This is a genomic window from Armatimonas rosea (assembly GCF_014202505.1).
GTDB lineage: Bacteria > Armatimonadota > Armatimonadia > Armatimonadales > Armatimonadaceae > Armatimonas > Armatimonas rosea.
In genome coordinates this window covers 388,533-445,084 of sequence record NZ_JACHGW010000004.1, presented here as the reverse complement: position 1 = coordinate 445,084, position 56,552 = coordinate 388,533, and the positions used below count along the sequence as shown (strand labels likewise).

At 63.5% G+C, this 56,552-nt stretch carries 50 protein-coding genes and 2 tRNA genes (2 of these 52 cut by a window edge); 27 read left to right on the top strand and 25 right to left on the bottom strand.

The window, feature by feature from the left end; all coding sequences use genetic code 11:
• Positions 1 to 724 carry the 5' portion of a hypothetical protein gene (locus HNQ39_RS21600; protein WP_184201771.1) on the bottom strand. The gene continues 20 nt to the left of window position 1, outside the view, so 724 of the gene's 744 nt are visible here — the first part of the coding sequence; its start codon is at positions 722 to 724; its stop codon lies beyond the left edge, outside the window.
• Positions 725 to 755: 31 nt separating this feature from the next.
• On the opposite strand from HNQ39_RS21600, the gene HNQ39_RS21595 reads away from it, so the two are divergent.
• The 10 genes from HNQ39_RS21595 to HNQ39_RS21550 all read left to right on the top strand — a co-directional run bounded on the left by HNQ39_RS21595 (position 756) and on the right by HNQ39_RS21550 (position 11,099).
• Entirely contained in the window at positions 756 to 2,555 is a 1,800-nt protein-coding gene (locus tag HNQ39_RS21595; RefSeq protein WP_184201767.1) for a glycoside hydrolase family 65 protein, read from the top strand.
• A 9-nt stretch (positions 2,556 to 2,564) separates the two neighbouring features.
• Positions 2,565 to 3,065 carry a hypothetical protein gene (locus tag HNQ39_RS21590; RefSeq protein WP_184201764.1) on the top strand — a complete coding sequence of 167 codons (501 nt, stop codon included), beginning with the start codon at positions 2,565 to 2,567 and terminating at the stop codon, positions 3,063 to 3,065.
• 107 nt (positions 3,066 to 3,172) lie between these two features.
• Positions 3,173 to 4,231, top strand: a complete 1,059-nt coding sequence (locus HNQ39_RS21585) for a radical SAM protein (protein ID WP_184201762.1) — start codon at positions 3,173 to 3,175, stop codon at positions 4,229 to 4,231.
• The gene (locus HNQ39_RS21580; protein ID WP_184201759.1) at positions 4,231 to 4,836 is read left to right on the top strand and encodes a hypothetical protein; all 606 of its coding nucleotides are present in this window, start codon (positions 4,231 to 4,233) and stop codon (positions 4,834 to 4,836) included. Before HNQ39_RS21585 ends, HNQ39_RS21580 begins: the two co-directional genes overlap by 1 nt.
• Before the next feature lie 36 nt (positions 4,837 to 4,872).
• On the top strand, positions 4,873 to 6,294 hold the full coding sequence (locus HNQ39_RS21575) for a UDP-N-acetylmuramate--L-alanine ligase (protein ID WP_184201756.1): 1,422 nt from the start codon (positions 4,873 to 4,875) through the stop codon (positions 6,292 to 6,294).
• Between the two features lie 5 nt (positions 6,295 to 6,299).
• Positions 6,300 to 6,899, top strand: a complete 600-nt coding sequence (locus tag HNQ39_RS21570) for a nitroreductase family protein (RefSeq protein WP_184201753.1) — start codon at positions 6,300 to 6,302, stop codon at positions 6,897 to 6,899.
• Positions 6,900 to 6,972: 73 nt separating this feature from the next.
• Entirely contained in the window at positions 6,973 to 8,322 is a 1,350-nt protein-coding gene (locus HNQ39_RS21565) for a hypothetical protein (RefSeq protein ID WP_184201749.1), read from the top strand.
• A 71-nt stretch (positions 8,323 to 8,393) separates the two neighbouring features.
• Positions 8,394 to 9,395, top strand: coding sequence for a sugar phosphate isomerase/epimerase family protein (locus tag HNQ39_RS21560; protein WP_184201746.1), 1,002 nt, complete (start codon positions 8,394 to 8,396; stop codon positions 9,393 to 9,395).
• 48 nt (positions 9,396 to 9,443) lie between these two features.
• Positions 9,444 to 10,331, top strand: a complete 888-nt coding sequence (locus tag HNQ39_RS29685; protein WP_221290213.1) for a LuxR C-terminal-related transcriptional regulator — start codon at positions 9,444 to 9,446, stop codon at positions 10,329 to 10,331.
• 69 nt (positions 10,332 to 10,400) lie between these two features.
• Positions 10,401 to 11,099 carry a class D beta-lactamase gene (locus tag HNQ39_RS21550; RefSeq protein ID WP_184201744.1) on the top strand — a complete coding sequence of 233 codons (699 nt, stop codon included), beginning with the start codon at positions 10,401 to 10,403 and terminating at the stop codon, positions 11,097 to 11,099.
• 186 nt (positions 11,100 to 11,285) lie between these two features.
• Here the strand turns inward: HNQ39_RS21550 and HNQ39_RS21545 are convergent.
• The 7 genes from HNQ39_RS21545 to HNQ39_RS21515 form a co-directional block, all read right to left on the bottom strand.
• Positions 11,286 to 11,358, bottom strand: a tRNA-Met gene (locus HNQ39_RS21545).
• A gap of 3 nt (positions 11,359 to 11,361) precedes the next feature.
• A tRNA-Ile gene (locus HNQ39_RS21540) sits at positions 11,362 to 11,432 on the bottom strand.
• 256 nt (positions 11,433 to 11,688) lie between these two features.
• Complete coding sequence (locus HNQ39_RS21535; protein WP_184201741.1) at positions 11,689 to 13,569, bottom strand: ABC-F family ATP-binding cassette domain-containing protein; 1,881 nt, start codon at positions 13,567 to 13,569, stop codon at positions 11,689 to 11,691.
• The gene (locus HNQ39_RS21530; protein ID WP_184201738.1) at positions 13,566 to 14,495 is read right to left on the bottom strand and encodes a DUF4062 domain-containing protein; all 930 of its coding nucleotides are present in this window, start codon (positions 14,493 to 14,495) and stop codon (positions 13,566 to 13,568) included. Before HNQ39_RS21530 ends, HNQ39_RS21535 begins: the two co-directional genes overlap by 4 nt.
• Positions 14,496 to 14,787: 292 nt before the next feature.
• Complete coding sequence (locus HNQ39_RS21525; protein WP_184201735.1) at positions 14,788 to 15,060, bottom strand: hypothetical protein; 273 nt, start codon at positions 15,058 to 15,060, stop codon at positions 14,788 to 14,790.
• Between the two features lie 27 nt (positions 15,061 to 15,087).
• Positions 15,088 to 15,714, bottom strand: coding sequence for a metalloprotease (locus HNQ39_RS21520; protein ID WP_184201732.1), 627 nt, complete (start codon positions 15,712 to 15,714; stop codon positions 15,088 to 15,090).
• A gap of 6 nt (positions 15,715 to 15,720) precedes the next feature.
• Positions 15,721 to 16,215 carry a peroxiredoxin family protein gene (locus HNQ39_RS21515; RefSeq protein WP_184201729.1) on the bottom strand — a complete coding sequence of 165 codons (495 nt, stop codon included), beginning with the start codon at positions 16,213 to 16,215 and terminating at the stop codon, positions 15,721 to 15,723.
• Between the two features lie 52 nt (positions 16,216 to 16,267).
• Here HNQ39_RS21515 and HNQ39_RS21510 point away from each other — a divergent pair, with 52 nt between their 5' ends.
• Both HNQ39_RS21510 and HNQ39_RS21505 read left to right on the top strand, forming a co-directional pair.
• Positions 16,268 to 17,059 (top strand): cysteine hydrolase family protein, encoded by a 792-nt coding sequence (locus tag HNQ39_RS21510; protein ID WP_184201726.1) that lies wholly within the window; start codon positions 16,268 to 16,270, stop codon positions 17,057 to 17,059.
• A complete protein-coding gene (locus tag HNQ39_RS21505) occupies positions 17,059 to 18,858 on the top strand; it encodes a DUF6785 family protein (protein WP_184201723.1) in 1,800 nt (599 codons plus the stop codon). The genes HNQ39_RS21510 and HNQ39_RS21505 overlap by 1 nt, the downstream gene beginning before the upstream one ends.
• On the opposite strand, the gene abc-f is transcribed toward HNQ39_RS21505, so the two are convergent.
• The gene (gene abc-f, locus HNQ39_RS21500; RefSeq protein WP_184201720.1) at positions 18,832 to 20,778 is read right to left on the bottom strand and encodes a ribosomal protection-like ABC-F family protein; all 1,947 of its coding nucleotides are present in this window, start codon (positions 20,776 to 20,778) and stop codon (positions 18,832 to 18,834) included. The two genes, HNQ39_RS21505 and abc-f, sit on opposite strands and share 27 nt — an antisense overlap.
• Before the next feature lie 273 nt (positions 20,779 to 21,051).
• Between abc-f and HNQ39_RS21495 the strand changes: the two genes are divergently transcribed.
• The gene (locus HNQ39_RS21495; protein WP_184201717.1) at positions 21,052 to 23,472 is read left to right on the top strand and encodes a heparinase II/III domain-containing protein; all 2,421 of its coding nucleotides are present in this window, start codon (positions 21,052 to 21,054) and stop codon (positions 23,470 to 23,472) included.
• A gap of 8 nt (positions 23,473 to 23,480) precedes the next feature.
• Here the strand turns inward: HNQ39_RS21495 and HNQ39_RS21490 are convergent, their stop codons facing one another.
• Positions 23,481 to 26,102: a GNAT family N-acetyltransferase gene (locus tag HNQ39_RS21490; protein WP_221290211.1), complete on the bottom strand. Its 2,622-nt coding sequence runs from the start codon at positions 26,100 to 26,102 to the stop codon at positions 23,481 to 23,483.
• Between the two features lie 130 nt (positions 26,103 to 26,232).
• Here HNQ39_RS21490 and HNQ39_RS21485 point away from each other — a divergent pair, with 130 nt between their 5' ends.
• The 6 genes from HNQ39_RS21485 (at position 26,233) to HNQ39_RS21460 (ending at position 33,265) form a co-directional block, all read left to right on the top strand.
• Positions 26,233 to 27,126, top strand: a complete 894-nt coding sequence (locus tag HNQ39_RS21485) for a Gfo/Idh/MocA family protein (protein ID WP_184201711.1) — start codon at positions 26,233 to 26,235, stop codon at positions 27,124 to 27,126.
• Entirely contained in the window at positions 27,127 to 28,485 is a 1,359-nt protein-coding gene (locus HNQ39_RS21480; protein ID WP_184201708.1) for an aldehyde dehydrogenase family protein, read from the top strand.
• Between the two features lie 86 nt (positions 28,486 to 28,571).
• Entirely contained in the window at positions 28,572 to 29,885 is a 1,314-nt protein-coding gene (locus HNQ39_RS21475) for a glutamine synthetase family protein (RefSeq protein ID WP_184201705.1), read from the top strand.
• Positions 29,886 to 30,032: 147 nt separating this feature from the next.
• Entirely contained in the window at positions 30,033 to 30,806 is a 774-nt protein-coding gene (locus HNQ39_RS21470; RefSeq protein WP_184201702.1) for a glucose 1-dehydrogenase, read from the top strand.
• 81 nt (positions 30,807 to 30,887) lie between these two features.
• Positions 30,888 to 32,468: a HEAT repeat domain-containing protein gene (locus HNQ39_RS21465; protein ID WP_184201699.1), complete on the top strand. Its 1,581-nt coding sequence runs from the start codon at positions 30,888 to 30,890 to the stop codon at positions 32,466 to 32,468.
• Positions 32,465 to 33,265 (top strand): M55 family metallopeptidase, encoded by an 801-nt coding sequence (locus HNQ39_RS21460; RefSeq protein WP_184201696.1) that lies wholly within the window; start codon positions 32,465 to 32,467, stop codon positions 33,263 to 33,265. The genes HNQ39_RS21465 and HNQ39_RS21460 overlap by 4 nt, the downstream gene beginning before the upstream one ends.
• 89 nt (positions 33,266 to 33,354) lie before the next feature.
• Here the strand turns inward: HNQ39_RS21460 and HNQ39_RS21455 are convergent, their stop codons facing one another.
• Positions 33,355 to 34,191, bottom strand: coding sequence for a phytanoyl-CoA dioxygenase family protein (locus tag HNQ39_RS21455; RefSeq protein WP_184201693.1), 837 nt, complete (start codon positions 34,189 to 34,191; stop codon positions 33,355 to 33,357).
• A gap of 151 nt (positions 34,192 to 34,342) precedes the next feature.
• Here HNQ39_RS21455 and HNQ39_RS21450 point away from each other — a divergent pair, with 151 nt between their 5' ends.
• Entirely contained in the window at positions 34,343 to 34,813 is a 471-nt protein-coding gene (locus tag HNQ39_RS21450) for a YcxB family protein (protein WP_184201690.1), read from the top strand.
• A gap of 5 nt (positions 34,814 to 34,818) precedes the next feature.
• On the opposite strand, the gene HNQ39_RS21445 is transcribed toward HNQ39_RS21450, so the two are convergent.
• The 7 genes from HNQ39_RS21445 to HNQ39_RS21415 form a co-directional block, all read right to left on the bottom strand.
• Positions 34,819 to 35,487: a hypothetical protein gene (locus tag HNQ39_RS21445; RefSeq protein ID WP_184201687.1), complete on the bottom strand. Its 669-nt coding sequence runs from the start codon at positions 35,485 to 35,487 to the stop codon at positions 34,819 to 34,821.
• The gene (aroE, locus tag HNQ39_RS21440; protein ID WP_184201684.1) at positions 35,484 to 36,320 is read right to left on the bottom strand and encodes a shikimate dehydrogenase; all 837 of its coding nucleotides are present in this window, start codon (positions 36,318 to 36,320) and stop codon (positions 35,484 to 35,486) included. The genes HNQ39_RS21445 and aroE overlap by 4 nt, the downstream gene beginning before the upstream one ends.
• On the bottom strand, positions 36,317 to 37,810 hold the full coding sequence (locus HNQ39_RS21435; protein WP_184201681.1) for a transglutaminase-like domain-containing protein: 1,494 nt from the start codon (positions 37,808 to 37,810) through the stop codon (positions 36,317 to 36,319). The genes aroE and HNQ39_RS21435 overlap by 4 nt, the downstream gene beginning before the upstream one ends.
• A 197-nt stretch (positions 37,811 to 38,007) precedes the next feature.
• Positions 38,008 to 38,742, bottom strand: coding sequence for an alpha/beta hydrolase (locus HNQ39_RS21430; protein ID WP_184201678.1), 735 nt, complete (start codon positions 38,740 to 38,742; stop codon positions 38,008 to 38,010).
• 113 nt (positions 38,743 to 38,855) lie between these two features.
• Positions 38,856 to 39,401: an ankyrin repeat domain-containing protein gene (locus tag HNQ39_RS21425; protein WP_184201675.1), complete on the bottom strand. Its 546-nt coding sequence runs from the start codon at positions 39,399 to 39,401 to the stop codon at positions 38,856 to 38,858.
• Positions 39,402 to 39,499: 98 nt separating this feature from the next.
• Positions 39,500 to 39,976 carry a hypothetical protein gene (locus tag HNQ39_RS21420; protein WP_184201672.1) on the bottom strand — a complete coding sequence of 159 codons (477 nt, stop codon included), beginning with the start codon at positions 39,974 to 39,976 and terminating at the stop codon, positions 39,500 to 39,502.
• Between the two features lie 124 nt (positions 39,977 to 40,100).
• Entirely contained in the window at positions 40,101 to 40,637 is a 537-nt protein-coding gene (locus tag HNQ39_RS21415) for a chloramphenicol phosphotransferase CPT family protein (RefSeq protein WP_184201669.1), read from the bottom strand.
• Between the two features lie 29 nt (positions 40,638 to 40,666).
• On the opposite strand from HNQ39_RS21415, the gene HNQ39_RS21410 reads away from it, so the two are divergent.
• Positions 40,667 to 41,782 carry a glycoside hydrolase family 5 protein gene (locus tag HNQ39_RS21410; RefSeq protein WP_184201667.1) on the top strand — a complete coding sequence of 372 codons (1,116 nt, stop codon included), beginning with the start codon at positions 40,667 to 40,669 and terminating at the stop codon, positions 41,780 to 41,782.
• A 480-nt stretch (positions 41,783 to 42,262) separates the two neighbouring features.
• Here the strand turns inward: HNQ39_RS21410 and HNQ39_RS21405 are convergent, their stop codons facing one another.
• Positions 42,263 to 43,417: an isocitrate/isopropylmalate family dehydrogenase gene (locus HNQ39_RS21405; RefSeq protein WP_184201665.1), complete on the bottom strand. Its 1,155-nt coding sequence runs from the start codon at positions 43,415 to 43,417 to the stop codon at positions 42,263 to 42,265.
• 62 nt (positions 43,418 to 43,479) lie between these two features.
• Positions 43,480 to 43,953, bottom strand: a complete 474-nt coding sequence (locus HNQ39_RS21400) for a Uma2 family endonuclease (protein ID WP_343075984.1) — start codon at positions 43,951 to 43,953, stop codon at positions 43,480 to 43,482.
• A 254-nt stretch (positions 43,954 to 44,207) separates the two neighbouring features.
• Between HNQ39_RS21400 and HNQ39_RS21395 the strand changes: the two genes are divergently transcribed.
• Genes HNQ39_RS21395 through HNQ39_RS21375 form a run of 5 tightly spaced genes read left to right on the top strand, consistent with a single transcriptional unit; the run spans position 44,208 to position 50,194 of the window.
• On the top strand, positions 44,208 to 45,368 hold the full coding sequence (locus HNQ39_RS21395; RefSeq protein ID WP_184201660.1) for a hypothetical protein: 1,161 nt from the start codon (positions 44,208 to 44,210) through the stop codon (positions 45,366 to 45,368).
• A 3-nt stretch (positions 45,369 to 45,371) separates the two neighbouring features.
• Positions 45,372 to 46,511, top strand: coding sequence for a hypothetical protein (locus HNQ39_RS21390; RefSeq protein WP_184201657.1), 1,140 nt, complete (start codon positions 45,372 to 45,374; stop codon positions 46,509 to 46,511).
• Positions 46,508 to 47,671: a hypothetical protein gene (locus HNQ39_RS21385; RefSeq protein ID WP_184201654.1), complete on the top strand. Its 1,164-nt coding sequence runs from the start codon at positions 46,508 to 46,510 to the stop codon at positions 47,669 to 47,671. The genes HNQ39_RS21390 and HNQ39_RS21385 overlap by 4 nt, the downstream gene beginning before the upstream one ends.
• Before the next feature lie 6 nt (positions 47,672 to 47,677).
• Positions 47,678 to 48,847: a hypothetical protein gene (locus tag HNQ39_RS21380; RefSeq protein ID WP_184201651.1), complete on the top strand. Its 1,170-nt coding sequence runs from the start codon at positions 47,678 to 47,680 to the stop codon at positions 48,845 to 48,847.
• Between the two features lie 3 nt (positions 48,848 to 48,850).
• A complete protein-coding gene (locus HNQ39_RS21375) occupies positions 48,851 to 50,194 on the top strand; it encodes a hypothetical protein (RefSeq protein WP_184201648.1) in 1,344 nt (447 codons plus the stop codon).
• A gap of 42 nt (positions 50,195 to 50,236) precedes the next feature.
• Here HNQ39_RS21375 and HNQ39_RS21370 read toward each other — a convergent pair whose 3' ends face one another.
• The 3 genes from HNQ39_RS21370 to HNQ39_RS30680 all read right to left on the bottom strand — a co-directional run bounded on the left by HNQ39_RS21370 (position 50,237) and on the right by HNQ39_RS30680 (position 53,777).
• Positions 50,237 to 52,237, bottom strand: a complete 2,001-nt coding sequence (locus tag HNQ39_RS21370; RefSeq protein WP_184201645.1) for a hypothetical protein — start codon at positions 52,235 to 52,237, stop codon at positions 50,237 to 50,239.
• Positions 52,227 to 52,763, bottom strand: a complete 537-nt coding sequence (locus tag HNQ39_RS21365; protein WP_184201642.1) for an RNA polymerase sigma factor — start codon at positions 52,761 to 52,763, stop codon at positions 52,227 to 52,229. The genes HNQ39_RS21370 and HNQ39_RS21365 overlap by 11 nt, the downstream gene beginning before the upstream one ends.
• Before the next feature lie 102 nt (positions 52,764 to 52,865).
• The gene (locus HNQ39_RS30680) at positions 52,866 to 53,777 is read right to left on the bottom strand and encodes a DUF1559 family PulG-like putative transporter (protein WP_184201639.1); all 912 of its coding nucleotides are present in this window, start codon (positions 53,775 to 53,777) and stop codon (positions 52,866 to 52,868) included.
• Positions 53,778 to 53,960: 183 nt separating this feature from the next.
• On the opposite strand from HNQ39_RS30680, the gene HNQ39_RS21355 reads away from it, so the two are divergent.
• A complete protein-coding gene (locus HNQ39_RS21355) occupies positions 53,961 to 54,932 on the top strand; it encodes a hypothetical protein (RefSeq protein WP_184201636.1) in 972 nt (323 codons plus the stop codon).
• On the opposite strand, the gene HNQ39_RS21350 is transcribed toward HNQ39_RS21355, so the two are convergent.
• Positions 54,929 to 55,456: an outer membrane beta-barrel protein gene (locus tag HNQ39_RS21350; RefSeq protein ID WP_184201633.1), complete on the bottom strand. Its 528-nt coding sequence runs from the start codon at positions 55,454 to 55,456 to the stop codon at positions 54,929 to 54,931. The two genes, HNQ39_RS21355 and HNQ39_RS21350, sit on opposite strands and share 4 nt — an antisense overlap.
• A gap of 160 nt (positions 55,457 to 55,616) precedes the next feature.
• On the bottom strand, positions 55,617 to 56,552 hold the 3' end of the coding sequence (locus HNQ39_RS21345) for a polyribonucleotide nucleotidyltransferase (protein WP_184201630.1). 1,431 nt of this gene lie beyond the right edge of the window; only the last 936 of its 2,367 coding nucleotides appear in the window; its start codon lies beyond the right edge, outside the window; its stop codon occupies positions 55,617 to 55,619.

Genomic DNA, 56,552 nt, shown 5'->3' with positions numbered 1-56,552 from the left:
GATACTCCTCCGCCGCCGCGCAGACAGGACCCCGTGTGTGTTGCTGCATGGCCTCGTGAGCACTGTCGAGGAGGCGGCTATCCCGAAGAGTTCCCAGCGCAAGCAGGCCGGCGCTGGCAAGCTGGGTGTAGCGGTTGTCGGTCTTGGAGAGCTTGATCGCCCGGTGGGTGACCAGCCGAAGGGCCGCCCGCTGGCGCTCATCGAGGGCAAAGAGCTCATCGGCGGGGGCCCGCACGAGTGCGACCTCCAGAAACGCCCGGCAGGCACTGCGCTCTGTGGAGCTGCCCAGGAGTCCGGTCTCTGCGAGGATGAGAACCGGCCCCAGGCTGGCTCGGTCGGCGCGCTGGATGCAGGCAGGCAGGACAAAGCGTGCATTCTGGCCGCGCAGAGTCGCCCCCTTGCTCACGGTCCCGACATAGGCATGGACCACGCGGACAATGACTCCCACAAGGATAAGGCTACCGATGTCTTTGTTTTCATAGGTCACCAGCACCCAGGCGACGAACCCCAGAATCATGAGAACACTCAGGGCCTGGCCGAGCTTCTGTCGCACTCTCTCTCGCCGCCGCTCCGTCTCCACGATAATCGCTAAGGCGGTCAGAACCTCCTGCGGCCCATCGTGGGCCAGGGTAGACTCCACCATCCGCAGGTCGCGCTTGTTGAGCTGCCGCGCGAGGGTCTCGTGCAGGGTGGCAGGGCGAGCGTTCTGAGGACGTAGCGACATCGCCCTCAGTATAGCGGTAAAATATCCCCGTATGAATCGCTGCCGCCTCCTTGCCGTCCTCCCGTTTCTCGTCCTCGCGGGCTGCCCCAAGTCCGACACTCCCGATGCGCCCGCCGTGCCTCTCGCGCAGGCAACCCCCGCCGACACGGGAGCCTTCAAAGACCTCGATCCGTGGGTGCTCAAGACCACCGACCCCAACGCCAACCGTGGCAACCACGGAATTTATTTAAGTAGTGGGATGCTTGGAGCGACATTTGGGGCGAGTGGGGGCGCAGGCAAGGACAGTAAAGCCTTTGTTGCGGGTGTCTACGACAATCGCGAAAACTTGCAGCCGCTGGCCGACTGGAAGCCAGGTGAGCTTGCCCTAAAACCAGGCGAACCTTACGAGCAGTCACTGGATCTCAAGCGCGGTGTCCTCACCACCAAGCTTGGTAGTGTCACCACAACCGCTCTTGTGTACGGGTACAACAGCATTACCAATGTGAATAGTAGCTCCGCAAAGGGGAGTGGGCGCGATGAGCCGGATGGTTCCTGGTCACAAGTAACCTCGTATACCGATCCCACCAAGGAATATGCCAAACTGCCGGACTGGCCGACCGTGAGGAAGTCGCACGAAGACACTTGGGCAAAACGCTGGGAGGGGCGCGATATTGTCATCGACGGTGACCCCGAGGCGCAGCAGCTGGTTCACAAGCTGATGTTCGATCTGATCCAGTCTGTCCAGCCCAATGGCACGTTCTCTGTCGCGCCGGAAGCGCTCTCGGGCGATTTCTACAAGGGGCATATCTTCTGGGACGCCGAGGTCTGGATGTTCCCCGCACTCCTCGCGCAGCACCCCGATCTCGCTCGCTCCCTCCTTGAGTACCGCTTCGAGCACCTGGCGCAGGCCAAGGCGATTGCGGCCAAGCAGGGCCTCAAGGGCGCGGACTTCCCCTGGGAGTCGGCCAAGACGGGCAACGAGACCGTACAGGGCACCTTCTCACAGGAGCGCCACGTGACCGCAGGGATCGGCTGGGCGGTCTGGCAGTACTGGCTCGCCACCGACGACAAGGCCTGGATGAGCGCCAAGGGCTGGCCGCTTCTCTCCAGTATCGCCGACTACTGGGCATCGCGGGCGACCAAGACAGGGAGGGGCTGGGAGATTCTAAAGGTGATCGGCCCCGATGAGCTCCAGAACACGCCTCTAGACAACAATGCCTATACCAACGCCATGGCGCAGCGCTGCCTGCTCGCCGCCGCCGAAGTCGGGAAGGCGCTGGGCAAACCGCTCAACCCCCAGTGGACCACAGTGGCCAATGGGATGTACTTCCCGAAGAACAGCGACGGCGTGATCCTGAAGTGCGACGACGATAAGGGCAAGCCTGGGACAAAGCAGGCCGATGGGGAGCTCTTGCTCTGGCCCGCCCAGCTGCCTGCTGCCGATGCCAAGACCTTTGATTTTCATAAAGTGCGCCCCATCAAGAACGGCCCCGCCATGACCGACTCCGTGCACGCGCTGATCGCCGCCCGCCTGGGCCGCGCCGCCGAGGCTGAGGAGGAGTTCCGCGCCAGCTACCGCCCGTTTGTCCGCGGGCCGTTCCTGCTCTTTTCTGAGAAGCGCTCGCTGGACCGCTGTGTCTTTACCACCGGCTGTGGCGGGGTCTTGCAGGCGGTGCTCTATGGCTTCGGAGGGCTGGACTTTGCCCACTGGGACGCGATGAGTAAGGCGCCTGTCGCGCTTCCCAAGGGCTGGAAAAAGCTGGAGATTCAGGGCGTATGCTACAAAGGCAAGCGCTACACGGTGACAGTCACGCCGCAAGGCCGAACGGTTACTCCCGCTGCGCGGGGGTAGGAGAGTCTGATGAAATACGATACGTTTGTGAAGCTGCGGGGTGTCGGATGCCTGGCGCTACTCGTCGCTCCGATCGCCCTGTTTGTCGTGCGGAGCAATGCCAATAAAGCCGCCGAGCAAGCCGCACCGGCCCTGGTGAATGAGGGTATGCCTATACCACCCCCGCCCGGCGAAGGGGCCACGACAACTCCGGCCGAGGGGAGCCTCTCCGATGTGGACCGTGAGGTGTTGAAGCTGCAAAAGGAGCCACTCGACCGGGGGACGCCCGATGCCAAGGGACCGAAGTGGCGGGTCAAGAAGGGCGGGGTCGTGATCGAGCTGCGCTGCGACCAGGACAAGGGCTACACTACCTGGAACCGTGCCAAGATCGATGCCAACAACAACAAGCAGTTCGACGAGACCTGGGCCTTCAAGAAAGACGGCACGGTCGAGCGCAAGGTTGCTCCCAATGACGATCAAAACTACACGCAGACCTTTGTGTTGAGTGGCGAGACGTGGGTTCCGAAGTAGAGCGTGTTGATCGCCCTCGTGTAGATCGCTCCCATGAACGGGAGCGTCTCGCTGTCGTCGCAGGCTCCGACACGAAGGCCTCCGGCCATGGGCGCGAAGCGCCCTTTGTGTCCGAGGCACGAGGACAGCAAGACGCCCCCCTCCCACGGGGGCGGTCACAGGGGCGATTAGAAGAGACACGCCTAAACCTCCTCCCCACTCTCGGTCCGCAGAGTGTCAGTATCGTGCTGACCAACGCCTGCAACCTGCGCTGCCTCACCTGCTGGAGCTACTCGCCGCTACGCAAAGAGCTGCCCATGGCGGAGTGGCGGCGCAAGCGCCTGGGGCGGGAGCTCCTGGGGCCACTCTTTGCCGAGCTCGCCGGACTGGGGACGGAGCGGGTGATCTTCACCGGCGGCGGCGATCCACTGGCCCACCCCGAGTGCCTGGAGGTCTTCGCCGACGCCAAAAGCGCGGGGCTGAAGGTGACCCTGATCTCCAACCTCACCCTGGTGCGGGACCGGGTGCGCTTTCTGGCGCTGGGGCTCAACACGATCTTGGCGAACTTCTCCTGCGCCGATCCCGAGACCTATGTCGCGTTCCATCCGGGGCGCAGTGCGGCCGATTTTCATGTGCTGATCGCACTGCTACGCCAGGTCGTGGCGGCGGGGACACAGCTCAAGCTGGTCTTTGTGGTCTGCGCGGTCAACTGTCATGTCCTAGCCAAGGCCCTCACGCTCGCCAAAGCGCTGGGGGCGTCGGTGCAGTTCAAGCTGATGAGCGCCACCGACGAGACCCAGTCGTTGGTGCTGAGCGAGCCGCAACGCTCCGCGCTTGTTGCCCAGCGCCCCGAGCTGGAGGCGATTGGCGCATCGGCTAACCTGGACGCTTTCTACACCGAGCTCTCCGGGAGCGCGCCGGACCGCTTTCCTATCGACGAGGTCGGGTGCTTTGCGGGGCACTGGTACGCCCGAGTCGATGGCGATGCCAATGTCCGCTTCTGCTGCAACCCCAGCAGCGAGCTGACGCTGGGCAACCTCAACGCGGCCTCCTTCACCGAGCTCTGGCGCTCGCAGGCATGGCACGCCCTGCGCACCCGCCTCCGGTCTGGCGATTTCCTCCCCGGCTGCGAGCGCTGTGGCAAGTTCGATCTCAACCTAAAAGTAAAAAAACAGCTGGAGAAGTAATGCCAAGCGACGAAATTGAGCCCGACTACAACCTTCTGCGCGACCCTGCGGTGCAAGCAGCACTCAAGCTCTCCGCCAACCAGCGAGCGGAGATTGCGAGGCGGGAGCGCGAGGCAGGGGCGCAGCTTCGGGCAGAGCTTGCGGAGAACCCCGGGCTGCGAGCGGAGCAGATCTCGCCGGCGGGGAAGCTGGCTGGCCGTGTGAATCTACGCCTAAAAACAGTGACACTAACACCCGAGCAGCGGCGGGGACTGGTGGCGCGAACGCTCTGGCAGAGGGGAGCGGAGGCGATCTTGATGGCATCGGAAGCGCTCAAGCTCACTCCGCAGCAGAACAAGCGTCTACATAATGCCTGGGAGTCGCTGCAGAAGGCGCATCTGGCGGAGCGGCTTGCCTACATGAAGGCGCACCATGTCCCGCCATCGGGGTCGAAGTCTCCATGGAACTTTGGGCACCTCACGGCGCCGCAGGTCAAGGCCGTGAACGACTGGTGCGTCGCGCAAGATCAGCAACTCGATACCAAAAAATGGCGAGTCGCGGCACAGGTGCTGGATGGGAAGCAACGCCGCCGGCTCACGGAGCTTTTGGGGCGTGAGCCGTTCTAAAGGCAGAGTTCGAGAGCCTGCGATAAAATTCCATTTATGCCTCATGCACACTTTATCGGGCTCTGCGGCGCGGGGATGAGCGCGGTCGCAAAGCTGCTTCTTGATGCCGACTGGAGCGTCTCCGGTTCCGATGAGGGTTTCTATCCCCCGATCTCCCACGTGATCCAGCGCTACGGCATTCCCTGCGCCATTGGCTACCGCGCCGACAACATCCCCGAAGACGCCGACTGGATCGTGATCGGCAAGCACGCCAAGCTCGTCCCTGAGCAAAACGAAGAAGTGGCAGCGGCCCTGGAGTCGGGCAAGCGCGTGCTCTCTTTTCCCGAGGCGATCGCGGAGCTCTTGGGGGAGCGGACCTCGCTGGTGGTGGCGGGGAGCTTTGGCAAGTCGAGCTGCACCGCGCTGCTGGCCCATGTGCTGCGCCACGCCGGAAAGGACCCGTCGTACTTTATCGGGGCCGAGGCACTAGACTTCCCCGACAACGGGCACCTGGGCAATGGCAGCGAGTTTGTCCTAGAGGGCGATGAGTACCCCGCCGCCAACTGGGACAACCGGAGCAAGTTCCTGTTCTACCAGGCCCAGGCGCTCCTGGTGACCTCGGGCGAGCACGATCATGTCAATGTCTTTCCCAAGCTCGATGACTACCTTCGTCCGTTTGCCCAGCTCGTGACAAGCCTCCCCGAGAGCGGCCTGATTGTCGCCTGCGCCACGGGGGCCAACCTGGGCCACGTGATGGAGAATGCGCGGGCACAGGTGGTCTGGTACGCTCGCGAGGAGCACGAGGACACCGACTGGTACGCGACTCAGATCCAGCGCGACAGCGGCCTGACACGCTTTACCCTCTGTCACCAAGGCACGGAGGTCTGCCAGCTCACCACGCGCCAGCTCGGGGACCATAGTGTGGAGAACATTGTCGGGGTCTCGGCACTCCTGATCGAGCTGGGGCTAGTCTCGCCGGAGGAGCTCGCCGCGGGCGTGGCTGCCTTCTCGGGGGTGCGGCGGCGGCTGGAGCGGCTCAACCCCGCAACACTTCCGCCCGTCTACAACGACTTTGGCTCCAGCTACGCCAAGTGCCGCGCGGGGATCACGACGATCTTGCAGAGCTTTCCGGGCAAGCGGGTCCGGGTCTGCTTCGAGCCCCACACCTTCAGCTTCCGCAACCGCGAGGCGATCGGCTGGTACAACACGCTCTTTGCCGGGGTCGAGCGGGTCTACCTGTTCCAGCCGCCTGCCCACGGTGCCGCGACCCACTCCCAGCTCTCCCAGGCGGAGATCGCAGCCCGGATCGAGGCCAGCGGGGTGGGAGTCAAGACTGTCAGCTCCGCCGATGCCCTGCTCAGTGCGCTCAAGGCGGATGTCTCGGTCGCCGACGATGTGATTCTCTTTGAGACAAGCGGGGGATTTGACGGCGCGATTCCACGGGTGGCCGGAACTGTTTGGGGCAGTTTGGGGTCTTGAGTACCATGGATAAACCCACCCTCAACGACCACCCGATTCTTGGCGCACTGCGCCAGCGCTGGAGCCCCCTCGCCTTCGACCCCAAGCCCGTCCCCGAGGAGCTCCTTCTCTCGCTCTTTGAGGCCGCGCGCTGGTCTGCCTCCTGCTTTGGCGAGGAGCCCTGGCGCTTTATTGTGGGGGTGAAAGAGACCCACCCGGAGACCTTTGAGAAGCTGGCCAGCACGCTAGTCCCAGCCAACCACTCCTGGGCGAGCAAGGCACCCGTGCTGATCCTAGGGGTCGCCAAGAAGACCTTTACCTACAACGGCGCGGAGAACCGGTTTGCCTCGTACGATGTGGGCCAGGCAGTGGGCCAGCTCACCGCGCAGGCGGCCTCCAACGGGCTCTACCTCCACCAGATGGGGGGCTTCGATGCCGCCAAGGCGCAGGAGCTCTTCGCCATCCCCGAGGACTTCGCACCGCAGTCGATGATCGCGCTGGGCTATCTGGGCGAGGCGGAGCTCCTCGACGACGAAAAGCAGCGCGAGCGCCACAACAACCCGACCCGTGCCCGCAAGCCCCTGAGCGCGACGGTCTTCACCGAGTGGGAGACACCCGCGTTTTAGTCCCCCCTGGTTAGAGCGGGGGGGCTGGAGAGCGCTTCGCGCTGCGAAGGGCCACCCAGAGGGTACCCGGCCCATGAAGAGGAACAGAACCATGGCCGGAACGGCCTTTGCAGCCGAAGGCTCTCCAGCCCTGCCCCTCCAACGGGCAGGGTACTTCGGAATCCGCGTTGTCGATGCAGAGACCGGGCGCGGGGTCCCCTTGGTCGAGCTACGCACCACCAGCGACCTGCGCTTTATCACCGATAGCGCCGGCTGGATCGCGTTCTACGAGCCCGGCCTGATGGAGACCAAGGTCTGGTTCTCGGTCAAGAGCCACGGCTACGCCTACCCCAAAGATGGCTTCGGCTACGAGGGGCTGGTGCTCACGCCCAAGGCGGGGGAGACCGCGACAATAAAGCTGCCCCGAACCAACATTGCGGAGCGTCTCTACCGAGTCACCGGAGAGGGAATCTACCGGGACTCCCTCCTGCTGGGCAAGCCGATCCCGGCGGGGGTGAGCCAGCTCAATGGGCGGGTCATGGGGCAAGACTCCGTGCTCGTGGCACCCTACAAAGGCAAGCTCTACTGGTTCTGGGGGGACACAGCGCGGCCGGAGTACCCGCTGGGGCAGTTTGGCACCGCCGGCGCGACCTCCGACCCGCGCGACAACCCCGACCAAGCGATTCGTCTGCGCTACTTCACCGACCCGAAAACGTGGTTCTCTCGCCCGATGTTCCCGAGCCCCAAAGGCCCCGGCCCGGTCTGGATCACGGGGCTGGCGGTGGTGGATGGTGGCGAGAAGCTCGTTTGTTTCTACAGCCGGATGAAGGACCTGGGGACCTGTGTCGAGCGCGGACTCGCAGTCTTCAACGACACGAAAGCCTGCTTTGAGCCGGTTGTGGAGTTCGATCCCACCAAGCCCGAGCCGCTGACGGGGCACCCGTTCCTCTACGACGACTGGCTCTACGGCACCTACGATGGTGGCGCGCCGCTTCCCTGTGTCCGTGTGAAACCAACTCTTGCCGCGCTCAAAGACCTCAAGAACTACGAGCGGCTCGCCGAGCCAAGGCTGCGCCTGCGGGATGCCAAGACGGGCGCGCCGGTCCAGAACCACGGGGGCTCGGTCTACTGGAACGCCTACCGGAAGCGCTGGGTGATGCTCGTGCTCCAAATGCGCGGGAAGTCGTCGAATGTGGGCGAGGTCTGGTACGCCGAGGCACCGAGTCTGTTGGGGCCCTGGGACAAGGCGGTGAAGATTGTCACGCACGAAAAGATGGATTTCTACAACGTGACACAGCACCCGTACTTTGACCGGGGACGTTATGTCTACTTCGAGGGGACCTATGTCAATACGTTCTCCGGAAACCCCGATCCGACCCCGCGCTACAACTATAACCAGATTCTCTACCGGCTCGATCTGGAGGAGAAGCGCCTCCGGGTGTAGAAACAAGCGCTAGAGACCGCTGCGCTCTTAGCCTAGAGCGCGATAAATTTCAACAAGGAAAGAAACAACACATGAAGATCGGAATCTTCACCGCGCTGTTCCACGATCGCCCGATCGAGGCAGCGCTTGACTATATCGCCGAGGCCGGAATCCAGTCCGTGGAGCTGGGCGGAGGAGCGTACCCGGGGAGCCGACACCTCGACGACCTGGGCGGAGCAAAGACCCTCGCCACCGATGCCGGCAAGCGCAAGCAGCTTGTCAAGGCGATCGAGAGCCGTGGCCTGATCCTCTCCGCGATCTCCGTGCACGGCAACCCGCTGCACCCCAATAAGAAGATCGCCGACGAGCACCACGAGGCCTTCACCGATGCTGTCCTCCTCGCCGAGGCGCTGCACGGCGATGGCATCATGCCCCAGGCGACTGTCAATGGCTTCTCCGGCTGCCCCGGCGACTCCGCCCGCGCCAAGAACCCCAACTGGGTCACCTGCGCCTGGCCCGATGAGTTCCGCGATATCCTGGACTACCAGTGGAAGGTCGCCGCGCGCTACTGGCGCGCCCAGAACCGCTTCCTGAAGCAGCACAACTGTGTCTTTGCGATCGAGATGCACCCCGGCTTTATCTGCTACAACAACGAGACCCTCCTGCGCCTGCGAAAAGTGGCGGGGGACCGGATCGGCGCCAACTTTGACCCGTCGCACCTCTGGTGGCAGGGGATCGACCCACTGGCCGCAGTTCGTGAGATCGGGGAGGCAGGGGCGCTGTTCCACTGCCACGCCAAGGATACCCGGATCGACCCGCAGAACTCGGGCCGCAACGGTAACCTGGACACCCAGAGCTACGGCGATATCGCCAACCGCTCGTGGGTCTTCCGCTCGGTGGGCTACGGCCATGACGAAGCCTGGTGGAAGGACTTTGTCAGTGTCCTGCGCACGGTCGGCTACGACTACGTCCTCTCCATCGAGCACGAGGACGGCCTGATGTCCAGCGCCGAGGGCCTCCACAAGGCACTCGATGTCCTCAAGCGCTCCGTGATCGCCGAGAAGCCCGGCCCCATGTTCTGGGCCAAGGACTAGCTTCGATGCGCCGCCCCCCAGGCCCGGGGGGCGGCTTTGTTTATATCCGTGACTGTTTCCTCTGTACTCCAGCAAGCCGATACACGCCTGCTTGCGGCAGCGCGGGTGAGCCGCTACCTGCTCTACCACCTCACACGCACCACGGCAGCGGAGCTGGTGCCCGTGGACTCGTTCTATATCGGGTTTCGCCAGGGGGAGAGCGCGATTGTCTACCCGTACAACTGGGACGGCCACGAGATCGACGATCCCAATGTGAACACGTTCTCGCCCGAGGGGCTGACGGCGTGGATCGTGAAGCACAAAAAGACCTACTGGTCCCAGACCGATAGAGCGCTGCTCTTGCACCGAGGCCGCGCGTTTGGCGACACGAGCCGCCGCTCCGCCGAGGCGATTGTCACGCCGCTCTTAGAGAACCGCCGCGTGATCGGGGTGCTTGCGCTACTCTCCTACACGGAAGGGGTCTACGACCCGACCACGTGCCAGTTCCTGGAAGGGCTGGCGGAGATTCTCGTGACCGCGCTGGCCCGGGAGCACGAGGACCGGGAGCGCCGCGCCCGCTTTGGCGCAGCAGAGCCTGGCGAGCCGCCCGTCACCCAGACCCTGCGTCGCCTCCGCCGCCAGACCGAGCAGCTTCGCGCGGCGCATCCCGAGCTCGCCTACGCCCTAGAACCGCTCTGCCAGACCATCGCCCAAGCCCAGACCGAGACCGCGGAGCTCTTGATTGCCCGGGCTGCCCAGAGCGATCCTCTCCTAGGGCTCACGGAGCGCGAGCGGGAGATCGCGCTGCTCCTGGCAGGCGAGCTGACCTACCGTGAGCTGGGAGAGAGGCTCGGCATCACAGAGAAGACCGTCAAGACCCACGCGGCAAATCTGATTAAGAAACTCGATGCGGGCGGCCGGAGCGGGGTGCGCCAGCTACTGCTTGGGAGTAGATAAACCTCCGCCCGTGCCCGAGGCAGACCACCCACACGTCGCCGTACCCTAGGTGCGGAAGGAAACGAAACAATGAGTGAGCTTTTCGATAAGAACTTTCCCGGTGAGGGGGGAGGCGCTGTGACTGTGGTGGGGAGCCATATCGCCCGCTTTGGGGTGGGGCTGGACCAGCGGGTTGTGCCCTGCTCCACGTTTAAGATTGTCTTGGCGCACCTCGCGCTGGAGGCGAAGCTGGTCAAGGGGCCAGACGAGCTCTGGAAGTTTACGGGGAAGAAGTCGGGGCGCAAGGAGTGGGACCGTGATCTGAGCCTCCGAACGGCGCTGGAGACGTCGGCGGAGTGGTACTTTCAGCAGGTGGCGCGAAAGCTGGGAGCGGAGCGGCTGCGTGCGGGGGTGAAGAAGATCGGCTATGGCAGTGGTTGGAGTGGCAAGGACCCCGCGCTCGCCTGGCACGATGGGACAATCACGATCTCGCCGGTGGAGCATGTCCTGCTCATGCAGCGCCTGAGTGCGGGAACCTGGCCGTTTCCGCTGGAGCTTCAGAACACGGTTAAGAAGTGCCTGGCCTATTCGGTCGATAGCAATGTCACCCTCTGGGGAAAGACGGGCAGCTCAGGGAAGGGCAAGGACGGCCGCTCGCTGGGCTGGTATGTCGGCGCGTTCTCTCGTCAGGGGGAGACCACCGCCTTTGCGATCCTACGCCATGCCCCCGGCGCGATCGGCCCCCAAGTCCGGGAGCGGCTCGTCCAGCGGCTGACCACACCGTACTAGGAATTGGTGGCCTGAACGCTGGTGGCCTGAAAGTCCACCTCTAGGCCGCGCAAGCGCGAAGCGGGCCGAGCCCGCGAGGAATTCTGCGCGGCCTCGGGCCGCTTCGCGAAGTGAGGAACGAACGTAGCGGCCTAGCCAGGGACTTTCAGGCCCTGGCACGCGCCACGTGGCTTGGCTTATCTGGTATGTCCCTGGGGAGATTCGAACTCCCGCTCCACGGCTTATGAGGCCGTCGCTTTAACCGCTAAGCTACAAGGACCGATACCCCTGGAGAGAATCGAACTCTCCTCTTCCGCTTATCAAGCGGGCGCTCTTCCACTGAGCTACAGGGGTACAAAAAAAGGGGTACAAAAAAAGCGGTGGTTCCACCTTTCGGGGAACCACCGCTTTAGAGTGAATCTAGAGAACGGAGAATTAGGTCCAGAGAGGCGAGGCTACGGTGCTTGGGCAAATAATCTGCCCAATGCGTATCTCTCGGTGTATTCTCTGAACCATTGCTTCTCTATCGCCGGTGAAGGGGCGCTTGCTAAACCGGGCAATAAATTACCCGGCAGAGGGGAGGAGCGCCCCGGGGGCGCATGAATTCTCTCTAGCCTGCAGCTTCGGCATCGGCGGCGGCTTGCTCCCACTCGGCGAGCTTGGCGTCGAGCGCCTCGCTGACACGGGTGTGGGCTGCGGCCTGCGCTATTGCGTCGCCCTCGCCGGAAGCAAGCGCGGCCTCGACTTGCGCGAGCTCGGTCTCCAGCTTGCTGATCTCGTCCTCGATGGTCGCCACACGTTTCTGGAGCCGGGCGCGTTCTTTGGAGAGCTGAAAGGCGTTGGGCTTCACCCCCGCTGGCTCCCCCTTGCCTTTAGGTGAAGGGGCTGGGGCGAGAGGTTGGCTCTTTGCCGCCCGGTAGACCGCGTAGCTGCCCTCGTGGAGGGTGACCTTGCCCTCGCCCTCAAAGGCTAGCGTGTGGTCCGTGACTGCATCGAGCAGGGCGCGGTCGTGGCTGACAACCAGCAGCGTGCTGGGGAAGGACTTGAGAGCATCGGTGAGCGCATCGCAGCTCCAGACATCCAAGTGGTTGGTGGGTTCGTCGAGGATCAGCAGGTTGGCAGGCGAGAGCACCATCAGCGCCATGCGGAGCTTGCTGCGCTCGCCGCCGGAGAGGGCGGAGATCGGCTTAAAGACATCGTCGCCGGTGAAGAGAAACTTCGCCAGGTGGCTCCGTGCCTCGGCGATAGTCTGCCCAGAGCGCTCGTAGAAGGCCTCCAGAACGGTCTCCTCGCGCTCGAAATCGTCTTCGTCCTGCCGGTGCACCGCCACGGTCACTCCATGCCCGAGCTTCAGAAAGCCCGAGTCCAGCGGCTGCTCCCCGAGGAGCACTTCGAGCATCGTGGTCTTGCCGGTGCCGTTGGGGCCGACAATGCCGATCTTCTGGTCGCGGCGCAGGATGAAGTCGACATTGCTTAGGATCGCCTTGTCGCCGAATCTCTTGTTCGCCTTCTCCGCCACGACCACATTCTCGCCGCTCCGCCCCGAGCTGGCGAGCCGCGCTTTCACGCCCTGCGGGTCGGAGTCCGGGCGCTCTAGCCGCTCCAGTCGATCAAGCCGCTTCTGCCGCCCCATGGCGATTCGGGTGTTCTGGCCGGCCTTGTTGCGACGGATAAACTCCTCGGTGCGGGCGATCTCGGCTTGCTGGCGGAGGTAGAGCTCGAGCTGCTCGGCGCGTACCCGCTCGCGCTTCTCTTTATAGAAGGCATAGCCGCCGGAGTAGGGGGTGACGCCCGTTGCCTCGACATCCCAGATGGCGTTGGCGGTGTTCTCCAGAAAGCGCCGGTCGTGGGAGACCAGCAAGACGGCTCCGGGGAAGCGCTGCAAGAACCCCTCCAGCCACTCCACGGCGCGGATATCCAGGTGGTTGGTGGGCTCGTCGAGCGCCAGCACATCGGGTGTCGTGGCCAGGAGCTTTGCCATCGAGAGCCGGGTCTTCTCGCCGCCGGAGAGCACGGCAACCGGCTTGTCCCAGTCTCTCTCGGGGAGCCCCATGGCCTCCAGCGAGGCAAGGAGTGAGGCCCGCGCCGCCTCGCCGCCGGAAAACTCGTAGCGGTCCTGCGCCGCGCCGTACGCATCAAGCAGGTCCTCACTCTCCGGCTCCGCTGCCAGCGCTAGCTCCGCCTCACGTAGCCGCGCCTCCGCATCGGCCACACTCGCCAGTGCTGTCTCCGCCTCTTCCAGGATGGTCTTGGTCTCGTCGAGGCGCGCGATCTGGGAGAGGTAGCCAATCCGGACGCCCCGCGCCACCCCGATCTTGCCGCGTGTGGGCTCTTCAATCCCCAGAAGCATTCGTAGCAGGGTTGTCTTCCCGCCGCCGTTCTTCCCGACTATTCCCACTTTCTCCCCCCGCGCTAGGCGCAGCGAGATGCCATCGAGAATCGTGTCGGGGCCGTAGTCTTTTCCGAGGTCGGTGATCGTAATGAGGCTCATAATGGGATCTTAGATAGTATTTTTCGGCCATAATCTGTCAAATGCCATTCATCTTCGATATCATTTCTGTCTATTATAGAATATAGGGTCATGATATCTTTTATTTTGATTAGAGATATTTTCTGGATGATGGATTTGGGGAGTTGGTTACTAATCAAAGATTCTAGCCATGACAATGGCATAGTGTAATTTACTGGATCGAAAATATTATTTCTGTAACTGGTTAAGATCTCGAGTATTGTTATGTTGAATTCGGCAAATTCTCGATAATTAATTTCTTTTTGATATGTGACAAAAATGGGAAAATTTAGGTTTAGGTTTATTAGATTATCGTCTTTGTTAATTAATTTTAGAGACTCTGACATGTCATGATTCTCTTTGCTTAATCTCGCAATTTCCTCTGCAACTTCTGGCCCCACTCCAGAATCCGCACGAACCCAACCTATGCGTGGTTGAGTGTTGAAACTTTTTCCTAAAGCAATTGCAATCATACCATGCAGTTCATTGGAAGATTTCCAGAAGCCGCAAGGTTTATTTTTGACTTTTTTCTTAAATTTCTCAAGAGCTTTTTGTTTTTTGAGATCATCATCATATCGTTCGTGCGGCCAATCTTTGACACTGGAATCAATCACAAATCCGAGAGTAGGAATATTTTTTTCTAGGGCGTAGTCGTATTCTTTTTCAGTGTAGCTAATCCCGCTTCCAGGAATCGTGGAGCCGTAGCGGTGGGCGATAAGGACGACATAGTAGTCGCTCTGGTCGATCTGGCGCTGGATGATCTTCCATTGTTCCTCATCGGCGGCGCTGAACTGCTCCATGCCGACGGGGATATGGCCCATTTCGAGGATGGCACGCATGACCTGCTGGCGTTCTTCAATGAGATCGACGTAGGTGGAGCTGACGAATATCTGGTACTTCTTGTCCATGAGGAGGCGGCCTGTTGGTGGGAATTTGACGCGGAATTGTACCGCATTTTTGGGGGGCTGGCCGAGGGGGAGAAAGACTTGGGGGAGACCTAAAAAGACCTGGGGAGGTATTTTTAGACCCGGCGCAGGTGTTTTTAGAACCTCCCCAAGTCTTTTAAAATGTGGCGTGGGTCAAGGCCGACCTGCGCAGGTGCTTCTTAGAGGCTCGGTTGGTCTTTTGTAGTCTGGCGCAGGTCTTCTTTATAGGAGGGGGGATCGACACTGACTCGCTGAGGGTATTTGCGGCGGGGCTTCAGACGTCGATTTCGTTGGCGGGTTGGGGGTTGAGGCCGATGGGGAACGGCGGTGTTGCGCGGGCGGCGAGGGAGTGGAGCCAGGTCTCGGCTTTCTCGATAGCGAGAAACTCCATCTCGGCCTCGACACAGAACAAGAGAAGGGTTGCGCTACGGCGTGTGCACTGGATGCCGGTGGGCGGGGATGCTGCCTTGAGGAGCGACTCCCAGTCGGTCTCGCGCCCGTGGGGGAGGCTTAAGACCATTGCAAACGAATGCCATTCCAAGTCCATGCGGGCATTCTATCGGAAAGTGCTTGCTTACACCAAGAGAATTCCGGCGATTAGAAAGGCCCCGAGGCCGGCCCAGGCGAGGGCCCACTTGAGCTTCTCTTGCTTGGTCGCGCGGGAGCGGCCGGAGAAGACCGCGGCGAGCCAGTGGCCATCGAGGGGCGGGGCGGGGATGAGCAGGTTGAGCGCGTTCATCAGGTAGTTCAGGTGCGCGATTCCGTGCCAGAGCGGCTCGCCCGTGAGGCGGTAGGCGATGGTGCAGGCGATGGCGACCAGGGTGCCAAAGACCGGCCCCATGATCCCGATAAAGGCGTCCTCGGTGACCGTCGTGTTGCCTTTTTGGTGGAAGACCACGCCGCCAACCAAGGGAATGAAGCGCATCCCCATGTAGGGCAGGCCATAGCGTCGGGCGGCGAGGGCGTGGCCGCACTCGTGGATAAAGATGGAGAACACCAGCCCTGCCGCGACATACCAGCCCCAGTGCAGAATCTGCGCGTAGAACCAGATCGTAAAGCCCATCGAGAGGAGCGTGCCGGGCAGGGTCGCTCGCAGGCGTGCCGCGTCGCCAGGATCGGGGGCGACCTTGATGCGGCGCTCTTGTGCGGGCCTTGCCGTGACCTGGAGGCTCTCGTCCCCCAGGTCGAACTTCGTGGGCATGGTGAGTTAGAGCTCGACCGGCTCGGGGAGCTCCGCGAAGGTGGCGTAGCGCTGGGACATGTCGCTCAGGACGGTAGGCTTGTAGCCTAGGGCCTTGCGCTGTACCTTGCCGTCGCTGGAGACCAGAAAGACCGCCGGCGCATAGGGAATGCCGTAGAGCCCCGAGTGGTAGAGCTGGTGGTCGAGCATCAGCGGGAAGGTGATCCCCAGCTCTGCGGCAAAGGACTTCACCACCGCGGGGTCGGTCTCCTGCGAGATCCCCCAGACCGTCAGCTTCCCGCTCTCTTTGTAGCCGTCGGCGAGCTTTTGCAGGGCCTGGAGAGTCTGGGCGCTCTGGCCATCGAGGCCGAAGAAGGCAAAGAGAATCCAGCCACGTCCTCGGGTCGGGAACGAGTGACAGACCCGTCCTGCCAGGTCGGTGAGCTGAAAGTCGCGGATGTAGTCCGTCGTGTTGATCGAGTTATCGCCCCAGCGCTGCTGAGATTGTCCACCAAAAGCCATAGTGTCCACAGTTTACCCGATCTTTGCCCCGCTTTCTTGTTACAATGGCGGCATGCGAGCGTGGTACTACCAGCAGTTTGATGCGGACTTTGCGCGGGAGATCCCTGCGGAGGGCTACGGCGGCTGGAAGCAAGCGGACCTTCCGATCCGAAAGGAGGAGACTGCGCTGGTGGTCATGCACGCCTGGGACACGGGGACACGCGAGCTGTTCCCTGGCTGGCACCGCGCGGTGGAGTACATCCCCCGCGCCGACCACATCCTGCGCGAGGTCTTTCCCCCGCTCCTGGCCGCGGTCCGCGCGGCGGGCTGGCCCGTCTTCCATGTCGTGGGTGGTGGCAATTACTACCAACATCTGCCCGGATACCAGGCTAGGCACTCTACCTCCCCCCGCGCCTTAGAGCGCGACCCCCTCCGGCTTCGCGAAGGGGGAATAGAGGAGCTCCTGCGCTTCCGCTCCGAGAATGTCTTTGTGGGGCGGCACAACGAGGCGGATGTGCGGGCGGGCTTTGCACGGCTGGACTTTCCTGAGCAGGCTCGTCCCCAAGGCGCGGAGGGGATCGCGGAAGATAGCGAGCAGCTGGCGGCCCTGGCGAGCGCGGCGGGGGTCTCGCACTTGGTCTATGTGGGCTTTGCGCTCAACTGGTGCCTGCTGCTATCTCCGGGGGGAATGGTCGAGCTGAGCCGCTTGGGGTATCTGTGCTCGACGATCCGTGAGGCGACTACGGCGGTAGAGAACGCGGAGTCGGCGCGGACCGAGACCGCGAAGGCGCTGGCACTCTGGCGGGTGGCGCTGGCGTTTGGGTTTGTCTTTGACCTGGCGGATTTCTTGGAAGGGCTTGCCTGATGCGAGCCCGTGTCTGGGCGATGATTCTCATGGTGCAGGGGGGGCTGCTCTGGTGGACTGCCGATAGCGAGATCGCCCGGAGTGTCTACCTGCTCTGCTACTCGCTGATGCTGCCGACCGTGCTGTATCTACTCCTGGGGGGGGCACTGCGGCGCTTGCTGGCCCTCGACACGCGCGAGTGGCTCTTTGGCTACGCTGTGCTCACCGCAACCCTGCCCATTGTCGGCTTCGGTGGGATGCGCTTCTTGCTCCCTGGCATGGGCTATCTCGCCTACTCCGCCCCGACCATGCCCCAGTGGGCGAGCTACCTCCCCGTGCTGGCGTCGCTTCCCGTGCTTCACGATCCGGCGGCGATTGAGGGCTTCTTCAAGGGGCGAAGCGCGGTTCCTTGGTCCGCCTGGGCGGTGCCAATTGCGTTCTGGAGTACCTACTTGCTCCTGCTACACGGCCTCTGGCTGGGGCTGGCGGCGGCGCTGCACCGGCACTGGATTCGGGAAGAGAAGCTCACGTTCCCGGTGGCTGCCCTTCCCCTCGAGCTAAGCCAGAGCCAGTTCGCGCTCCTGCGGCAGCCGCTGTTCTGGCTCGGGGTGAGTGTTCCGGTGGTGCTCCAGAGCCTCTTGGTTCTCCACGAGTGGTACCCGACTGTCCCCGCGATCCAGCTCAAGGTGGCGGACTACCGCGACATGCTCTTTCCGTCGCCGCCGTGGAGCTCTATCCCCAGCTTTGGCGTGAGTTTCTATCCCATGGCGGTGGGGCTCGCGTATCTCATGCCGTCGAGTGTGAGCCTCTCGTGCCTTGTCTTCTGGGTGCTGATCCGGCTCGCCTACCCTCTGGGCACCTTCTTTGGGCTGGAGGCAGCGGGGCAGGGGGCGGCGCGCTTTCCCTACCCGCTGGAGCAGAGTGCGGGGGCGTGGCTGATGTCGGCGGGGATGACGTTCTGGGCGGGGCGCAGGCTCTTACCGACCAGTGCCCTGGTCTGCGTGGTGCTGGCCGCGGCCCTGCTCTGGGGCATGGGAACTCCGCCGACAATGGCCCTGCTTGCCGTGGTCGCCTACGCAGGCTACGTGCTAGCGGGGGCACGCGCACGTGCGGAGGCGGGGGGCGTCTGGACCTTCGCGCCGCTTACCTGGACACCGGGCCGTGTCGCCTTCGAGCTCTCCGGGGCACCGCGGCTGGAGCCACGGAGCCTTGCCGCCCTAGGATTGAGCGACTTGGTGCACATCGACATCCGGGGCCAGTCTCTGCCGTATCTCATGGAGGCGCTCAAGCTCACGGATGCGCAGGGGGTCTCGCCGCGGCTCTTGCTCCGTGCGGTCGGGGTGTTCTCGCTCACCGCGCTGGCCTTTGGCTGGCTCTTCTCCCTGCCGCACTTCTACGAGCTGGGGGCGGCCACGGCAAAGAGCAATGTCTATGTGGTCACCAAGACCCAGATTGGGATGAAGGAGATGCACCAGCTCGCCAGCCGGGCACCGGGCTTTGATCGCGCGGGGCTCGGTGGGATGGCCTTTGGGGCGCTCTTCGTGGCCTTGCTGGGGTTTCTGCGGGTGCGCTTTATGGGCTTTCCGCTGCATCCGGTCGGCTATATCCTCGGTACCACCCTGACCATGAACGCGTTCTTCCTCCCGACTCTCTTTGCCTGGCTCGCCAAGACCCTCGCCCTGCGCTACGGCGGGAGTGTCGCGCACAAGACCGCCCTCGGGTTCTTTGTCGGGCTGACCCTGGGCGATATCGGGATTCAGACCTTCTGGACGCTCTTTGGGCGGGTCTTCAACCTACCTATCTACCAGTTCCTCACTTAAGCGCTCCCACTCCGTGAGGGTGGCGGTGAGCTGCTCCTGGGTCTGGGTGTGCTCGGTGGCGAGCGCGACCATATCGCCCTTGCCCGATGCAAGGCTGGCTTCTAGCTCTGCGAGCCGTGCTTCCAGACTCGCGATCTCGGCTTCGGCCTTTTCGAGGGCTGCTTGGGTCTTGGCGCGGGCTTTGTTATTTCCTCCCGCCGCATTTTTGCCTCCCCCGGCTCGCTGGGGCTCGCCACCCCCTCCGGCTTCGCGAAGGGGGGCGTTTTTGGCGGTGGGTGCTGGGGTGGGGTTTTGTAGCTCACGCCAAGCAGCGTAGTTACCCTCGATCAGCTCGGCGCTGCCCTTGCCGGTGAGGCCGAGGGTTTTATTGGTGACCGCATTGAGCAGGTAGCGGTCGTGGCTGACCAAGAAGAGTGTCCCGTTGTAGTCGGTGAGCATCTGGCCGAGGGTCTCGCAGGACTCGATATCCAGGTGGTTCGTGGGCTCGTCGAGGATTAGCAGGTTACACGGCTCTAGCAGCATGCACGCCAGCGCCAGCTTGTTCTTCTCGCCGCCGGAGAGCATCACCACTTTTTTATAGACATCGTCGCCGGTGAACAGAAACCGCGCTAAATAGCTCCGAAGCTGGGTCTCATTCCAGGCCGGGGCCTCGTCGCGCAGGGTATCGAGGACGGTCTTCTCGACATCCAGGGCATCGGTGGCGTGCTGGGAGAAGTAGGCCATGCGGACATTGTGTCCCCACTGAATGCTTCCCGCGGTCGGCTCTTCCTCCCCGAGAAGCAGCTTTACCAGGGTGGTCTTCCCTGCGCCGTTGGGCCCGACAAAGCCGACCCGGTCGCCGCGCTCGACCAGCGCGTTCAGGTCCGAGAAGAGGGTGCGCTCGCCATAGGCCTTGGCGACTCCCGAGAGATTCAGCACCTCGCGCCCGATCCGCCCCGCGTTTTTATCGTCGATTCTGGCCTTGACCCGTGTCGTGTCGTGGCGCACGGCATCGACTTTCTCCATGCGCTCGATCCTGCCTTGGGTCTTGTGGCGGATATTGCTCATGGTGGCATTGGCGCCCATGTTGCGCTTAATCAGGTCATTCAGACGGGCGATCTCTTTTTGCTGCTGGTCGTAGAGGTCCTGCTGGCGCTGGAGCCGCTCCTCTTTCTGCCGCCGGAAGTGGGAGTAGTTGCCCTTGTAGATCGTCAGCTTCTGGAACTCCAGCTCGGCGATACTGTCCACCACGGCATCCAAGAAATATCTATCGTGGCTGACGAGGATCACGGCACCTGTGTACTCTTTCAGGAAGCCCTCCAGCCACTCGACCGCGTTGATATCCAGGTGGTTGGTGGGCTCGTCGAGGATCAGCAGGTCGGGGCGCGTGAGCACGAGCTTTGCCAGTGCGAGGCGGGTCTGCTCGCCGCCGGAGCAGGAGCCGACTTGTTTTTCAAGGGTCTCCGGCCCAAAGCCCAGCCGCATGAGGGTGGCGTCTTTGGTGGACTCGATCTCCCAGCCGCCGCGGGACTCGAACTCATCGAGCGCCTCGGTGTAGTCTTCCAGCGCCTTGCTGAGGGTCTCGTCGTCGGTGGCGGCGCTCATGGCGTGCTCTGCCTCGGAGATACGTGCCTGAACTGCGCGGTAGGGCTCCAGCGCGACCTCGATCTCCTCGGCGATCGTGCGCTCGGGATGGACCGGTGCCTCTTGGCGCAGGTAGCCCATGCGCCGGCCATTGGCGAGGTTGATCTTGGGCGGTGCGTTGCTGCTGGCATCGGCCAGCTCCTGCCCCAGGAGGATCTTGAGCAGGGTCGTCTTGCCCCCACCGTTGCGCCCGATGAGCCCCAGCTTCTGGCCCGCGGAGATGCTAAACGTAATGTCCGAAAAAAGAACGTCCGCCCCAAAGCTCTTGGCGAGGTTAGAGACTGTCAGAATGCTCATGAATCAAAAAAACTCCCGAACATTATCGCCCGACGGTGGGGGATTCGCAAATCGGACATCCCCGGCGTGGCATCCCCCGGCGGACATCCCCCCGGCGGCACCACCGCCGACCCCCTTCGCCTGAAACCCGCGTTCCGCGGGGCGAAGGGGGTTGGGGGCTTCCTTAATCCCCTTCGCGCCGACGAAGGAGGAAAATGGCGAAGGGGGTGGCGAGCGGTGCGAGCCGGGGGATGCCACGCCGGGGGATGCAAACAAGACCAGGTAAAATGCGGCATGAAGCAAGCAAGCACGCGAAGTGTTTTTCTGCCAGCGGCGCTGGTGCGGCGGGCACAGGCCAATGCGGCGAAGTTTCCCTTTGCCAAGGCAATTCGGGACCAGATTGTCGCGGCGGCGCAGCCGTGGCGCTCGCTTACCGACGAGCACCTCTACGGGCTGTTCTTTGGCAACACGATCAAGCGGAGCTGGATGGTCTGGTCCAATGGCTACTGCCCGAGCTGCAAGAAGTCCGTGCCGATGTACACGTGGAAGATGGACGCGCTTAAAGAGCCGTGGAAGGTGCGCTGTCCGCACTGTAGCGATGCGTTCCCCAAGAATGATTTTGGCGCGTTCTACAAGTCCGGCCTGGATGAGAAGGGCGTCTTTGATCCGAAGCGTGCCGACCGAAAGCTACTGGTCAACCCCGATGGCCCGCCGGGGTTTGGCGTGGATGACGGCGAGGGCTATGTCGAGGGCGACAAGCGCTGGCGCTTTATCGGGGCGTACTTAGTCTACGGGCAGTGGAAGCAGGCGGTTCACGGCGGGATTGTCGCGCTCTCAGCGGCCTACGCGGTGACCGGCGACACCCACTACGCTCACCAGGCGGGGGTCTTGCTGGCGCGGGTGGCGGAGCTCTACCCGACCCACGACTTTGGCAAAGAGGGCGTCATGTACGAAGGACCACCGCGCTCGGGCTATGTCTCCACCTGGCACGATGCCTGTGTCGAGACCCGGGAGCTGGCCCTCGCCTACGATAGGGTGCGTGAGGCGCTGGCCAAAGACAAGGCGCTGGCGGCGTTTTTGAAGAAGCCTGCGCCCGCCGACGTTCTGCGCCAGATTGAGGACGGCATCCTGCGCGACCCGCAGAAGAACCTCGATAAGATCTACTCCAACTACCCCCAGACCGAGCTGACGGTCGCGATCCTCAAGACCGTCGAGGGCTGGCCGGGAAACCGCGCGGAGATTCTCGCGCTGCTGGACAAGACCCTTGAAAAGGCGACCGCTGTGGATGGCATGACGGGGGAGAAGGGCCTGACGGGCTACTCGGTCTATGCGACCAGTGGGATCGCGACCGTGCTGGCGCTCTATGCCCGGATCGACCCGAGCTTCCTGCCGGACCTCCTGCGGCGCAACCCGCGGATTGGGGAGATGTTCCGCTTCCCGCTGGATACCTGGTGCTTGGGGCAGTTCTACCCACGGATCGGGGACTGTGGGACCTTCGCCGCACCCAGCCCGACCTACTGCGGTGTGAGCTTCTCGACCAATCCCGGCGTTGGGGCATCGATGTTCGACTTTCTCGGGCGGCTCTACGCGGCCACGGGCGAGATCGGGTTTGTGCAGGCGCTTCACCACGCCAACGGGCGCAAGACCGAGAACCTCCCGCACGATCTCTTCGCCGAGAGCCCGACTGCGTTTCAGAAGCAGGTGAGCGCAGTGATCGCCCAGTACGGCCCGACACCCAAGCTGGCGTCGGTGAATAAAAAAGAGTGGCACCTGGCGATCCTGCGCGGCGGAGCGGGAAAGCACGAGCGGGCGCTCTGGCTGGACTACGACTCGGGGGGCTACCACCACCACAGCGATGGCCTCAATCTCGGGCTCTTTGCCTATGGCCTCGACTTGCTCCCGGACTTTGGCTACCCGCCCGTGCAGTTTGGCGGCTGGGGCGCGCCCCGTGCGCTCTGGTACACGATGGCGGCGGCGCACAACACGGTAGTCGTGGACGGCAAGGACCAGAAGCGGGTCAGCGCCGCCATCACCGAGCGCGCGGGCTACGAGGGGCTCCCCGCGGGAAAGACCACCCTCTGGCGGAGCGAAAAAACCTGGCAGGCGGTTCGTGCCGAGGGCGCAGCGCTCTACGGGATCGAGTGCTACGAGCGCACGGTCGGGATGGCCGAGCTCCCCGGCGGCGGGTTCTATGTCGTCGACTTCTTCCGGGTGACAGGTGGCCAAGACCATGCCTACTTCCTGCACAGCGGCTACGGCACGGTCAGCACGCAGGGGCTGTCCCTCACGCCCGGCCCTGACTACGGCAACAAGACCCAGACCCGCGCCTTCCGCACCGACCCCACTCCCAAAAGCGGCTGGAGCGTCGTCTGGGCGCTGGACGACCGCTTCAAGACCCGCCCCAAGGACGCCCCCACGGTCCACCTCAAGCTCACCAGCCTGACCGAAAACGCCAGCGCGGGCCTCTGTGAGAGCTGGGTGGCGCCCGGAAACTACAACACCGACACCGACGGCGAGTGGATTCCGACCCTCTTGGTGCGCCGCCAAGGTGCCGCCCCGCTCGACTCGCTCTTTATCTCGGTGCTGGAGCCTTATGAGGGCGCAGGCGGCTCAAAGATTCGGCAGATTCACCGTGTTGGGGAGACTGTCGAGGTAACCCTGCGGGACGGAACTGTGCACGCTTGGGATGCGCTCTCCGGGAAGAGAGGGAGCTAGGGGGATGCCTAGCCCCGCCGGACGTAGCCCGACGGAGTGGCGACAAACCCGAAGCGCTCGGCGAGGGTGGCGAGGGCGGTGTTCTCGGGGGGGAACTGCATGGTAAGCGCGGTGACTCCCTCGGCTTCGGCAACCGTGATGAGGCTCTCCAAGAGGCGTGAGCCCATGCCGCGGCTCTGCCAGCTATCGGCGACCACGAGACGTAGCTCGGCGGTCGGGGCACCGCGCTCGCGCTCGTAGCGGGCGACTCCCAGGAGCTCTCCCGTCTGCTCCGCCTCTGCGACCAGGGCCATGACCCGGTCGTAGTCGGGGAAGAGGATATGGCGCAGGCGCTCGCGTGCCGTGCGCTCGCTCAGCGGGAGTGCCTCGCCGTAGCGCTGGAGGAGAGTCTGCTCTGAGAGGGAGCGGTGAAACGCCGTCAGCGCCGCTTCATCGTCGGGGCGAATCGGACGGAGCCGGAGCAGGGTCTGGGGGTCGAGCAGGGCGGTTGTTTCGTAGGCATGCGGGTAGGAGCGGAGCGCCACGGGTGGGCGCGTCCCCAGCACCACACGAGCATCGAGCGCCAGCAGACCGTCGGGCGATGCCAGGAGTGGGTTGATCTCGATCTCCTTTAAGAGCGGCTGGTCGGCGACCAGGCGGCTGAAGCGCACGAGGAGCTGCGCGAGCGCCGCTTCGTCCACCGGCGCGCGCCCCCGCACCCCCTTCAGCGCCGCCGCTATCCGAGGCTTCTCGATCAGGCGCGCGGCCAGCGTGGTCGTGAGCGGCGGCAGGGCGAGCGCGTGGTCTCGCTGCACCTCCACGAGCTGACCGCCCGCGCCAAAGAGCAGGACGGGGCCGAACTGCGGGTCCGACGATGCCCCAACAATCAGCTCGTAGGCATCTTTGAGGCGGATCATGGGCTGCACCGTCACCCCTAGGAAGTCCGCGGCGGGAACCCGACTCTGGATCCCAAGAAAGGCAGTCCGCACCGAGTCGGCGTCTTGCAGGTTGAGCACGACTCCGCCCACATCCGTCTTGTGGGTGATGGTCTCCGAGTGGAGTTTGAGGACGACCGGATAGCCCAGCGCGGTCGCCTGCCGTGCTGCCTCGTCGGCGCTCGCGGCGATATAGGTGGGGACGGTCGGAATGCCGTAGGCGCTGAGGAGTGCCTTGGACTCCGCCTCGGTGAGCAGTGTCCGGCCTGTGGCCGCGACCCCTGCCAGAAGCGCACGGGCAGCTACCTCCGCACCGTCGGGGAGCTCCGTACGCTCGGGGGTCTCGTAGAGGGTTTCGAGGTTCGCACTGTAGCGCCAGAGATGGTTAAAGACCCGAACCGCGTGGTCGGGGTAGGGAAAGGTGGGGATGCCAGCGGCAGCGAGGAGCCCCTCGCCCTCCAGCACCGACGCGCCGCCCATCCACGAGGCCAGCACGGGCTTACCGAGCGTCTGGGCATAGGGCACCAGCGCGGCGGCGGTCTCGGTGGGGGCGGTCATGGCCTGGGGGGTGAGCACGACCAGCAGTCCATCGCTCTGCGGGTCTTGCGCGGCTACCTCCAGCGCCTTGGCATAGCGCTCCGGCCCGGCATCTCCCAGGATATCCACGGGGTTGGCGTGGCTCCAGTGTGGCGGCAGAAACGCGCTTAGCCCCGCCTCAATCTCGGGGGAGACTGGCGCCAGCACGCCGCCGCCGCCGATCAGCGCATCGGTGGCCAGCACACCGGGTCCGCCCGCGTTGGTCACGAGGGTCAGCCGCCGTCCCTTGGGCCGCGGCTGCATCGCCAGGGTCTCGGTGAGGGCGAAGACATCCGCGAGGCGCTCCACGCGGAGCACCCCGACTTGGTCAAACGCGGCGTCGAGGACGTCATCGGAGCCGGTCAGCGCGCCCGTGTGCGACGCCGCCGCCTGGGCGCCTTGTGCCGTGCGTCCCGCCTTGATCACCAGCACCGGCTTGCAGAGCGCCGCCGCCCGCGCCGCCGCCAGAAAGCTCTGCGCCTCGCCCACAGACTCCATGTAGAGCACGATACTCTCGGTCTTATCGTCTTCGGCGAGGTAGTCGAGCACATCGGCCCAGCCGATATCGAGCATCGAGCCCAGGCTCAGGACGGCGGAGAAGCCGATCTTCTCGGTGAGCGCCCGGTCTAGGATCGCGGTGAGGAGCGCCCCGGACTGGCTGATAAAGGCGACCCGCCCTGGTGCGGCCATGGTCTGCGCAAACGTCGCGTTGAGCCCCGTATGCGGCGCCATCACCCCGAGGCAGTTGGGTCCGATCAGCCGCACGCCCCCCGCCCGCGCCGCGTGTTGCAGTGCTTGCTCCCGCGCAACCCCCTCGGGGCCGGCCTCGCGAAAGCCTGCGGAGATCACGACGGCTGCAGGGATTCCTAGCGCGCCGCACTGACGCACGACCTCGGGGACGCCGGGGGCGGGGACCGCGATCACGGCCAGCTCGACCGGGTCCGGGACGGCGTGGAGGCTGGCGTAGGACTTGACGCCCAGCACCGAGCTGCGCTTGGGATTGACTGGGAAGACCGGCCCACCAAACGGGCTCGCCAAGAGATTGGTAAGTAGCGTCCGACCGACGCTGCCAAGGGTCTCGGTGGCTCCGATAACGGCGACGGACGACGGGGTGAGAAAGGACTGAAGACGGGTATGCACGGGGGATGCTCCTTGAAAAGTGACGCTCCTTAGTATTGCGGAGGGGGGCATCTTTCACATCAACACTATGGCGGATTACAAGTTCCCCCACCTCAGAAGGATTCGGCTGGCGTGGGGTGAATCTAACGCTATGATACGAATTGGCCTTGTGGACTTTGATACGTCGCATGTGGAGGCCTTTACCCAGCGCCTCAACCATGTCGCAATCGCGGAGAGCGAGTGGGTGGACGGCGCGAAAGTGGTGGCCGGCTGCCCCGGTGACTCCAAGATCATGCCCGAGCGCATCCCCGGCTATGTCGAGAAGCTGAAAAGTTTTGGGGTCGAGCTGGTGGAGCGCCCGACAGACCTCATCGGCAAGATCGACGCGGTGATGATCGAGTCCCTGCAGGGCTCGCGGCACCTGGACCGCGCCAAGCCGTTTCTGGAGGCGGGGATCCCGACCTTTGTGGACAAGCCCTTTGCCGGGAGCCTGAAGGAGGCCGATGCGCTGCTCGCGCTGGCGCAGAAGCACAACACGCCGCTCATGAGCTGCTCCTCGCTGCGCTACGATCCCCAGATTGCTGCTGCGCTCGCCAAGCAAGCCGAGCTGGGGAAGCTTCTCTCGGTCGAGGTCTGGGGGCCGTGCGCTCTCCACGACGGCAACCCGGGCCTCCTTCACTACGGCATCCATGGGGTCGAGATGCTCTACACCCTTCTCGGACCGGGCTGTGCTGAGGTACAATCCTGGCGCACCGAACCCGGCGAGGTGCTCATGGCCCGCTGGCCAAGTGGCCATCTCTCCACCCTGCGCGGAATCCGGGCCGGGCAGTACGGCTTTGGCTTTGTCGCGCACTACGAGAAGGGCAACCTGCCGTTTACCATCACCGGCTCGGCGTACTACCGCGAGATGCTCAAGGCGATCGTCGGCATGTTCCAGACCAAGAAACTCCCCATTCCCTATGCCGAGCAGCGTGAGATCATGGCCTTTATTGAGGCTGCTGACAAGAGTGCCGCGCTCGGGGCAAAGCTCCAGAAAGTAGGCTAAGTGACCTCGCTTCCCATTATCAATCCCGCGACCGGGCAGACCATCACCACGGTTCCCGCCGGAACGGCCCAAGACATCGACCGCGCCGTCCAAAGTGCGCAAGCCGCCTTCGATGGTGCGTGGGGGCAGTCTGTGCCCCGCGACCGAACCGCTGCTCTCCAGAAGCTCGCCGCCGCCATGCGTGAGAACGCCGAGGAGCTGGCGCAGCTGGAGTGCGCCAATGTCGGCAAGCCTATCGGCTCCGCACGGGGGGAGATCGGCTACGCCGCTCGGGTGCTGGACTACTACGCCGGCCTGGCGTCTACGGCACGCGGCGAGACGGTCGGGCTCTCCGGCGGGCTGGGACTGACCCTGCGGGAGCCGCTCGGGGTCTGTGGCCTGATTGTCCCGTGGAACTTCCCGCTAGTCATCACGCTCTGGAAGCTCGCGCCGGCCCTGGCGATGGGCAATACCGCCGTGATCAAGCCCGCGGAGTGGACCCCGCTCACGGTGCTCAAGCTCGCTGAGCTCGCCAAAGATATCTTGCCCGAAGGCGTCCTTAACGTGGTCACGGGCACCGGCGCCGAGGCGGGCGCGGCGCTCGTGGCACATCCGGGCGTTCGAAAAATCTCCTTCACCGGCTCGACCAGCACCGGCCGCACGATCATGGCGTCGGCGGCACAGACTGTCAAACGTGTTTCGTTGGAGCTGGGCGGAAAGTCGGCGAGCATTGTCTTTGCCGATGCGGACCTAGACAAAGCCGCGGGCTCGGTGATGAGTGTCTTTGACAACACGGGGCAGGACTGCTGCGCCCGGAGCCGCTACCTGGTAGAAAAATCCCTCTACGCCGCGTTTGTGGAGCGCTTTGTCGAGAACTCCAAGAAGCTCGTCGTGGGCGATCCGCTCGCCGACGGCACGGACCTGGGGCCGCTGGTCGCCGCCGCGCACCGGGAGCGGGTTCATGGCTTTGTGGAGCGCGCGGGAGTCAAGCCGCTGATCGGGGGCGAGAAGCTCGACGGTCCCGGCTGCTTCTACGGCCCGACTGTCTTCACCGGAATTGCTCCCGATGCCGAGCTGGCCCAAGCCGAGGTCTTCGGCCCGGTCGTCACCATCCTGCCCTTCACCGATGAAGCCGAGGCGATCGCGCTCGCCAATGGGACGCTCTACGGGCTCTCCGGCTCGCTCTGGACCACCGACGCCGCCCGTGCGATGCGGGTCGCGCGTGCGGTGCGAACCGGAGCGCTCTCCGTGAACTCGTCGAGCAGTGTCCACCTGGAGCTGCCCTTCGGCGGCTACGGCCAGAGCGGTCTCGGGCGCGAGCTGGGACCACAGGCACTCGATGCCTACAGCGAGGTAAAAAGCGTCTACTGGGCGCAGTAAAGCTCTCCCCCTTCCTTCGTAGGCGGAACGCCGGAAAATCGAAGGAAGGGGGCCGGGGGGATGGATGTAAAGACGGGGATGGATGTATGACACGAGAAGAACTGGAACGAAAAGTCGCGACCGACGAGATCGACACGGTGCTGGCCGTGATGCCCGATCTCTACGGCCGCCTGCTGGGAAAGCGCCTCACGGGGCACTACTTTCTTGAGCACGTGATCGACGATGGCATGCATGTCTGTGACTACTTGCTGGCCTGCGATATGGAGATGGACCCGGTTCCGGGCTATGCCTTCACCAACTGGGAGCGCGGCTACGGCGACCTGCATGTCCACCCCGACCTGAGCACCCTGCGTCGCGCCGCCTGGCTGGAGAAGACTGCCATCGTCCTCTGCGATGCCCATGCGAGCATCGCTCCCCGGACCATGCTCCAGGCCCAGATCGACAAGCTCAAGGCACGCGGCCTGAAGGCGATGGGTGGCACCGAGATCGAGCTGTATGTCTTCGACGAGAGCTACGACGCGCTCCGGGAGAAGCACTACGCCGCCCCCAAGACAGCGGGACGCTATATCGAGGACTACCATATCTTCCAGGGCACGAAAGAAGAGGCGCTGGTCGGGGCGATCCGGCGCGCGCTCGATGCCAGCGAGGTGCCGATTGAGTCCAGCAAGGGCGAGTGGGGCCCGGGTCAGCAGGAGATCAACCTCCTCTTCTGTGAGGCGCTGGAGCAGGCGGACCGCAATGCGCTCTACAAGCACGCCGCCAAGGAGATCGCCTGGCAGCAAGGCAAGGCCGTGACCTTCATGGCCAAGTGGGACGAGACCCTGGCTGGCTCGAGCATGCACGTTCACCTCTCGCTCTGGAACCAGGATGGCACCAATGCCTTCTCCGACGAGACCTTCTTCCTGAACTTTCTCGGGGGGATGATGCACCACGCGCGGGCGATCACGGCGTTCTTTGCGCCCAATGTCGCCAGCTACAAGCGCTACCAGGCGGGCTCGTTTGCCCCGACCAGTATCGCCTGGTGCCGTGACAACCGCACCGCCGGCTTCCGCGTGGTCGGCGCGGGCAAGTCCCTGCGGATCGAGTGCCGCATCCCCGGTGCCGATGCCAACCCGTACCTGGTCTACGCCGCCCTGATCGCTGCGGGCCTCGATGGGGTGGACAATTCCATCGCCCCGCCACCGCTCTTTGAAGGCGATGTCTACGAGGCACAAGACCTCCCACGCGTCCCCGCCTACCTTCGGGAAGCCATCCATGAGTTCGAGAAGAGTGACTTCCCCGCCCGCGCCTTTGGCCCGGAGATCGTCACCCACTACTCCCACTTCTGGCGCACCGAGCAGCGCAAGTTCGATGAGGTGGTCACCGACTGGGAGAAGAAGCGCTTCTTCGAGCGGATTTAATCGCGGAGCCCCTCATGAACGAGGGGCACTCGCTTCGCTTCTGGCGTCCCGCCACGATGTCGCGGAGCGACTTTGTGGCCAAAGGCCAGTAGGGCGAAGCCCGGAGCCCGCCTCGTTCCTGAGGCCCGGGGAAGAAAGGTTTGAGAGATGCGTTTAGCAGGAAAAGTAGCGCTGATTACCGGCGCGGGTTCAGGAATTGGGCGGCAAGCCGCCCTCCGTTTTGCCCAAGAGGGCGCGAAGATCGTCGTGGTGGACCTGAATCTGGCCGCCGCCGAGGAGACGGTCGGACTGGTGAAGAAGCAAGGCGGGGAGGCGATTGCCACCCGTGCCGATGTCTCCAAAGCCGCCGACTCCGCCGCGATGGTCGCCCTCGCTGAGGAGACCTACGGGGCGCTCCACATTCTCTTCAACAACGCGGGCATCTCCCACGCCGACGACGACAACGCGGAGACGACCGAGGAGAGTGTCTGGGACCTGACCTTCGACGTGAATGTCAAGGGGGTCTTCTTTGGGTGCAAGTACGGCATCCCCGCGATCCGGCGGGCGGGTGGCGGCTCGATCATCAATACGGCGTCGTTTGTGGCCGTCCTCGGGGCCGCGACTCCCCAGCTTGCCTACACGGCCAGCAAGGGGGCGGTGCTCTCCATGACCCGTGAGCTGGCGACCATCCATGCCCGTGAGGGAATCCGGGTCAATGCCCTCTGCCCCGGCCCGCTCCGCACCGAGCTGCTGATGAAGTACCTCAACACGGAGGAGAAGCGCCAGCGCCGCCTCGTGCACATCCCCATGGGCCGCTTCGGGGAGGCCGTCGAGATCGCCAACGCCGCCCTCTTCCTCGCCTCCGACGAGGCGTCGTTCACCACCGGCGCGACCTTCCTGGTGGACGGTGGCATCACGGCGGCGTACGTCACGCCGGAATAACGGGCAACGTTTCACAGACGGGCGGCTAAAGCGGCCCGCTGTTGCGGCAAGACCCATGAATGGGCCTGGGAGGGAGTTCCTATGGATAGTTGGGGGGCGCCACAAAAGGAACACTGGTCGGCAAATCGCCGGTTTGTCTTGCGCGTTGAGGCTGGGAAGGATGCCTATGTCCTCTCTCTGCACCAGTGTGATGGGGTTCGTCTGTGGAGCATTCCCAGCCCCCAGCGCTCCGCCCCGATCCGGGCGCTGGTTCGCGACGATGGTAAGTATGTCGTGCTCTGTGACTGCCACGGTGGAACGGGCTATGGCTATGTCTTGGCGTTTCTGGGACCAGGAGGGAAGCTCCTACGGCGCTACACGCTGGAGGAGATTCTCACCCAAGACCAGATTCTGAGAGCGGGCCACTCCATATCCTCGATCCAGTGGGTCTCCCACGAGCACTTCACGTTTCTCGAACAGGGAGCGACCTTGGGCTTTGTCGGCAACACGCTGGGGGAGACGTTCGTTTACTCCGTTGCGACGGGAGGGCCTGTTCCGCTAACTCCGCCCCGTCTCCAGGCACTCCGGAGTATGTTGGTCTTCGTTGCTCGACGACGCCTGGCCGACGTCAGAGAGCGCCCCTATGCTCTCTGGCAGATCGGTCGCTACCGCTTGGGGGAGCTTCTTCCCGAGGTGCGTCGTGCGCTCCAAACCACCGGTGAGGAGCAGACGGCCGCGCTGGGAGCGCTGGCAGTGCTTCGGCCAGCGGAGGCCATCCCCCTCGTCTTGAAGCTCGTGCCAAAGCACACCCAGGTGGGGCAACTCGCGTGTTTAGCCGCGCTGGAGAGTATCGACAAAGACGAGTATCTTTTCACAGACCCACCCCGAAAGGTTCCCGAAGCGAAGCAGATTCTTGCGGCATGGCACCAGCTGGAGCAGCACAAAAATAAAGTAATCCACGACGAAGCCCTAAAGGCGCTCTGTGAACGGGAGGAGCCTTCGTATTTACTTGCTCATCCCGAACTCCTGCATCATTCCAACGAAGATGTGCGGTATATATACATCCGTAACCTTGCGGAGCGTGGGGGGAAACCGGCAATCCCTCTCCTCAAGAAAGCACTCGCAGACACCTATAGTGTCAGCCAAGTCTGGGCCTTTCGTGGGCTTGTTAAGTACCAGCCTGCCGATCTCCTGGCAATCTGTAGACGAGGGACGCTCGATCCGAAGTGTGGCTACTACGCTGAGGCACAGACCGAGCTGGCAGCGGCGCGTGATCCTAAAGCTACCCACTGGTTAATCGAGCGCGTGAAGGTGGTCTATCCGTACTGGGGAGATGAGCCCTACCAGATGATTGCGCGTCAACAGCGTGTTGAGTTTGCTCCGGCGTTAAGAATCGCTTGGAAGCAGGTTGGTAACAACACTATCGTGACTGGTAGAGCTATTGTGGGAGCGCTTGCTGCGTTGGGAGATCGGGCGGCTCAGGATCAGCTCTACAAAGACCTCACACGGGGGGAAGCGCTGGATCGTGCTACCTCCATTGACTTTGCAGCCATTGTCCGGGAGCCTCGTGCGTATCCGGTTCTGAAAGCGGCACGGAAGGATCGCGATCCCATGGTTCGGGAGGCGGCAGAGAAAGCGCTTCAGGAGTGGGAGAGACCATCGAACGGGAGTGCGCCTTTGTGATTGTCTGGATTTGCACCGATATGGAGGGGCTCGCGGGGGTGGATCACTGGGACCAGTGCTATCATCCCGATGATAATGCGCCGGAGTATCTCTATGGTCGTGAGCAACTCACGGCGGACACCAACGCGGCGATTGCGGGGGCGTTTGATGCGGGCGCGACTGAGGTGCGTGTCGTGGATGGGCATGGGCGCAACCGCAACCAGGGCTTCACGGCGGCACTCGACCCACGGGCGACCCGCTGCTGGATCGCGAGCCGCAAGCCGGTGCGCTGGGAGGGCCTGGATGCGAGCGTCCATTGTGTCGCGATGGTCGGGCAGCACGCGATGGCGGGGACACTCCACGGGTTTCTCGACCACACGCAGGTTCCTAAGGAGCTGTGCCGCTTCTCGGTGAATGGCGTGGAGTACGGCGAGCTAGGCCAGCTGGCGCTCTACGCGGGGGCATTTGGGGTTCCCTTGGTCTACGTCAGCGGCGACGAGGCTTGCTGCGCGGAAGTCAAGCGGCAGTTTCCCCACGCGCGGACCACGCCCACCAAGCGCGGCACGGGCTGGGAGACCTGTGAGCTATATGCGGTCGAGGAGGTGCGTGCGGCGATTCGGCGCGAGATTGCTGCGGCAGTGAAAGGTGCCAAAGAAGCTCCTTCCTTTGCGCTCCCCCTGCCGCTGACAGTTACGGTGGAGTGGGCCTACTCCGCGCGGGCGGATCGCCTCGCGAAGGCCACGGGAGTAGAGAGGGTCGATGCACGCACGGTCGCCTGGCAGCTCACCGACCCCCTCGATATCTTCACCTGGCCGTAGACTCTCCTCGTCTCCCCTCCCTTCGTCCCAACGAAGTTGGGTTTCAAGCGAAGGGAGGGGCCCGGGGGTGCCAATACGGGGAGGGATACCTACGGCTTGAGCACCACGCCATTCTCCATCACGGTGGGGAAGAAGTCGCCCTTGAGCTCCTCGCCGGGCTGGACCGTGATATGGTGCTCGACCAGGTGCTCACGGCCGGGCTCTTTCTCGTAGCGGGTCCAGCCGGGCATATAGTGGACCGCAATCGCCGGGCGGGGGCGCTCGGTGCGGTTGACCGGCGCGCCGTGCCAGGTGAGGCAGTGGTGGAAGACCACGCCGCCGGCCTTCACGGGCTGGGAGACCACCTTGACGCTCTCACCCTCGGGGATCCACTCTGGCTTGTAGTCCGGGCCCCAGACATGGGGATCGCTCTCGTCGGTGATGGTGCCGATCGTGCCGCCGTTCTTCGGCCCCCACTTGTGGCTTCCGGTCACCATGCTCATACAGCCATTGGCCTCGTCGGCGTCTTCAAGCGCGACCCAGGCGCTCACCAGATCGGCGGGCTGGATGATTGGCCAGTAGGGGTGGTCCTGGTGCCAGGTGGTCGGGCCGCCGACGAGCGCGGGCTTCTCCTGCATCTGGTCGTGCCAGACCCGCACGGTGTCGGTCCCGATCAGCTGGGCGACCATCTGGACAATCTTCTCGTTGTAGAGGTGCCGCCGAAACGCCTCCTCCGCCTGGAACATATTGACAATCTGGGTGACCACGAAGCCCTTCTCTTTCCCCCAGGAAATATTGCGGTTGGACTCGGCGGCCTGTGGTGAGCTTCCTGCCTTGCAGCGGGCGAGCGCATCACGGAGCTCGGCGGTCTGCTCCGGGGTTAGCACCAGCCCGTAGTTCAAGTAGCCGTTTTCGCGGAAAGACGCGACCTGTTCTTCAGTGAGCATGGTGTTAGTATGCAGGAAATTGGCGGGTCTGTCTAGCCTTTTCCCCTGGCGTTTGTCCCCCCGGTTGGAGCGGGGGGACTAGAGAGCGCCGCGAGCTCCGCGAAAATTTCTCGCTACTCTGGCGCGAGTCTTGCAAACGCTACCTAGCAGAATGACGATAACCTATAGCCTTCGCGAAGACGATATCCTCACCTGGAACGAGCGTGTTGACCGGACCCGGCCACAGTCCGCGTCGAAGTGGTGGTGGCTGGTCGCGGCGGGAGCGCTCTCGGCGGGCTTGGGGGCCTGGCAGTCCCCGGCGTTCTTTTTCTGGCTCGCGGTGGGAGCACTGGTGCTCGCCCTCCAGCCGGAGAAGAAGATCCCGGAAGAGGTGCTGGGAGTGCGCAGTGTGACACTGGAAGTCGATGGAATTCGGGTGCACTCACCGCGCCACCGACGGCTGATCTTCTGGGCTGCCTGCCAGCCGTTTGAAGAGGACGAGCACAACCTCTACCTGCCCTTCGATCCCCAGGGGGTGCTGATCATTCCTCGGCGTGCCTTCCCGACCCCGGAGGCCTGTGCGGCATTTCGGCAGGAGCTGATCCGCAACAGTGTCTGGGGGATTCGGCAGGCGGTGGGCTAGGCGCTCTAGAGCCGCTGGCGCTGGCCCTGCGGAACCTCAACATAGGGAAAGAGGAGCCAGTAGGGAACCAGCTCGAGCCCGCCTTGATCGCCGGGCTCGGCTAGGCAGGGGAGCACCGAGCTGGTGAGGTAGCCCGATGCTAGAAGGCCCGGGTGAACAAACAGATCGCAGCAGTACACGGTCGAGCCGTCGGTTAGGGAGTGCGGGAGCTTGACACGGCGGTAGCGGCGTCTGCGCTCCCGGCTAGGGGTCTTCTCCGCCCAGCGCTGGGCGAGGTACTGCATGTACTCCGCGTCGCTGGCAACCTCGTTCTGGAAGCTGATGAGCACCTGGCAGGGCTGCGCCTGGGAGCCGGGGCGGTAGAGCGAGTCGCTGGCACGGACGAGATAGCCGTTGACGCGCTGGCCGGTCTCGGCGATCTCCCGGACACGCCGTGCGAGCCACCGGTCGCGCTGGCGCGTGAGGAGCTGCCAGCACCCCCAGCACCCCAGCCAGATCCCCAAGGGAAAAAGCGGCGCAGCGAACAGCCGCCGCCAGAGGAGCGCGGTGGCCACCCCCAGGAGCAGTGTTAGGAGGCCACCGACGATAGCCAGCATCCCCCAGACAGGTCGGCGATCCGGGACATGTTTTTCGTCGTCGAGAAAGGTCAGAAAGCGATCGTTGAGGTTGTTCATCGTTGGTATTGGAGCTGCACAGCCTTGCGCATGATCTCGGTGGGGGGATCGTAGCCGGTCCACCGACGAAACGAGATGGCACCTTGCTGGACCAGCATCTCAAGGCCATTCTGGGTGTCGCAGCCCCAGCGGTTGGCGCGTCTTAGGAGCTGGGTCTGGCGTGGGTTGTAGATCAAGTCCATCACCGAGAGCCCACGGTGGAAGGAGTCGTCGGTGAGCGGCGGACAGTCGCTGTCGTTGGGATACATCCCGATACTGGTGGTATTGACCAGGAGGGAGGCGCTCTTCAGGGCGGTGCGGAGGGGCGTCTCTTCCAGAGGCAAGACTGCGTGGGCACCGAAGCGCTCAGCGAGCTCCTCGGCGCGTGCCAGGGTCCGGTTGGCGATGGAGACGCGCACCCCGCTCTGGACCAGGGCATCCACGACTGCCCGTGCACTGCCCCCCGCGCCCAGCACGACCGCCTCACTGCCAGGCTCGGGGGAGGAGGGAAGCGCTTCAAGAAAGCCAGGACCGTCGGTTGAGTCTCCCCAGAGCTGGCCGTCGTTCCAGAAGAGCGTGTTGACCGCCCCTAGGCGTGCGGCCCGCTCGGTGAGGCCATCGAGGAACTCCCCGACCTTCTCTTTATGGGGGACTGTCACATTGACCCCCACGAGCCCCAGCGCACGCACCCCCGCGACCGCCGCTTTTAGATCGTCCGGGGCGACCGCGAAGGGGACATAGACATAGTCCAGCTCCAGGGCCTGGAAGGCGGCGTTGTGCATGGCGGGCGACGCAGAGTGCTTGACCGGCCACCCCCAGACTGCACAGACCTTGGTTGTCCCGTGGAGGGTCACTCGCGCACCTCAACGACCTTGATGCTGTAGCGGCCCATATCCGCGGCGATACTGCTCACATCGGTGATCTCGCCCTCGGTGAGCTTGAGGTGCGTGGCATCGGCAAAGGGCGCACCCCAGGTCACCTCCAGCGCCACCCAGAGGTCGTTGCCGCTTGCATCCGTGCCCACCCAGACCTCGGGCCAGGCGTGGTAGAGAAAGAGCCCATTGGCATAGGCGACTCCGGTGCACTGCTTGGTCGGGAGCCCCACGGCACGGGCGAGTGTGGTGAAGTAGGTGGTGTAGTCCCGGCAGACCCCGCGCGGGTCCTTGCGAATGTCGTTGGCGGTGCGGACCGCGAGGATGCTCGGGTCGGCCTTGATGGTCTTGTAGGTGTGCTCGGCGAGGAGCTGCGCCACGCGAGCGGCATCGGTCTGGCTCCCGATCACCTTGCGGGCAAGGGCCACAAACGACGCGTCCTCGCTGGGGACGTACTCGGTCGCCTTGAGATAGCGCCGGAGCCGCTCGGGTGCCTGGCTGGGCTGGGCAAAGAGCTTCACGGTCGGTGTCGTGGGCAAGAGCGGGGGCGTGACCGTCACCTTGAGGGTCTTCTCGCCCTTCTCCGCTCCGGCGACCGGGAGCTCCTCCCAGCGCTGGACCGAGTCACTGGGGGGCAGCGGGCGAGTTACGTGCCCCAGCTCGTAGACCGCGTGGTGGGAGGTGCGGGCAACCTTCTCCAGCGATACTCCCGTGGGGCGTGTGCCGATACTGTCTGCCAAGTCGACACTCTTGCCCTCCGGGGCGAGCGCGGCCTCTTTGGGAAGCCGCCGAATCTCGATCCCCAGCGCGACCTGGGCCAGTAAGATCTCCCCTTCGTCATCGACATAGACCGTGGACGGAACGGGACCAACCGCCTGAATCTTGTAAGCTGAGACCGTCCGGTTCGCCACGACAATCGGCTCTTTCTCCCCAACCACGGTCTCCATGTCCACGAGGGTCTGGGTGTCGGGGGAGAAGGTCTTGCCCTTGGAGCGGGTGCCAGGAACCGGCTTGCTTCCGGGCATGTCGGAGGGGTCGCGGAGGAAGACCTCGCCGGGCTTGAGGCGCAGGGTCCCGGACTTCTTGGTGCCCTGGATCTCGGCGGTAAAGCTCACGGAGTCCTTGGTGTAGGTCGCCTTGACCTCGGTCACGCGCCCTGATGCCTCGGTGCGGGTCTCCTCCGCGAGGGTCGCGCCGGTCTTGGGGTCGAGGTAGACCACCTCCGACGTGGTGATATTGCCGTTCGCGCCCAGCATCTTGATGTTCATCGCCGAGCGCGCCGTGAGCTTGGTGGAGGGCTTGCCTTTGTAGCGTGCCTTGCTGTCGAGCTCCTGGTGCAGGTGGCCTAGCTTGGTGTCTTTGAGGAAGATTCCGAAGTAGAGTCCGCCGCCTGTCTCGGTCGGGCGGGGCGCCTGTGCCAGGCTGGGCAGGGTGAGCAAGAGAGCAAAAAGAGCCGCGACAAATCGGTGCATGCGCTATTTTACCGCCTGATCCGCCCCAGTTGGATCGCCCCCGTGGGAGGGGGGCGTCTTGCTATCGTCGCAGGCTCCGACACGAAGGCCTCCGGCCATACCCCCGAATAAACTCAGGATTATGGGCGAAGCCCTTTGTGTCCGAGGCACGAGGACTGCAAGACGCCCCGCTCCAACCGCGGCGATCTCACGGAGTTCTACGGAAAGAAGAACTTGAGCGCGTCTTGGATGTGGAGGTCCCAGTACTCCCAGGTGTGTGCGCCGGGGAACTCCTCGTACTCGTGGGGGATGCCCTGCTCGGTCAGGAACTTGGTGAAGGCGCGGTTGTCCTCCAGTAAGAAATCCTCGGTGCCGCAGTCGATCCGAAGCTGGGGGAGTGTCCCCGCGGCCTGGTTCTTCTCGGCGAGGGCGTAGAGATCGCAGTCGCCGCCCTTGTAGTCGTCCCCGACAATCCGCTTGAACTCCGGGGTTCGGGCATCGTCCCAGTTCGGGTCCTTGTGCCCAAAGCCCACCGCGCCCGAGAGGCTATGCGCCGCCCGGAAGCGCTCCGGGTAGGCCAGTGCCAGCCGCGCCGCCCCGTAGCCGCCCATCGAGAGCCCCGCGATCACGCGACCGTCGCGGGTGGCTTGGGTCGGGAAGGTCTTGTCGATCCGGTCCACCAGCTCCTCGCCGATTGCTTTTCCGTAGGCGTAGCCCTCCGCGGCATCGGCGTAGAAGCCCCGGCCACCATCGGGCATGACCACGATCAGCGGGAGGTTGGCGACATAGCGCTCGATCGCCGTGCGCCGTAGCCAGATCGTGTGGTTGTCGGAGAGGCCGTGGAGGAGATAGAGCACGGGGAAGGGACCGACGCCGGTCTCGGGTAGCAAGACATAGGCCGCCGTCTGCTTGCCGAGTGCCTGCGAGAAGTAGTGGTAGTCGAGAAATGCCATGTGGTTATTCTACCTGACAGGCATCGCATCCCCCCGGCGGACATCCCCCCGCTCGCACGGCTCGCGACCCCCTTCGCTTGAAACCCTCGTTCCGAGGGACGAAGGGGGAGAGGTCACCAGCGGGCTCCGGCCTCACGCAATAGGCGAACGCAGTCATCGTGCTTGTAGCGGATCGCCACCGAGAGCGCTGTGTCTCCGTCGCCGTCGCGGTAGCCCGTCCGTGCGCCACGTCGCAGAAGCTCGCGCACCATCTCCGTATGGCCGTACTGCGCTGCCTTCATGAGAAGGGAGTTGCCATGAGTATCGACGACATCCGGGCCGCCTGTGAGCACCGTGCGGAGCCACTCCACACTGCCATTTCGCGCGGCTTTGTGGCACATCTCATCGCCAGATTCCCAGATCATCGTGCCGAAGAAACCGATTGGCATGAAGACGATCAGCGCCAAAAACAGTCCAAACCAGCGCTTGTGGCACGCTCCGTTCAGTAGCCAAACGCCGAGCAAGAGCGCCAAGGGGAATGCAAGAAGCGACGCTATATAGATAACTTGAATGAGCGCGACGGGGAATACTTGAAGCGAAATTAAGAGCGGGACTACCATCAGAATGGTTAGGATCACGGTCCTGACAAGCTGTTTGGGTGGTTTGTCCGTTGGTTTCATGGGGTGATTTTCGGCGTTTTCATCGTTTTTCATCCGGGCGCATAAATGGGCCCGCTGGTGCGGCAAGACCGATAAATCGGCCTGAGGGGTGTGATGATCTATGATGGGTTGGTATGTATTGTAGTGTGGATCATTTTGTAGATCGCATGGAGCCCCCGAGATTCTAGCCATTCCTCGCATTGGGGATTGTCGTAGAAGCCACAAAACGCGGAGAAATCATAGTGGCAGAAGTGCAGAAGATAGCCACGTTCGATGCCACGGTTGAAGTCGGGAAACTCACCGTCGTAGAGGAGTCGGGAGAATTTTTGCAGGCTGGCAATATCGAGGGGGATATCGGTACGCACTCTCTGTTCGGGATCGGAGAGGTCATCGGAGCGCGACCAGTGGCAGGTGTGTTCGTCGGGAAACAGCAGGAGGTATTCGAAATGGTAGCCGTGGGCCCTTGTCCAAAGTGAGACTGCGGCACAGTATCCTTCCTCTAGGATCGTGCGCCGACGAAAGTACCGGGGCTTCTCGGTCATGAGATAGAGATTTTCGTAGAGGTTCCTGATATCGACACCGAGCTCCTCTTTCACGGTTTGCAATTTGTCCCCGAGGCGTAAGGCACTCTCTCGATCTGTCTGAAATAACTCTGTGATTCGTTGTGAAACGGGTGACAAAGGCGTCTCCCAGGGAAAAGGTGCTTGGAGCATCAAAGGACTACCTCTCGGGGTTTTCTTGGACAGGGCGTGCCTGCCAAGCGGTGATGATACGGGCGGCGTTTTCGGGGGCGGGCTGGGTGGAGTCAATCTCGATATCGTAGGGGAAATAGGTGTGGGTGACGGCGAAGTCCTTGCGCGCATCGCCGAGGGGGCGGTCGCCGCGGACGCGCTCCCGGCGCTCTAGCTCATCGAGCGGGCAGTGCACTCCCACAAAGAAGACCTCAAAGGGGGCGAGAACTTCGAAGAGCCGCTCGGGGTAGTCATTCGGGGCGAGGATATGCTCGATAAGGAGATTGTTTCCCGCCTCCGCGAGCGCGGGGAGCGTCCGGTAGAAACCCTCGAAGAGCTGGGGACGGAGGGTCTGGCGGTCGAACTCACCGCTGCGGACACGGTCCCAGGGGATGATCCCTAGCTCGCGGTAGTGGTCGAGACTCAGGTACCAGAACAGCTCGGGGAGCGCGGCTTGGAGCGCCCGGCAGAGGGTTGTCTTGCCGGAGCTCGATGCGCCATTGACCAGAATTATCTTGCCCTGCATGGTGTATGGTATACCTGTAAAAGCACCCCATGAACAGACAACTCTCTCTCCTCAGCCTCGCTTTTCTCCTCACACTTCCCGTCCGTGCACTCGCGCAGCTTCCCACGCCCACCTACGGGTGGAACCTGGGAAACACGATGGAGCCGCCCAGTGGAGTCGGAACCTGGGGAGGCAAGCCGAGCGCGGCGCTGATCCAGTCGGTGGCGCGGGCGGGGTTCAATACCGTGCGGGTTCCCTGCGCCTGGGACAGCCACGCCGACAAGACGACCCACAAGATCGATCCGGGCTACCTGGCACAGGTGAAGCAAGTCGTGGACTGGTGCCTGGCGCAGCGCCTGCACGTGATTATCAACGCCCACTGGGACGGTGGCTGGCTGGAGAACAAGCTCACAGGGACGGTCGATCCGGCCATCGACACGAAGATGAAGGCGTACTGGACCCAGATCGCGCAGGCCTTCGCCGGCTACGACAGCCGTCTTCTCTTTGCCGGTGCCAACGAGCCCAATGTCGATTCCCCCGCCAAGATGGCCGAGCTCCTCACCTACTACCAGACCTTTGTGGACTCCGTGCGCGCCACGGGCGGCAAGAACACGTCGCGCTGGCTGATTGTCTCCGGCCCCAGTACCGATATTGAGAAGACCAACAAGCTCATGGATGCCTTGCCCAAGGACCCCACCAAGGGCCGGCTGATGGTGGAGGTGCACTACTACACGCCGTACCAGTTCTGCTTGATGTCCAAAGACGAGTCCTGGGGCAAGATGGCCTATTTTTGGGGAAAAGACTACCGCTCGACCGCGCTGCCGGAGCGCAATGCGACCTTCGCCGACGAGGCGGGGATGGACGCGCTCTTCAAGTCGATGCACGAGAAGTTTGTCCGCAAGGGGATTCCCGTGCTTCTCGGAGAGTTCCGCGCCGACCGACGCCTGAACAACCCGGAACTGAAGGGGATCGAGCGGGAGCGGCACCTCGCCTCGACCACGTACTGGAACCGAACGGTGGTCCAGACCGCGCACCGCTATAAAATCGCCCCGATCTTCTGGGACACCCCCGGCCATCTCTTTGACTTTACGACTGGAGCCGTCCTCGATAAAGACACCATTCGCGCCCTCACCGGCGGCCCCGCGCTTCCGCCCCCGAAACCGTAGCGCGGTGTCCTGACCCACGGGGCTTGCTCACCGATGCGGAAGACGCTGTAGCTGGAAAATAACAACGACCACCATTGCGAGAACGATCGCGGAGACAACGGTGTGATTTTCGGAGTGGAGGCTTACCGAATCAGGGATTGTTTTGTGACGGACTTTTAGAAGAAGCCGCCAGAGCCACCACGTGACGTAGGGCGCAGCTCCAAAGACCGTAAGCGCCCAGCACAGAGCCAGTCCGCCTATTTTCCAAAGTGGTGTTAGCGGTTGCCCAAGAAGCACCAAGTACACCCCCAGCGGGAGAACCACACTGAGGACCGTGGCTATACTATCCGGGAGCTCGTACCGCTCGTATTGGGTTGGCTCTTTACTCATTTGCGTCTCGTAATGGGAAGGCCCGCCATCGCAACGAGGCCCCTTTAGGGGTCTTGCCGCAACAGCGGGCCGCTTTAGCCGCCCGTCGGATATCCGCCCGGACGCCCGGAATTATAAAGCCGCGATGATCGCGTCGGCCATCTCGGCGGTGCCGACCGCGGTCGGGTCGTTGCGGTCGGGCTTCATGTCGTAGGTGACATGGGTGCCATCGGCGATTACCTTCTCGATAGCGGCCTCCAGGCGTGCGGCGGCGGCGTCTTCCTTCAGGTACTTGAGCATCAGGTAGCCCGAGAGGATCAGCGCGGTCGGGTTGACCTTGTTCTGGCCCTTGTACTTGGGCGCGGAGCCGTGGGTCGCCTCAAAGAGCGCACAGTCCGCACCGATATTGGCGCCAGGTGCCACACCCAGGCCACCGACAAGGCCCGCGCCCAGGTCGGAGAGGATGTCGCCGTAGAGGTTGGGCATCACCAGGATGTCGTAGTTCTCGGGCTTCTGCACGAGCTGCATACACATCGCATCGACCAGCCACTCGTCGTAGACAATCCCCGCGCCCTTGCCCGCACAGTCGGCCATGGTGGGATCGGGCTGTGCAGCGGCGGGAGTGCCGGGTGCAAAGGTCGCACCGTAGGCAGCGGCCACTTCACGTGCCACCTTGTAGAACAGACCGTCGGTGTACTTCATGATGTTGGCCTTGCAGACCGCGGTCACTTTCTTCCGGTTGTTCTCGATGGCGTAGTCGAAGGCGATCTTGATGATGCGGCGGATTCCCTCGACCGAGAACGGCTTGATGGAGATCGCCGAGCCCGGCTTGATCTTGCCACCGGCCATGTCGATGATGGTCTGCGCCTCGGGGCTACCCAGGTCGTACTCGACACCGGCGTAGAGGTCCTCGGTGTTCTCGCGGACAATCACGATGTCGATGTTCTCGTAGCGGCTGCGGACACCCTTGTAGCTCTTACAGGGGCGGATACAGGCATAGAGATCGAGCTCTTTGCGCAGGGCCACGTTGACCGAGCGGAAGCCGGTACCGATGGGGGTCGTGATGGGCCCCTTGAGCGCCACCTTGTTCTTGCGGCAGGACTCCAGAACATTCTCGGGAAGCGGCGTCCCCGCCGTCTCCATGATATCCACACCGGCCTCGACCACGTCCCAGTTAAACGACGACCCACTGGTCGCCACGGCGGCCTCTAGTACCCGACGGGTTGCCTCAACCAGCTCAGGGCCGGTCCCATCTCCACGAATCAGTGTCACATTATGAACTGCCACAATTTGCTCCTAAAAAGTTTCGTTGCTCGCGACGGCGAGCTCTCAGGAGGCATTGTACCAAATCACGCGAAGAGTCGGCTGAGGGGAAGCGTAAAACCTGGCAAGACATCGCCGCCCGTGAGCGTGTCGGCTGCGGTGAGCACCTGCGGCGGGCTGCCCGGCGTGTGGACCGTCAGGCGTTTCGTGCGCGGCTCCAGGTGCAGCGCGAGGCGGACCCCAAAGCCCATCCAGAGCGCCAGCTTATCGGCCATCCCCTTCGACGTATCACCGGGCGAGCGGGTCTCCAGCACCAGATCGGGGACGAGTGCCACAAATCCCGGTCCCGGTTGCTCGGTCAGGCGTGCCTTGGCGACAAAGGCGAAATCAGGAGCCAGCACTGTATCCGGGTTTCGGGACAGGCGAAAACCCGTCTCCGCGGCGTAGCCACGCCCTAGATCGTGAAGACGAATGTAGTAGTTTAGCTCGGTGGCCAAGTCCATGGTGTATGCGCCGTGCGCATCGCCAGCAGGGGCCATCTTACGTAGTTTTCCTCGAATCAGCTAGTAGTGCAGGTGGGCAGGAAATGCCGCCAGCTCTTCAGCCGTTGTCCAGCGGGTATTGGGGGCAGACATAGCCGTATTGTACCGCTTGCTCCGAGGAACGCATTGCCCGAGGGACGAGTTGTACCGGAACCAACAGGGTTCCCGAAGAACAAGTCTTCGGGCAAGCCCGGACACTCGTTGTCTGGGTCTCTATGTTGTCCGGGCACAAACCTCTCTCCTCGAAATGGACTCCTGCCGATTATGCTAGTATGCGTCTTAAAACTGTTGTCGCCGAGGAAAGCGCTCCGCGCTATGCTGTCGCAGCCCCCACGAAGGTTTCCCCAAGCCAAGCCCGTCCGCGGATGGAGCACACGGAAGACTACGAAGCGAGTGTCACGCCGACCTCGCTCACGAAGGTAAAGAAGCCTCTGGCGCACCCGAAGCGGGTGGCGCTGATCTCCGGGGCCTTTTTGTTGTTTTTAGGAAGCCTGCACTACCTCAGCCTCAACGAGGCCCCGACTCTGCCGACAGCCCATGCTAAGCATGTGGTCCGGTTGCCTAGGAGAGAGGTCGGTGGGGAGGCCTATCTTCGTGCGGCGTCGGACCTGAGCACCCCAAGCCTCTTTTACCTCGATAAGCAGACACTCACCGACAAGCGCAATGTTCTTGCGGTGAATGCGACCGCGCTCTCACTCTTGCACCAAGCGCTAGGCAAGGATATCGGCCTCATTGACAACGAGCGGGTCTACACCTCGACACTGAATCGCTTGCTTGAGGCGGAGTACACCGTGGCGCTCGCCGATGGCAAGCGTGCGCAAGCGGTTGAGGCCTTGGTAGGGATGATTAAGCTCGATGCCACAAGTGTCCGCTCCGTAAGCGACTCCGAGTTCCTCAACGTTGCTTATACCGAGTGGCGGCCGATCTTAGAGAAAGATCGCTTCACGGCGGCGGAGACGGTGAAAATCCGCGCGGCCTTGGAGGACCTGCGGCAGGCGGAGCCCGACTGGGAGACACTTGCCAATGAGCGCGAGCGGCAGACGATTGAGGTATTGCAGTCGCTCCTCACGGGCACGGTGTCACGCTTCTCGTACGGGGATGTCACGGTCGCCAAGCCGCTCAACTGGTACAACATCGCCGATGGCAGCTTGCTGGAGCAGACACGGGCGAGCATGGCGCGGCAGGGGGCGATCTTGCGCTACGGGACCCAGGGCGTGGTCGATGCCTACACGCCCTATATCACCGCCCTCCGTGCGCGTGCTCTGGCTCCCACTGCCGAGGCGGCCGCCAAGATCACGCTTCCTCCCGTGCCGAAGCTCCCTCACAGCGAGGACCTGGGCACGGGGTTAGAGCGCTTGGCAAAGGCGCACCAGGACTGGGAAGCCCAGCGCGAGGCGCTCAAGGCCCTGAAGATACAGCAAACCGGAGAGTAGCCCATGCGTCAAAAGCTACAAGAGACCCCATCCCCGGCGCTCTACCGTGCCCCTGTCACCGTCCCTGCCACGGTGGTTGGTGGGCAACAACAGAGCGTGGACGTGAGCACCGTGCAAGCGCTCCCCAGCACGGTGCGGCGGAAGGCACGCACCCCGAGGAAGCTCCTGCTCCGTCAGGCAGTCCTTGGCCTTGTCTTGTTCTTTGTCGTTCCCTGGATGCCCCCCGACCAGAAGCTCGTCGCCCTGAACACGCCCTACAAGCCCTTGGTGCTCGCGCCGGATAGTGCTAACGCGGTCTATGCGCGCGCGGAGACTCTGCTTAAAAACGACTTTCGGCCGTTCCGAGACAGCCAGCGGGAGTCGTCGCATGGCAAGACGCGCTTGCCCAAGGGCCTGCAGGACCCGTATGGCGTGAAGGCCCTTGAGGATATCCGGGCGCTCGACCAGCGGGGGGCACCGCTCCTCCCCCTGGTGCAGCAGGCCCTCGCGCGGACCTTTGATCACCGCAACGGCCAGCAGCACTCTTTCTTTGTAACTTCCCGTGATCTCACCGTGATTTCGATTCGTCACGGGGTGCTTGCCGCGGCAGCGGGGAGACATGGGGAGGCAGTCTCGGCGTACCTCGATGCAATGGCGCTTGGGACCCAGGCGAACCACTACGCACGGGAAACGGCACTGCGCCAGGGGCTGGAGGCGCTGGCCTTTAGTGCTTCCCAGCTCAGCCCGACGGAGGCCCGTGCAGCTACCCTGCGACTGGAGAGCATCCTGGCAAAGCGTCCCGCCTTTATCGCGGAGATCTCGGCACAGCAAGCAGAGCGGAAGGACTACGCCCAGTACCTGAGCTACCCACGCTTCTTTGCGCCGTCGGAGAACATCAACAGGATGACCCGTGTCCCGATTTTGCGGGTAATCGCCAACTACCAGGCGGCCCACTACGGAGCGGTGGTTCAGCAGCAGCTCGCGCTGCTACAGGCCCCCGATGCCCAGACCGTGCAGAAGCTCCGGGCAACCGTCCCGGAGTGGCTCCCTAACCACGATCTCCTAGGGTACACGGCAAGCGATTTTGACTGGTACACGCAGAACACGGCGCGAGCGGCGACCGTGCTCCAGCAACTCAAGGCACAGGCAGGTAAAGGTAAATGAGATCCCTACAGCTTAAGCCCACCACCACGGAGGGCTGGGTCTCCAAGCGCCAGCCGCAGGCACCCACTGTCGAGGCGGTCGCGACGGTCGAGAGCCCTGCGGTGCAGTCCACGGCCAAGACTGAGACGAAGACTAGGGCGCGGTGGCGGCTCAAGCCACGCTGGTTCCTGACGGGCATCTTGGCGTTTTTCTTCGTTCCCTGGTGCCCGCCCCTGACCCCGGTTGCACTCACGAGCACTCCCGCCGGCCCTTCGGCCAATGCGCTCTATGAGGGCCTGCAGGTCTTCTCTGGGAATGTCCGCGGCCACGGGAAGAGGCCACCGCCGGGGATCGGGAAGGCAGCGTGGGCGGCATGGAGCAAGGAGCTGGCCGAGCGGCCCGGTGAGCATGCTGTGCCAATAAGCTACCAGGACCCCGATGGGCTGCGGACGATCGAGCAACTCCAGCGCCAGGTGCAGAAGAACCAGGCGGCACTCGAAAAGCTCCCCGAGGCGCTGCGCCTGCCGTACGACAATGGCGGCGTCCACGATACGCGCACCTATGTCGGAGGCACGGTGCATGATCTTGTGGTGACCCTGAGCCACCAGGGCTTTCTTCTGGAGCACGCGGGGAGGTACCCGGAGGCGGTGGAGACCGCGCTTCGGTCGGTGGAGCTGGGGGTGCAGGTCGGCAAGGGGGGGAACCTGCAGTCCTGGTTCCTAGGAGAGTCTTGCCACCAGATCGCGCTTCAGACCCTGGAGCGCACCTACGCCCACCTGACACCGGCGCAGGCAAAGCAGACACACGAGCGGCTTTCGGCACTGCTCGCTCAGCACACGACCCTCGCGCAGGCACTGGCCGGGGAGCGCGACCAGACCGCCCGCCTGCTCTCGTTCTACCGCTACCCCGGCACGGAGGGAAATATCCTGTCGCGCATCCCCCTGGTGCGCCTTGCCAACCAGGGCGTGGTGAGCCACTACGAGGCGGAGGTCAACCACCGGATCGCGCTGGTGACCCACCCCGACTCCCACACCGTGACGGAGCTAAGCAAGGAGCTACCCGCCTACGACCCGGCGAGTATCGCGGTCTTTTCGCTCCATCGGGTCTATGAAAACCAGCAGGCGCAGGCGGCGCGGATCGCCCGCCTGCTCCAGAACCTCAAGACACAGGCAGGAGAGTAACCAACCATGCGCCAGCAACTTCGTGACACAGAGAGCCCGCGCACACAGCGCACCTTGGCCCCCCAGAGTGCCGCCGCGGTCGTTGCCACGCCCCAGAACACTGTCGTGGCCCCGCGTCAGCGGACGCCCCTGAAGGTGAAAAACAAGAAGCGCTTTCGCGCTACCCCGCGCCGGGTGATCGCGGGAATCTTTGCCTTTCTCTTTATCCCCTGGTGCCCGCTGCCTAAGAGTGCTCGTGTCGTCGTCCCAAGTGAGGGAAACGCCGCGACGGTCTACAAGCAGATCGGGGAGGTCCTGGCGATTCCGGGCGATGGCAAGCGGCGCTCCCAGCTGACGCCCGCAGAGATAAAGGCGCAAGAGGCGGACCAGGCACTCTACACGCTCAAGGGCACCCCACTCCCCGCACACTTCGAGGACCCGTCGGGCTATACCACGGTGGAGGCGCTTCGTCAGAGAGTCGCACGAGGCAAGGCGGGGCTCGCGCTCCTGCCAAAGGCACTCGCCTTGCCCTACACCGACCCGCAGCTCCTGGGGAGTGTCTCCCGCTCTCCCCACCGCTCCATAACACACCTGCGGATAGAGGAGGGGATGCTCCACGCCATCGACGGAGAGCACGTCGCCGCGGTCGAGGCCTACCTGGATGTGGTGCAGATGGGCGTGCAACTGGGGTATGGCGGCACGCATCTCTCGGGGTTGATGGGAAGTGTCTGGGGGGCCATGGGCCTGAAGAGGATCGGGGCGAGTGTTGCCCACCTGACCCCGGAGCAGGCAGCACGCTTGGCGAAGCGCCTAGAGACGCTTGAGGCGCAGCGGGCACCACTCCTGACACTTGTTGAGGCGGGGCGCGACGAAGTGGTACGGGACATGACGAATTTTGGAAGTCGGACAGGTCCCAGTGATCTCGCACGCGTGCCGATCCTGCGGGCACTGAACCACTACCACGTCAGTGTCTACAAAGACGCGATGGATAAGAATATCGAGCATATCCGGCACCCAGAACAAAACACCGCCGCGCTCCTTGGGGAGCAGGTCGATAGCAAGAACCCGTTTGCTGGCCTCGTGCCCTCCACGGATATCAAGAAGCAATACGAGTCCTACACCAAGACGACAGAGCTGCTCCAGAGTGTCCTCCAGCAGCTTCATCAGCGGGCGGGTGACGGAAAGTCGGGGAGCTAAGCGATGCGCCAGAGACTCCAAGAGCCGCAATCGCCGTCCTACCGCTACCAAGCGCCCCCACAAAGCCAGCAACGGACGCAGGAAGCGCCGCCAAAAGTCATACAGACGCCGCAATGGCGGCAGCGGGCGCGCAAGGAAGTAACCCTCCCACGAAAGCGCTTTATTGCCTTGGCCCTGCTCGGAGTCTTTGCCTTCCCGTGGATGCCCCTCAAGGCAACTCCTCAGCTCACGGCTCCAACGGGAACCGCCAATGCGCTCTACAACGCCGAGGCGCGCGTCTACAAGCAGGATCTGGCCGCGGCAGAGCGCATCGCACAAAAGACTCCCGTGGGAAAGACACGTGCGCTCCCCGAGGCACTGACAGATCCGAGTGGCTTTGCTACGCTGGAGCAGGCACGACAAAACCGGGATCAGCTCAAGCGGCACCTTGGGGTTCTGAAGAAAGGGCTGACGCTTCCCATGCAGGAAGTTGCGTGGGATTTCTCGACTCCCTATGAGGCACCGCTGCTAAATTGTATCTACGTGCGTGAGCTGGCGCGGCTGAGCGTACGGGACGGTAACCTCAAGCAACTGGAGGGGAACTACTCTGGGGCGATGACGGCCTACCTGGATGCCTATGCCCTTGGAGTCCAGGCGAGCCATGCGGGTGCGCTGGTTAGTGGGATGATCGGGGCACTGTGCCAGGGGATGGCGTGCGTCCCTGCGGAGGTTGCGGTGCCACACCTGACAGCCGCTCAGGCGCGGGAAGCGACTGCCAGAATGGAGACGATCCAGGCGCAGCAGCTCTCCTTTGCCGAGGTTCTTGCCGGGGAGACACGGGTTGTTGAGCCAGAAAATGTGAGCTATCTGGGGCGGTCACTCGTGAAGCAGCCAGTCTTCGGGCGGATTCCCGCCGTCCAGCTTGCCAATAACTACCTCACGGCACGCTACAAAGTGGCGATGCAGCAGGCGGTTGTGAAGGCACAGCAACCCTACCGGAAGCTGGGGGGAGAAATCCATGTGCAGAAGGTTCCCTTCGATCCCGCAACCCTCTTAGGCACCAACGACCTGCCGTCCGTCAACCAAGCGTACTTGTCGTATTGCTCTCGGGAAACCCTGGGCCGGCGGCTCTTGCTGGAGCTCGCGCTCCGTGCCTGGCAAGCCGAGCATGGCGGAGCGTTTCCGACGGAGCTAGGGGCGCTGGTCAAAGCGGGCTACCTGAAGAAACTTCCCACCGATCCGTTCTCCCACTCTGGGCAGGAGAGTTTTCACTACGACTCCCAAACCGGCAAGGTCTGGTCGGTCGGCCCCGATGGCGTGGATGCCCACGGCACCGGCGACGACGCAACTCTCATGAAGGCCCAATAAAAGTCAAGGCAGCCCGCTCTGGCTGGAGCTGAGAGCAGTGGCTTAGTCCCAGCGGGCTCCGGCTAGGCGAGCATAGAACTGGCCCTCGTGCTTGAGATAGAGCGCGAGCTCGTCGGCTTGTTGCGCATCCAGAGCGGCGACAAACGGGGTCAGGGCGGCGTAGACCAGCACGAGGACGCAGGCGAGGGGGACTGCATGGCGCCGGATTCCCCGCACGATCCCCACCGATGCGGGGAGGCGGCGCTTCCGACTGAGCAGCGCAAACACGAGCGCCATGATCAGCGGAAAGGCAAGCGCCACCCCCGCCGCCACCACACCCGCGACCGCAAGCGTGTTGGCACCCGATACGCTCCCATTGAGCGGCGAGAAGAACAGGGGCCCCGCCAAGAGATAGCCCGCCGTCGCCTGAATCCCCAGCGCGACAAGCAGCGAGACCCCCAGCACCACAAGATTGCCGCCCCGTGTCGGGGAGCCCTTTTTCGTTTTGTAGAGGTGGATGCCCATCAGCGCGAGTAGGGCAAGTGCCGCGATCGGGAAGAGAATTGCCTCGGTCTTGGTATCAGTGAGGCTCTGTCCCACGAGGAACGGGCCGACCAGAGAGAGCACGACTCCCCATGCGACTGCCGGGTGGAGCGGCTTGCCCTCCCGCACCCGGCGGGTCTGGTTCAGGCCGTAGGTGAGCCCTCCAAAGAGGATCAGCCAGAGGGTCCAGAAAAGCACCACCAGCGATCCCCACCACCAGCCCAGTGCGACCACGGAGCGAGAGAGATAGTCGGTATGCCGGAAGAGCCTCTGGTGTTCTAGGTTCAGCACGATCACGGTACTGGCTTGGTTGAGCCGCTCGGGGTGTCCCTGGGCGATGGCGTAGGGCTGGAAGCGCGTCACCGCAGCCTCGGCACGCTGCCGCCAGACATCCTCCCCGGTGAACTTCTGCGCGACACTTGGAGCCCCGCCCGGGCGGCTCAGGGCGCGGAGCGCCATACTGGCCCCCATGGAGCTCCCGAGATAGCTGGTGGCCTGCTTTTGGAGACGCGTTCCCAGGGCGAAGAGGCCGTCCCGGAGCGCCCAGCCCTCGGCGTTTTTGTGGGCCTGCTCCAGAGCCGCCACGTGCTCGACCACAAACGTGCTGGGAAAGAGCATGGCGGTAAGACCAAACTCATGGTGGTCATTTGCGGTGACCGCATTGATACTCGCCAGGAAATTTGCTCCACCAAAGTCGGGGTTGCGCTGCTGGTTGGCATAGGCCTGGGCTTGGAGAATCTCGGCACGGTAGTCGTCCCAGCCCGTTGTTTTCATGGCATCACGAAAGGCCGCGAGCGCTTCCGTGTCGTGTCCCGCCGCAAGTAAGATCGAGGTCTTCAGCAACGGAAAGAGGGCGTTCTCGGGGGCGAGGCGTGCCCCCGCGTCGGCATCGGCTAGGGCGAGTGCGAGGTCCTCGGGGGGGAGCTTTTTAGCGGCGCGGGTCTTGGCTGTTGCCTCGCTTCCGCGCCGTGCGGCATCCCGGTAGACACCCAGTACCACATTCAGCGCCAGCGCACGGAGCTCTAGCTTCTCGGGGTAGCGGGCGATCAGCGTGCGGAGCTCGGGGAGCACGGGGGCAGGGTTGCTCCACGAGCCTTTCGAGAGCGCGTTGCTGAGCTGAATCCGGTAGTCCATGCCGTTTGCCGATGTCTGTTGCCGCGCGATCAGGGTTGGCATGCCCCCAAAGATCAGCTTGCCATGGGCCTGTACCAGCGGCCGGGTGAGGGGGAGGGCGCTGATGGTCAGGAGGGCAAGGGCCGCGAGGCCAGGCAGGAGGAGCTTTTTCATTAAGGGAGCCTTTCTGGGGAGCCGGGCGGCTTCGGTCATGAAGTCGGGGAGCTCGGGTGGGGCGTCGGTGGCAAGCGCCCCCAGCTCGGCAAAGAGGGCTTGGGTCTGGGTGAGCGCCTCTTGCTCGGGGGGCGTCAGGCGACGGCGGGTGAGCCAGCGACGGAGGCCGCGCCGCTCACCGGTCGCGATATCGATCAGGTCAGTCTCGTGTTTCTCATGTTTCTCATGGTTCATGGGGCAGCTCCTCTCCCTCCGATAAAAGTCTACGCATGCGGCGGGTTGCTTCGTGGAGGCGCCACTTGAGGGTTCCCAGGGGAATCGCCAGAGCGCCCGCGGCCTCTGCATACGAGAGCCCCTGCACCACAACAAGCAGGAGCGCCTCGCGCAAGGGCTCGTCGAGCTGGAGTAGGGAGTGCTCTAGGGTGACCTTACGCAGGGCTTGCTTGGCCGTATCGGGGCCTGGCTCGACACTCACTTGCTTGGGGGCGGGGCCACGCCGGTTGCCGTCGCGCCAGCGCCGCACCGCGATTCCCAGGAGCCAAGCGAGGGGCCGCGAGCGTCCCCCGAACCTCCCACTGCCACGGAGTGCCGCAAGAAATGTCTCCTGGGTGAGGTCTTCCGCATCCTGCCGCGCGACCCCTAGCCGTAGCAAGTAGCCCAAGACACGGGGTGCATAGCGGATATAGAGGGCCGTGAACGCATCGGGATCGCCGCGGCGGATCGCGTCATCGTCGGGCTCGGGCAGGTCCTGTATATCCATAGAGTGGTGCTCTAGTAGTAGCACACTCCCTGGGAAAAGTTGGGGGAGAAGCAGAAAAAGTGAAAAACAAAGGGCGACTACACTGTCGCCGATCGTGTGGGGTTAGTTGAGAAAGAACGTCCCAGAGTAGCCGAGCATGTTACCGCCGGGCTGGGGCTCGTTGGTTCCCTCGACTATAGTAGCGCCGCCGTTGTTGATCGCGCTGGTGCGGACGACATTGGCAGGGGGGAAGTAGATCGTCGCGGGGATGCCGGTCGGTCCCGTGGTCACCTTGGCCCACTTTGCGTGGCCGTCGGCGTAGAGGAAGTTGCCGCCGCCGGAGTGCCGGGTGACATCGGTGAGGCTGACCTGGTCCATCACCACACTGGTCACCGGCTGGGTGGCCGGGACCACATTGAGGGTCGTGGGGATGGCGGCGGGCGCGGTTCCACTGGTGTAGGAGATCGCACGCACCACCGCATGGCCGACACCGAGGCGGAGCGGGGATGCTGCCCCTACCATCGCACCGGAGGCGCTGCTACTCTCACTCATCACGATGGTCTGCGCGACCGCCGTAAACGTGGCCTGGGACTGGGCGACAGCGAGGTCGTTGTAGAGGTAGGAGATCGCGGCGGAGGTGGTCGAGGCGCGCACCGATGCCGACGGGCAGACGACGATCTGGTTGTTCTTCATGTAGGGGGAGAGGAGGCCAGCTGCGGTGGTGCCGGCGGGGACGATGGCGGTGGAGACATTGGTCCCCCCGATCAAGTCCACGGCCCAGTTGGTCGCCACGGTAGCCGCCCCGACGGTGGTCGAGCCCACGGCAAGAGGCATGGCCTCGTCGTAGTCCTGGATGTACTGCATAAACGCAAGCCCGATCTGCTTCTGGTTGGAGAGGCAGCTCGTGGCGCGCGCTTTCTCACGTGCCTGGGCAAAGACGGGGAAGAGGATCGCTGCAAGGATTGCAATGATCGCAATAACAACAAGAAGCTCGATCAACGTAAAGCCGCGAGGACGGCGAACAGCCAAATTCATGATAGGAGTTTCCTATGTGAAGCAAAAAGGTACGCGTGAAGAGGCGTGGTAGGTTTCGAGAGGAGGTCCCCGTGGAGAATTCGTTGGGGATGTGTGCAATATATCATACTGTCTTAATATGACGCTACGTTTATTTTCTCTAGGGAAAGCCAGGAGTCGGTAGAATAGGAGAGACTGTAGGCCATGATGACCCTAACCAAACCCCGCCGTCTTCCCGTCTTTGCCACGCTTGCCGTCGCCATCTTGGTGGTGGAGGGGATTGTCGCACACTCTGCGGCGCTCTCGCACACGCGCTTGGTTCCCTATGCCGTGCTCGCCGATCTGGTTCTGGTGCTCCCACTGGTCTTCTATGCGCTCGTGCTACGCCCCGAGAAGCGCGCTCTCCTAGAGGCTGCGCCGGTTGCCACGACCGGCTCGCTGGTGGCGGCGGTCTTACTGGCGCGTGCGCCGCACCTGGGACCGGTGGTGCTCTGGGTGGGGATTGCGGCCGAGGTTGCGGTCTTTGCTCTCCTCTGGCAGAAACTCAGCGCAGCGGCGCGGCGCTTCAAGACGGCGGGCGGGATCGACGATCCTCTCTTACGCCTGGAGGCAATCCCGGAGCGCTGGCTTCGGATCGTGGGGCTGGAGCTGGTGGTGGGGTACTACGCGCTGGTCGGGCCGCGGGTTCGTCGCACCCTGGCGGCAAGCGAGTTTTCCTACACGGAGAAAAGCGGTCTCGGGGGGCTACTCTTTGCCTTGGGCTTTGTCACGGTGGTGGAGGGGCTGGTGGTGCACTTCCTGCTGCGGCAGTGGCGTCCCGCAGCAGGCTGGGTCTTCAGTGGACTCCATGCCTACACGCTCGTCTGGCTGGCCGCCGCGTACCAAGCAGCCCGCCTGCGCCCCGTGGTCGTGACCGCAAACAGCCTCGTCTTTCGCTACAGCCTACTCTGGACCGCGGAGATTCCCCGTGCCCAGCTCGCCTCCGTCGCGCCGATCAAGGCAATGCCCGACGACAAAACCGTGCTTCGGGCAGCCTTCGGCGACGAGCCCAAGCTCCTGTTGACCTTCTCAGAGCCCGTCGCGGTGAAAGGGCTGCTGGGTAAGCAGAAGCAGATTACCCAGCTCGCGCTCTTTGTGGATGCGCCGGAGAGGCTTCTCGCGGCGCTGGAAACCTAGAACCGAACCCCGACCCGCATACCAAACCCGCTCTGGTTGTTGCCCTTGATCCGGGCCACGGCGGTGTAGTCGGCCTCAACAAACATCGAGTTCACCTGGTAGCCGAGCCCGATCTTCCCTCCCGGGCCGTAGCCGGTCGTGCTGGTGGTGCCATCGGAGAAGTGGCGCTGGTAGATGCCGACACCAAGTGTCTCATAGAGCCCCTTAGCATTCACCGGGAGAACGTGTGCCCGTAGCAGGACACCAAAGCCCTGCATCCACTGCGTGGTCGTGACGGCAGAGGTCCCCGTGCCGGTGGTCAGCTTGCGCCGCGTGGTGTCGAGATAGTAGGTCGTGGAGACGGGCAGCCCTAGGCTGAGAGCCTTGAGCCGCGGCTGGTAGGTAAAGCTCGTGTTGGAGTAGCGGTCGCCGGCCTTGCCTCCCGGGAAAAAGGAGCCCGCGCTCGCACTGAAGCGGGGATTGGACTGGGCGGAGACCGGAAGAGCAAGAGCGCCAAGCAGCGCGGCGCAGAGGAGCGATTTCATAGGAAAATAATACCCCCTCTCGGTCGGTTTGGCGAGAGGGGGCAAAAATAACAGAAATGCCCTCCTCCCAAGGTCGGGGAGGAGGGCGCAGGCCCCTTCAGGGGTCTTGCCGACCACCCAGAGGGTACCCGGCGGGCCGCTTTAGCCGCCCGTGTTACGATCAGCGGCGGGGGCGGAAGCGAGCCTTCGGGAGATCGTCGCCGTCTTCCTCCACCGGCTCGACCACAGGGTCGAGGGCAGGAGACGCCGAAGTGACGTCCTCACGGCGCGGGCCACGGTCACGGTCGCCGCCGGAGCGGGGGCCACGGTCGCGGTCGCCGCCACGGAAGCCACCACGGTCTCCACCGCGATCGCCGCCGCGTCCACCGCGGTCGCCGCCACGATCACCACCGGGGCGTGGGCCACGGGGCGGTCGGCCCGGCTCGGGGTTGGCGGGGTCGAACGGGGTGTCCAGATCGCGTGCGGTTGCATTCACACGGCCCTGGCTGTCGATCTCGGTGATGCGCACCCGGATCGTGTCGCCGATCTTGAGGTTCTCCTCGGGGCGGCTCGGGGGCGGGTCGGAGAGCTGGCTCACGTGCACGAGCGCGTCCTTGCCACCCGGTAGCGCGACAAACGCACCGAACTGGAGGAAGCGCACCACCTCACCGTCGTAGATCTCGCCGGGGCTGAGGGTCTTGGTCATCCCCTCGATAATGGCGCGCGCCGCATCGCCGGAGATACCGTCGGTGGCGGTGATGTGCACCAGGCCGCTCTGCTCGATATCGATCTTGGCACCCGTGTCGGCGGTGATCTTCTTGATGGTCTTGCCACCCGGTCCGATAATCATGCCGATCTGCTCGGGGTCGATCTGCACGGTGATGATCCGCGGCGCGTACTGGCTTGCCGTGGTGCGGGACTCGGGGATCGCCTCGGTGATCTTATTGAGGATGTAGAGGCGCGCGACACGGGCCTGCTCAAAGGCATCGACAAAGACCGGGCGCGGGATGCCCTGGATCTTGGTGTCGAGCTGGAGGGCCGTGATGCCATCGGCGGTTCCGGCGACCTTGAAGTCCATGTCGCCGGAGAAGTCCTCCATGCCCTGGATATCGGTCAG

Excerpts from the sequence above, each read along its gene's own strand:
- HNQ39_RS21530 (WP_184201738.1), bottom strand. The coding sequence starts at position 14,495 with ATGGACAAGAAGTACCAGATATTCGTCAGCTCCACCTACGTCGATCTC.
- HNQ39_RS21595 (WP_184201767.1), top strand. The coding sequence starts at position 756 with ATGAATCGCTGCCGCCTCCTTGCCGTCCTCCCGTTTCTCGTCCTCGCG.
- HNQ39_RS21570 (WP_184201753.1), top strand. The coding sequence starts at position 6,300 with ATGGATAAACCCACCCTCAACGACCACCCGATTCTTGGCGCACTGCGC.
- HNQ39_RS21560 (WP_184201746.1), top strand. The coding sequence starts at position 8,394 with ATGAAGATCGGAATCTTCACCGCGCTGTTCCACGATCGCCCGATCGAG.
- HNQ39_RS21485 (WP_184201711.1), top strand. The coding sequence starts at position 26,233 with ATGATACGAATTGGCCTTGTGGACTTTGATACGTCGCATGTGGAGGCC.
- HNQ39_RS21375 (WP_184201648.1), top strand. The coding sequence starts at position 48,851 with ATGCGCCAGAGACTCCAAGAGCCGCAATCGCCGTCCTACCGCTACCAA.
- HNQ39_RS21465 (WP_184201699.1), top strand. The coding sequence starts at position 30,888 with ATGGATAGTTGGGGGGCGCCACAAAAGGAACACTGGTCGGCAAATCGC.
- HNQ39_RS21565 (WP_184201749.1), top strand. The coding sequence starts at position 6,973 with ATGAAGAGGAACAGAACCATGGCCGGAACGGCCTTTGCAGCCGAAGGC.
- HNQ39_RS21385 (WP_184201654.1), top strand. The coding sequence starts at position 46,508 with ATGAGATCCCTACAGCTTAAGCCCACCACCACGGAGGGCTGGGTCTCC.
- HNQ39_RS21510 (WP_184201726.1), top strand. The coding sequence starts at position 16,268 with ATGCGAGCGTGGTACTACCAGCAGTTTGATGCGGACTTTGCGCGGGAG.
- HNQ39_RS21430 (WP_184201678.1), bottom strand. The coding sequence starts at position 38,742 with ATGGCATTTCTCGACTACCACTACTTCTCGCAGGCACTCGGCAAGCAG.
- HNQ39_RS21365 (WP_184201642.1), bottom strand. The coding sequence starts at position 52,763 with ATGGATATACAGGACCTGCCCGAGCCCGACGATGACGCGATCCGCCGC.
- HNQ39_RS21455 (WP_184201693.1), bottom strand. The coding sequence starts at position 34,191 with ATGCTCACTGAAGAACAGGTCGCGTCTTTCCGCGAAAACGGCTACTTG.
- HNQ39_RS21550 (WP_184201744.1), top strand. The coding sequence starts at position 10,401 with ATGAGTGAGCTTTTCGATAAGAACTTTCCCGGTGAGGGGGGAGGCGCT.
- HNQ39_RS21380 (WP_184201651.1), top strand. The coding sequence starts at position 47,678 with ATGCGCCAGCAACTTCGTGACACAGAGAGCCCGCGCACACAGCGCACC.
- HNQ39_RS21410 (WP_184201667.1), top strand. The coding sequence starts at position 40,667 with ATGAACAGACAACTCTCTCTCCTCAGCCTCGCTTTTCTCCTCACACTT.
- HNQ39_RS21520 (WP_184201732.1), bottom strand. The coding sequence starts at position 15,714 with ATGCCCACGAAGTTCGACCTGGGGGACGAGAGCCTCCAGGTCACGGCA.
- HNQ39_RS21475 (WP_184201705.1), top strand. The coding sequence starts at position 28,572 with ATGACACGAGAAGAACTGGAACGAAAAGTCGCGACCGACGAGATCGAC.
- HNQ39_RS21575 (WP_184201756.1), top strand. The coding sequence starts at position 4,873 with ATGCCTCATGCACACTTTATCGGGCTCTGCGGCGCGGGGATGAGCGCG.
- HNQ39_RS21370 (WP_184201645.1), bottom strand. The coding sequence starts at position 52,237 with ATGAACCATGAGAAACATGAGAAACACGAGACTGACCTGATCGATATC.
- HNQ39_RS21505 (WP_184201723.1), top strand. The coding sequence starts at position 17,059 with ATGCGAGCCCGTGTCTGGGCGATGATTCTCATGGTGCAGGGGGGGCTG.
- HNQ39_RS21495 (WP_184201717.1), top strand. The coding sequence starts at position 21,052 with ATGAAGCAAGCAAGCACGCGAAGTGTTTTTCTGCCAGCGGCGCTGGTG.
- HNQ39_RS21395 (WP_184201660.1), top strand. The coding sequence starts at position 44,208 with ATGCGTCTTAAAACTGTTGTCGCCGAGGAAAGCGCTCCGCGCTATGCT.
- HNQ39_RS21525 (WP_184201735.1), bottom strand. The coding sequence starts at position 15,060 with ATGGACTTGGAATGGCATTCGTTTGCAATGGTCTTAAGCCTCCCCCAC.
- HNQ39_RS21415 (WP_184201669.1), bottom strand. The coding sequence starts at position 40,637 with ATGCAGGGCAAGATAATTCTGGTCAATGGCGCATCGAGCTCCGGCAAG.
- HNQ39_RS21580 (WP_184201759.1), top strand. The coding sequence starts at position 4,231 with ATGCCAAGCGACGAAATTGAGCCCGACTACAACCTTCTGCGCGACCCT.
- HNQ39_RS21450 (WP_184201690.1), top strand. The coding sequence starts at position 34,343 with ATGACGATAACCTATAGCCTTCGCGAAGACGATATCCTCACCTGGAAC.
- HNQ39_RS21390 (WP_184201657.1), top strand. The coding sequence starts at position 45,372 with ATGCGTCAAAAGCTACAAGAGACCCCATCCCCGGCGCTCTACCGTGCC.
- HNQ39_RS21445 (WP_184201687.1), bottom strand. The coding sequence starts at position 35,487 with ATGAACAACCTCAACGATCGCTTTCTGACCTTTCTCGACGACGAAAAA.
- HNQ39_RS21590 (WP_184201764.1), top strand. The coding sequence starts at position 2,565 with ATGAAATACGATACGTTTGTGAAGCTGCGGGGTGTCGGATGCCTGGCG.
- HNQ39_RS21350 (WP_184201633.1), bottom strand. The coding sequence starts at position 55,456 with ATGAAATCGCTCCTCTGCGCCGCGCTGCTTGGCGCTCTTGCTCTTCCG.
- HNQ39_RS21435 (WP_184201681.1), bottom strand. The coding sequence starts at position 37,810 with ATGCACCGATTTGTCGCGGCTCTTTTTGCTCTCTTGCTCACCCTGCCC.
- HNQ39_RS21425 (WP_184201675.1), bottom strand. The coding sequence starts at position 39,401 with ATGAAACCAACGGACAAACCACCCAAACAGCTTGTCAGGACCGTGATC.
- HNQ39_RS30680 (WP_184201639.1), bottom strand. The coding sequence starts at position 53,777 with ATGAATTTGGCTGTTCGCCGTCCTCGCGGCTTTACGTTGATCGAGCTT.
- HNQ39_RS21470 (WP_184201702.1), top strand. The coding sequence starts at position 30,033 with ATGCGTTTAGCAGGAAAAGTAGCGCTGATTACCGGCGCGGGTTCAGGA.
- abc-f (WP_184201720.1), bottom strand. The coding sequence starts at position 20,778 with ATGAGCATTCTGACAGTCTCTAACCTCGCCAAGAGCTTTGGGGCGGAC.
- HNQ39_RS21535 (WP_184201741.1), bottom strand. The coding sequence starts at position 13,569 with ATGAGCCTCATTACGATCACCGACCTCGGAAAAGACTACGGCCCCGAC.
- HNQ39_RS21515 (WP_184201729.1), bottom strand. The coding sequence starts at position 16,215 with ATGGCTTTTGGTGGACAATCTCAGCAGCGCTGGGGCGATAACTCGATC.
- HNQ39_RS21355 (WP_184201636.1), top strand. The coding sequence starts at position 53,961 with ATGATGACCCTAACCAAACCCCGCCGTCTTCCCGTCTTTGCCACGCTT.